The 56,015-nt window shown below is 61.1% G+C and carries 53 protein-coding genes, 4 pseudogenes and 1 riboswitch (1 of these 58 running past the window's edge); of the genes and pseudogenes, 16 read left to right on the top strand and 41 right to left on the bottom strand.

Features of this window, described 5'->3' with window-relative positions:
- Positions 1-1,666 carry the 3' portion of a GcvT family protein gene (locus tag NKJ46_RS25965; RefSeq protein ID WP_352668639.1) on the top strand. Its footprint begins 794 nt before the window's first position, so only the last 1,666 of its 2,460 coding nucleotides appear in the window; its start codon lies beyond the left edge, outside the window; it ends in the stop codon at positions 1,664-1,666.
- A 6-nt stretch (positions 1,667-1,672) separates the two neighbouring features.
- Here the strand turns inward: NKJ46_RS25965 and NKJ46_RS25960 are convergent, their stop codons facing one another.
- From NKJ46_RS25960 to NKJ46_RS25935, 6 genes are all read right to left on the bottom strand, one after another.
- Entirely contained in the window at positions 1,673-2,254 is a 582-nt protein-coding gene (locus NKJ46_RS25960) for an NAD(P)H-dependent oxidoreductase (protein WP_352668638.1), read from the bottom strand.
- A gap of 222 nt (positions 2,255-2,476) precedes the next feature.
- The gene (locus NKJ46_RS25955) at positions 2,477-3,874 is read right to left on the bottom strand and encodes an FAD-binding oxidoreductase (protein WP_352668648.1); all 1,398 of its coding nucleotides are present in this window, start codon (positions 3,872-3,874) and stop codon (positions 2,477-2,479) included.
- On the bottom strand, positions 3,874-5,175 hold the full coding sequence (locus NKJ46_RS25950; RefSeq protein WP_352668647.1) for a cytosine deaminase: 1,302 nt from the start codon (positions 5,173-5,175) through the stop codon (positions 3,874-3,876). Before NKJ46_RS25950 ends, NKJ46_RS25955 begins: the two co-directional genes overlap by 1 nt.
- A gap of 160 nt (positions 5,176-5,335) precedes the next feature.
- Positions 5,336-6,187, bottom strand: coding sequence for an ABC transporter permease (locus tag NKJ46_RS25945; RefSeq protein ID WP_352490743.1), 852 nt, complete (start codon positions 6,185-6,187; stop codon positions 5,336-5,338).
- Positions 6,174-7,016, bottom strand: coding sequence for an ABC transporter ATP-binding protein (locus tag NKJ46_RS25940; RefSeq protein ID WP_352668636.1), 843 nt, complete (start codon positions 7,014-7,016; stop codon positions 6,174-6,176). The genes NKJ46_RS25945 and NKJ46_RS25940 overlap by 14 nt, the downstream gene beginning before the upstream one ends.
- A gap of 3 nt (positions 7,017-7,019) precedes the next feature.
- A complete protein-coding gene (locus tag NKJ46_RS25935; protein ID WP_352668632.1) occupies positions 7,020-8,024 on the bottom strand; it encodes an ABC transporter substrate-binding protein in 1,005 nt (334 codons plus the stop codon).
- Positions 8,025-8,300: 276 nt separating this feature from the next.
- Between NKJ46_RS25935 and NKJ46_RS25930 the strand changes: the two genes are divergently transcribed.
- A complete protein-coding gene (locus tag NKJ46_RS25930; protein WP_352640494.1) occupies positions 8,301-8,684 on the top strand; it encodes a RidA family protein in 384 nt (127 codons plus the stop codon).
- A 99-nt stretch (positions 8,685-8,783) separates the two neighbouring features.
- Entirely contained in the window at positions 8,784-9,587 is an 804-nt protein-coding gene (locus NKJ46_RS25925) for a creatininase family protein (RefSeq protein WP_352668631.1), read from the top strand.
- On the opposite strand, the gene NKJ46_RS25920 is transcribed toward NKJ46_RS25925, so the two are convergent.
- On the bottom strand, positions 9,588-10,097 hold the full coding sequence (locus NKJ46_RS25920) for a tyrosine phosphatase family protein (RefSeq protein WP_352668629.1): 510 nt from the start codon (positions 10,095-10,097) through the stop codon (positions 9,588-9,590).
- The gene (gene cobD, locus NKJ46_RS25915; protein WP_352668628.1) at positions 10,094-11,152 is read right to left on the bottom strand and encodes a threonine-phosphate decarboxylase CobD; all 1,059 of its coding nucleotides are present in this window, start codon (positions 11,150-11,152) and stop codon (positions 10,094-10,096) included. Before cobD ends, NKJ46_RS25920 begins: the two co-directional genes overlap by 4 nt.
- On the opposite strand from cobD, the gene cbiB reads away from it, so the two are divergent.
- Positions 11,151-12,122, top strand: coding sequence for an adenosylcobinamide-phosphate synthase CbiB (cbiB, locus tag NKJ46_RS25910; protein WP_352668625.1), 972 nt, complete (start codon positions 11,151-11,153; stop codon positions 12,120-12,122). The genes cobD and cbiB overlap by 2 nt on opposite strands.
- Positions 12,123-12,554: 432 nt before the next feature.
- Here the strand turns inward: cbiB and cobO are convergent, their stop codons facing one another.
- From cobO to NKJ46_RS25885, 5 genes are all read right to left on the bottom strand, one after another.
- The gene (gene cobO, locus NKJ46_RS25905; protein ID WP_352668623.1) at positions 12,555-13,172 is read right to left on the bottom strand and encodes a cob(I)yrinic acid a,c-diamide adenosyltransferase; all 618 of its coding nucleotides are present in this window, start codon (positions 13,170-13,172) and stop codon (positions 12,555-12,557) included.
- Between the two features lies 1 nt (position 13,173).
- Positions 13,174-13,695: a bifunctional adenosylcobinamide kinase/adenosylcobinamide-phosphate guanylyltransferase gene (gene cobU, locus NKJ46_RS25900; RefSeq protein WP_352668621.1), complete on the bottom strand. Its 522-nt coding sequence runs from the start codon at positions 13,693-13,695 to the stop codon at positions 13,174-13,176.
- Complete coding sequence (locus tag NKJ46_RS25895; protein ID WP_352668619.1) at positions 13,688-14,470, bottom strand: CbtA family protein; 783 nt, start codon at positions 14,468-14,470, stop codon at positions 13,688-13,690. The genes cobU and NKJ46_RS25895 overlap by 8 nt, the downstream gene beginning before the upstream one ends.
- A gap of 15 nt (positions 14,471-14,485) precedes the next feature.
- Positions 14,486-14,665, bottom strand: coding sequence for a CbtB domain-containing protein (locus NKJ46_RS25890; RefSeq protein ID WP_352668617.1), 180 nt, complete (start codon positions 14,663-14,665; stop codon positions 14,486-14,488).
- Positions 14,666-14,701: 36 nt separating this feature from the next.
- A riboswitch (cobalamin riboswitch) is annotated at positions 14,702-14,898 on the bottom strand.
- 224 nt (positions 14,899-15,122) lie between these two features.
- Positions 15,123-16,322, bottom strand: coding sequence for an MFS transporter (locus NKJ46_RS25885; protein ID WP_352668615.1), 1,200 nt, complete (start codon positions 16,320-16,322; stop codon positions 15,123-15,125).
- A 246-nt stretch (positions 16,323-16,568) separates the two neighbouring features.
- Here NKJ46_RS25885 and NKJ46_RS25880 point away from each other — a divergent pair, with 246 nt between their 5' ends.
- Positions 16,569-17,567, top strand: coding sequence for a heparan-alpha-glucosaminide N-acetyltransferase (locus NKJ46_RS25880; protein WP_352668613.1), 999 nt, complete (start codon positions 16,569-16,571; stop codon positions 17,565-17,567).
- 16 nt (positions 17,568-17,583) lie between these two features.
- Entirely contained in the window at positions 17,584-18,090 is a 507-nt protein-coding gene (locus tag NKJ46_RS25875; RefSeq protein ID WP_352668610.1) for a methyltransferase family protein, read from the top strand.
- 18 nt (positions 18,091-18,108) lie between these two features.
- Here NKJ46_RS25875 and NKJ46_RS25870 read toward each other — a convergent pair whose 3' ends face one another.
- From NKJ46_RS25870 to NKJ46_RS25855, 4 genes are all read right to left on the bottom strand, one after another.
- On the bottom strand, positions 18,109-18,495 hold the full coding sequence (locus NKJ46_RS25870; protein ID WP_023676566.1) for a MerR family transcriptional regulator: 387 nt from the start codon (positions 18,493-18,495) through the stop codon (positions 18,109-18,111).
- A 139-nt stretch (positions 18,496-18,634) separates the two neighbouring features.
- Positions 18,635-20,053 (bottom strand): magnesium transporter, encoded by a 1,419-nt coding sequence (mgtE, locus tag NKJ46_RS25865; protein ID WP_352567561.1) that lies wholly within the window; start codon positions 20,051-20,053, stop codon positions 18,635-18,637.
- 688 nt (positions 20,054-20,741) lie between these two features.
- Complete coding sequence (locus tag NKJ46_RS25860) at positions 20,742-21,224, bottom strand: SRPBCC family protein (RefSeq protein ID WP_352668608.1); 483 nt, start codon at positions 21,222-21,224, stop codon at positions 20,742-20,744.
- Entirely contained in the window at positions 21,221-21,538 is a 318-nt protein-coding gene (locus tag NKJ46_RS25855; protein ID WP_352668606.1) for an ArsR/SmtB family transcription factor, read from the bottom strand. Before NKJ46_RS25855 ends, NKJ46_RS25860 begins: the two co-directional genes overlap by 4 nt.
- A gap of 277 nt (positions 21,539-21,815) precedes the next feature.
- Between NKJ46_RS25855 and NKJ46_RS25850 the strand changes: the two genes are divergently transcribed.
- Positions 21,816-22,796, top strand: coding sequence for a phosphatase PAP2 family protein (locus NKJ46_RS25850; protein WP_352668604.1), 981 nt, complete (start codon positions 21,816-21,818; stop codon positions 22,794-22,796).
- A gap of 46 nt (positions 22,797-22,842) precedes the next feature.
- Here NKJ46_RS25850 and NKJ46_RS25845 read toward each other — a convergent pair whose 3' ends face one another.
- Both NKJ46_RS25845 and metH read right to left on the bottom strand, forming a co-directional pair.
- Entirely contained in the window at positions 22,843-23,910 is a 1,068-nt protein-coding gene (locus tag NKJ46_RS25845) for a cyclic nucleotide-gated potassium channel (protein ID WP_352668601.1), read from the bottom strand.
- 704 nt (positions 23,911-24,614) lie between these two features.
- Positions 24,615-28,424 carry a methionine synthase gene (gene metH / locus NKJ46_RS25840; RefSeq protein ID WP_352668599.1) on the bottom strand — a complete coding sequence of 1,270 codons (3,810 nt, stop codon included), beginning with the start codon at positions 28,422-28,424 and terminating at the stop codon, positions 24,615-24,617.
- Positions 28,425-29,357: 933 nt separating this feature from the next.
- Here metH and NKJ46_RS25835 point away from each other — a divergent pair.
- Positions 29,358-29,585 carry a GcrA family cell cycle regulator gene (locus NKJ46_RS25835; RefSeq protein WP_352566386.1) on the top strand — a complete coding sequence of 76 codons (228 nt, stop codon included), beginning with the start codon at positions 29,358-29,360 and terminating at the stop codon, positions 29,583-29,585.
- Positions 29,586-29,632: 47 nt separating this feature from the next.
- On the opposite strand, the gene NKJ46_RS25830 is transcribed toward NKJ46_RS25835, so the two are convergent.
- The 7 genes and pseudogenes from NKJ46_RS25830 to NKJ46_RS25800 form a co-directional block, all read right to left on the bottom strand.
- Positions 29,633-29,812 carry an aspartate/glutamate racemase family protein gene (locus NKJ46_RS25830; protein ID WP_352668596.1) on the bottom strand — a complete coding sequence of 60 codons (180 nt, stop codon included), beginning with the start codon at positions 29,810-29,812 and terminating at the stop codon, positions 29,633-29,635.
- Positions 29,813-29,927: 115 nt separating this feature from the next.
- Entirely contained in the window at positions 29,928-31,160 is a 1,233-nt protein-coding gene (locus NKJ46_RS25825) for a MalY/PatB family protein (protein WP_352668593.1), read from the bottom strand.
- A gap of 61 nt (positions 31,161-31,221) precedes the next feature.
- Positions 31,222-31,988 (bottom strand): annotated as a pseudogene (locus tag NKJ46_RS25820) (amino acid ABC transporter ATP-binding protein).
- Between the two features lie 24 nt (positions 31,989-32,012).
- On the bottom strand, positions 32,013-33,137 hold the full coding sequence (locus tag NKJ46_RS25815; protein WP_352566407.1) for an amino acid ABC transporter permease: 1,125 nt from the start codon (positions 33,135-33,137) through the stop codon (positions 32,013-32,015).
- An 18-nt stretch (positions 33,138-33,155) separates the two neighbouring features.
- Positions 33,156-34,343, bottom strand: a complete 1,188-nt coding sequence (locus NKJ46_RS25810; protein WP_352566379.1) for an amino acid ABC transporter permease — start codon at positions 34,341-34,343, stop codon at positions 33,156-33,158.
- Positions 34,344-34,413: 70 nt separating this feature from the next.
- Positions 34,414-35,427 carry an amino acid ABC transporter substrate-binding protein gene (locus tag NKJ46_RS25805; protein ID WP_352668591.1) on the bottom strand — a complete coding sequence of 338 codons (1,014 nt, stop codon included), beginning with the start codon at positions 35,425-35,427 and terminating at the stop codon, positions 34,414-34,416.
- A 195-nt stretch (positions 35,428-35,622) separates the two neighbouring features.
- Positions 35,623-36,585 carry a LysR family transcriptional regulator gene (locus tag NKJ46_RS25800; protein ID WP_352668589.1) on the bottom strand — a complete coding sequence of 321 codons (963 nt, stop codon included), beginning with the start codon at positions 36,583-36,585 and terminating at the stop codon, positions 35,623-35,625.
- Between the two features lie 459 nt (positions 36,586-37,044).
- Between NKJ46_RS25800 and NKJ46_RS25795 the strand changes: the two are divergent.
- The 3 genes and pseudogenes from NKJ46_RS25795 to NKJ46_RS25785 all read left to right on the top strand — a co-directional run.
- A pseudogene (locus tag NKJ46_RS25795) lies at positions 37,045-37,287 on the top strand (NADP-dependent oxidoreductase); the annotation flags it as partial.
- Between the two features lie 1,017 nt (positions 37,288-38,304).
- Positions 38,305-38,763 (top strand): nucleoside diphosphate kinase regulator, encoded by a 459-nt coding sequence (gene rnk, locus NKJ46_RS25790; protein ID WP_352566373.1) that lies wholly within the window; start codon positions 38,305-38,307, stop codon positions 38,761-38,763.
- A 161-nt stretch (positions 38,764-38,924) separates the two neighbouring features.
- On the top strand, positions 38,925-39,488 hold the full coding sequence (locus NKJ46_RS25785) for a GreA/GreB family elongation factor (protein WP_352668586.1): 564 nt from the start codon (positions 38,925-38,927) through the stop codon (positions 39,486-39,488).
- Between the two features lie 8 nt (positions 39,489-39,496).
- Here the strand turns inward: NKJ46_RS25785 and NKJ46_RS25780 are convergent, their stop codons facing one another.
- The 3 genes and pseudogenes from NKJ46_RS25780 to NKJ46_RS25770 form a co-directional block, all read right to left on the bottom strand.
- Positions 39,497-40,042, bottom strand: coding sequence for a DUF488 domain-containing protein (locus NKJ46_RS25780; protein ID WP_352566370.1), 546 nt, complete (start codon positions 40,040-40,042; stop codon positions 39,497-39,499).
- 70 nt (positions 40,043-40,112) lie between these two features.
- Positions 40,113-40,688, bottom strand: a complete 576-nt coding sequence (locus NKJ46_RS25775) for a LysR substrate-binding domain-containing protein (RefSeq protein WP_352668585.1) — start codon at positions 40,686-40,688, stop codon at positions 40,113-40,115.
- Positions 40,689-40,832: 144 nt separating this feature from the next.
- A pseudogene (locus NKJ46_RS25770) lies at positions 40,833-40,904 on the bottom strand (LysR family transcriptional regulator); the annotation flags it as partial.
- A gap of 182 nt (positions 40,905-41,086) precedes the next feature.
- Between NKJ46_RS25770 and NKJ46_RS25765 the strand changes: the two are divergent.
- From NKJ46_RS25765 to NKJ46_RS25755, 3 genes and pseudogenes are all read left to right on the top strand, one after another.
- Positions 41,087-41,749: a 5-formyltetrahydrofolate cyclo-ligase gene (locus NKJ46_RS25765; protein WP_352668583.1), complete on the top strand. Its 663-nt coding sequence runs from the start codon at positions 41,087-41,089 to the stop codon at positions 41,747-41,749.
- Positions 41,750-41,884: 135 nt separating this feature from the next.
- Positions 41,885-43,450, top strand: a pseudogene (ctaD, locus tag NKJ46_RS25760) (cytochrome c oxidase subunit I); the annotation flags it as partial.
- Between the two features lie 50 nt (positions 43,451-43,500).
- A complete protein-coding gene (locus NKJ46_RS25755; protein WP_352668578.1) occupies positions 43,501-44,121 on the top strand; it encodes a Tim44/TimA family putative adaptor protein in 621 nt (206 codons plus the stop codon).
- 521 nt (positions 44,122-44,642) lie between these two features.
- On the opposite strand, the gene NKJ46_RS25750 is transcribed toward NKJ46_RS25755, so the two are convergent.
- Complete coding sequence (locus NKJ46_RS25750) at positions 44,643-45,905, bottom strand: glucoamylase family protein (RefSeq protein ID WP_352668576.1); 1,263 nt, start codon at positions 45,903-45,905, stop codon at positions 44,643-44,645.
- Between the two features lie 95 nt (positions 45,906-46,000).
- On the opposite strand from NKJ46_RS25750, the gene NKJ46_RS25745 reads away from it, so the two are divergent.
- Positions 46,001-46,180 (top strand): hypothetical protein, encoded by a 180-nt coding sequence (locus NKJ46_RS25745; RefSeq protein WP_352566359.1) that lies wholly within the window; start codon positions 46,001-46,003, stop codon positions 46,178-46,180.
- 111 nt (positions 46,181-46,291) lie between these two features.
- On the opposite strand, the gene NKJ46_RS25740 is transcribed toward NKJ46_RS25745, so the two are convergent.
- From NKJ46_RS25740 to NKJ46_RS25700, 9 genes are all read right to left on the bottom strand, one after another.
- Positions 46,292-46,420 carry a hypothetical protein gene (locus NKJ46_RS25740; protein WP_352566357.1) on the bottom strand — a complete coding sequence of 43 codons (129 nt, stop codon included), beginning with the start codon at positions 46,418-46,420 and terminating at the stop codon, positions 46,292-46,294.
- Between the two features lie 373 nt (positions 46,421-46,793).
- Entirely contained in the window at positions 46,794-47,090 is a 297-nt protein-coding gene (locus tag NKJ46_RS25735) for a hypothetical protein (protein ID WP_352668574.1), read from the bottom strand.
- Between the two features lie 76 nt (positions 47,091-47,166).
- Entirely contained in the window at positions 47,167-48,702 is a 1,536-nt protein-coding gene (locus tag NKJ46_RS25730) for an FAD-dependent oxidoreductase (protein ID WP_352668571.1), read from the bottom strand.
- 239 nt (positions 48,703-48,941) lie between these two features.
- On the bottom strand, positions 48,942-49,598 hold the full coding sequence (gene fsa, locus NKJ46_RS25725; protein WP_352668569.1) for a fructose-6-phosphate aldolase: 657 nt from the start codon (positions 49,596-49,598) through the stop codon (positions 48,942-48,944).
- A gap of 136 nt (positions 49,599-49,734) precedes the next feature.
- A complete protein-coding gene (locus NKJ46_RS25720; RefSeq protein WP_352566350.1) occupies positions 49,735-50,106 on the bottom strand; it encodes a DUF488 domain-containing protein in 372 nt (123 codons plus the stop codon).
- Positions 50,103-50,324, bottom strand: a complete 222-nt coding sequence (locus tag NKJ46_RS25715) for a hypothetical protein (RefSeq protein WP_352566349.1) — start codon at positions 50,322-50,324, stop codon at positions 50,103-50,105. The genes NKJ46_RS25720 and NKJ46_RS25715 overlap by 4 nt, the downstream gene beginning before the upstream one ends.
- A 38-nt stretch (positions 50,325-50,362) precedes the next feature.
- On the bottom strand, positions 50,363-50,764 hold the full coding sequence (locus NKJ46_RS25710) for a c-type cytochrome (protein ID WP_352668567.1): 402 nt from the start codon (positions 50,762-50,764) through the stop codon (positions 50,363-50,365).
- A 130-nt stretch (positions 50,765-50,894) separates the two neighbouring features.
- Entirely contained in the window at positions 50,895-52,664 is a 1,770-nt protein-coding gene (locus NKJ46_RS25705; protein ID WP_352668565.1) for a GMC family oxidoreductase, read from the bottom strand.
- A gap of 30 nt (positions 52,665-52,694) precedes the next feature.
- On the bottom strand, positions 52,695-53,456 hold the full coding sequence (locus NKJ46_RS25700; RefSeq protein WP_352668562.1) for a gluconate 2-dehydrogenase subunit 3 family protein: 762 nt from the start codon (positions 53,454-53,456) through the stop codon (positions 52,695-52,697).
- A gap of 187 nt (positions 53,457-53,643) precedes the next feature.
- On the opposite strand from NKJ46_RS25700, the gene NKJ46_RS25695 reads away from it, so the two are divergent.
- The gene (locus NKJ46_RS25695) at positions 53,644-54,495 is read left to right on the top strand and encodes a LysR family transcriptional regulator (protein ID WP_352668560.1); all 852 of its coding nucleotides are present in this window, start codon (positions 53,644-53,646) and stop codon (positions 54,493-54,495) included.
- 17 nt (positions 54,496-54,512) lie between these two features.
- Here the strand turns inward: NKJ46_RS25695 and NKJ46_RS25690 are convergent, their stop codons facing one another.
- Positions 54,513-55,343, bottom strand: a complete 831-nt coding sequence (locus NKJ46_RS25690) for a two-component system sensor histidine kinase NtrB (RefSeq protein ID WP_352668559.1) — start codon at positions 55,341-55,343, stop codon at positions 54,513-54,515.
- Positions 55,344-55,440: 97 nt separating this feature from the next.
- Entirely contained in the window at positions 55,441-55,860 is a 420-nt protein-coding gene (locus NKJ46_RS25685) for a plastocyanin/azurin family copper-binding protein (protein ID WP_352668558.1), read from the bottom strand.
- Positions 55,861-56,015: the final 155 nt, after the last annotated feature.

Here is a 56,015-nt window from a genome sequence, read left to right as displayed (position 1 = left end):
AGATGCCGGCAAGATGATGCTCGGCGCTTTCGAGCCGGTGGCCAAGCCGTGGGGCATGAACGGCATAAGCGAGGATTTCTGCTTCGACCAGTTGCCGCAGGATATGGACCATTTCGAGCCGATCCTCGAAATGGGCGTCAACCGCATGCCGATGCTGGCCACCGCCGGCATCCACACCTTCTTCAACGGCCCCGAGAGTTTTACCCCCGACGACCGCTATTATCTCGGCGAGGCGCCGGAGCTTTCCGGCTACTGGATGGCGACCGGTTACAATTCGATCGGCATCGTCTCCTCCGGCGGCGCCGGCATGGCGCTGGCGCAATGGATCAATGACGGCGAAGCGCCCTTCGATCTCTGGGAGGTCGACATCCGCCGCGCCCAGCCGTTCCAGAAGAACCGCCGCTACCTCAAGGAGCGCGTCTCCGAAACGCTCGGCCTGCTCTATGCCGACCATTTTCCCTACCGGCAGATGGCAACCTCACGAAACGTGCGCCGTTCGCCGTTGCACGAACACCTGAAGGCCCGTGGCGCGGTGTTCGGCGAGGTCGCCGGCTGGGAGCGCGCCAACTGGTTCGCTAGGCCCGGCCAGGAGCGCGAATACCGCTATTCCTGGAAACGGCAGAACTGGTTCGACAACCAGCGCGAAGAGCATCTGGCGGTCAGGAACGGCGTCGGCCTGTTCGACATGACCTCCTTCGGGAAGATCCGCATCGAAGGCCGCGACGCCTGCGCCTTCCTGCAAAGGCTCTGCGCCAACGACATGGACGTGGCGCCGGGCAAGATCGTCTACACCCAGATGCTCAACCAGCGCGGCGGCATCGAGAGCGACCTCACTGTCTCGCGGCTGTCCGAAACCGCCTTCTTTCTCGTCGTGCCCGGCGCCACGCTGCAGCGCGATCTGGCCTGGCTGAGAAAACACCTTGCCGACGAGTTCGTCGTCGTCACCGATGTGACCGCTGCCGAAGCCGTGCTTTGCCTGATGGGCCCGGATTCGAGGAAGCTGATCCAAAAGGTCAGCCCGAATGATTTCTCCAATGACAACAATCCGTTCGGCACGTTTCAGGAGATCGAGATCGGCATGGGCCTGGCCCGCGCCCACCGCGTCACTTATGTCGGCGAGCTCGGCTGGGAGCTTTATGTCTCGACCGACCAGGCTGCCCATGTTTTCGAGGCAATCGCGGAGGCAGGCACCGATGTCGGGCTAAAACTATGCGGCCTGCACACGCTGGATTCCTGCCGCATCGAGAAGGCGTTCCGGCATTTCGGCCACGACATCACCGACGAGGACAATGTGCTGGAGGCCGGCCTCGGCTTTGCGGTGAAGACTGCCAAGGGCGATTTTCTTGGCCGCGATGCCGTGCTGAGGAAAAAGGAAAGCGGATTGAACCGGCGGCTGGTGCAGTTCCGTCTGAAAGACACGCAACCCCTGCTCTTCCATAACGAGGCGATCCTGCGCAACGGCAAGATCGTCGGCCCGATCACCTCGGGCAATTACGGTCATCATCTCGGCGGCGCGATCGGGCTTGGTTACGTGCCTTGCAAGGGCGAGAGCGAGGCGGATGTGCTGTCGTCGTCCTACGAGATCGAGATCGCCGGCGAGCGCTTTGCCGCCGAGGCGTCGCTCAAGCCGATGTACGATCCGAAGTCGGAACGGGTCAGGATGTAACGCACCTCAGAACGCGTCCATCCTGGCCGCGACCTTCGCCACGAACCTCGCCCGTTTCCCGTTGCTCGACAGGTTCATCGAATAATGCGCGAGGTAGGAAACCGACCCGCCGGGCTTGATGGTCGCACGCAGCACCCGCTTGACCAGCTTGCGCGGCGGGTCACCCATCAGCATGGCGCGGAACCGGCTGCCGCCATAGGTCGTGACCGCGACCACCTTGCGGATGTTGTGCAGCGACGGCTGCACCTTGCCGTCGACCAATTTGAACGACACGCCGGGCAGGAAGACGCGATCGAAAAAGCCTTTCAGAATGGCCGGATAGCCGAAGTTCCACACCGGAAACGACAGCACCAGCGCCTCGGCCCGCAGCAGGCGCTCGACATAAGCCGATGCCGGATCGCCGTCACTGCGCGCGTCGTGATAGGAGAGCCGTTCGGCCCCCGTCAGCCTGGGATCGAAACCTTCGGCATAGAGATCGCAGTCGTCGACGACATGGCCGGCGGCCTTCAGGCGCTCGACGATGGTCCGGTGCAGACCGGCATTGAAGCTGGTCTCGACCGGATGAGCATAGAGGACGAGGATGTTCACCCAAGTCCTCGCAGACCGGCGCGAGGCACCCCCCTCTGCCCTGCCGGGCATCTCCCCCTCAAGGGGGGAGATTGGCCGTCAGTATCGCTTTCGCCGGTTGACGATGTTGGAAGATGGTCGAGACGATGGAACTGCCAATCTCCCCCCTTGAGGGGGAGATGCCAAGTGGTGGCAAAGAGGGCAGGCCAGAGGGGGGCATAGCGCCATACGCCCGTCATCGTCTCAACCCGTCTTCTCCAGCCCCTTGAACAGGAACGACTTGCCCGAGCGATAATCATAGTCCGGGTTTTCCCAGGCGATCATCTTGCCCGGATTGAGCAGCCCTTGCGGGTCGGTCTCGCGTTTGAAAGCCAGTTGCACTTCATCCGTCCGCTTCATGCCGCCTTCTTCCAGCGTGTAGCGATGCGGGTTGAAGATCCAGCAGCCATTGTCCTCGTGGATGCGGATGATCTCGTCGAGCCGCTCCGCCGTGGTGAAGCGGACCAGCGGCAGCCCGGCGATGCCGATGGCGCCGTCGAAGCGGATGAATTCGAGATGCGCCGGCACCTCGTCGCCGAAGCGTTCGACCATCGCCTTGACGTGACCGAGGTGGTCCGGCGACGGATAGCGGGTCTGCAGGTAGGTGATCGTCGGATCGACCCGGATGGCACGCAGCGTGGTGTGGTTCCAGGTCAGCTCATAGGCCGGCGGCAGCCCTTTGAGATCGGCCTCCTCGTCGGCACGAAAGACGATCTCGCCCTTGCTGCGCGCCGTGAAGGCAAGGAAGGCATCCATCGCATGCGGCGCGATCATCAGGACGACGATGCTTTGGCCGCGCCGGAAAAACCGCTGGTGGCGCTTGAAGTAATCGTAGGGGATAGGTGCTGCGATCGGCGTGATCAGCTTCGCCAGTATGCCGTCCTGGATGGCGAGATCGTTGCCGAAGCCGGCCGCATCCATGAAATCGTCGAAGCCGACGATGACGTCGATCCAGTCATAGCTGGCGGTCAGCGGCATCTCGACTTCGGTAATGATGCCGTTGGTGCCGTAGGCGTGCATGACCTTCAGCACATCCTCGCCGGTGAGTTCCATCACTCGCGGCTGTGCCTCCATCGTCACGGTCCTCAGCCGGATGACATTACCGAGGTCGCGCAGTCCGCCCCAGCGGATCGAGCCGATACCACCGGAGCCGCCGGCGACGAAGCCGCCGATCGATGCGGTGTTGTAGGTGGACGGCGACATACGGAGCTCCTGGCCGGAATGCGCCCGCGTCGCTCTGTCGATGTCGGCGAGCACGGCGCCGGGGCCGGTGACGACACGGCCCGGCGCGATCGCCTTGACCGCGTTCATCTCGGCGAGATTGAGCACGACGCCGCCGGATAGCGGCATCGCCTGCCCGTAATTGCCGGTGCCGCTGCCGCGCGGCGTTACCGGCACGCCATGCCGGTGGCAGGCGGCGAGAACGCGGACGACCTCGTCTTCGGTTTTCGGCGTCACGATCAGGTCGCCGGTGACATGCTCGAGCTGCTGCTTCAGCACCGGGCTATACCAGTAGAAGTCGCGGCTCTTCTGCTGGACGATCGCCGGATGGTCGTCGACCTTGAGGCCGTCCAGGTCGCGCTTGAGCGCCGCAATATCCATCATTCCACCATCAGATCATCGAGTTCGGCATAATCGGGCAGCTGGCGCTCGATCGCATGCCCGTCGCGCACGACAATGCGATCCGATTCGGGCCGCGACAGCAATTCCGTCCAGCTTCGCCCCTTGAAGACGACGAAATCGGCCGGCGCTCCGGCGGCAAGCGTGCCGAAACCGTCGAGCCGCATCACCTTGGCCGGCGTCGCGGTGACAGCTTGCGGCCAGTCGGCGACGGGATGGTCTAGATGCAGGATGCGCGTCGCCATGCGGTAGACCTCCAGCATGTCGAGATCGCCATAGGCGTAGAACGGGTCGCGCGTATTGTCGGAGGCGACGGCGACGGCAATGCCGCGCGCCTTCATCTCGTGCAGCAGCGTCACCCCGCGCCAGCGCGGCGTTGTCTTGTCGCCGCGCCGGTCCTGCAGATAGAGATTGCACATCGGCAGCGACACCACCGCCAGGCCGGCTTTGGCGACCTTGTCCAGCGTGTCGAGCACGTCGAGGTCGGGCTGGCGCGCCAGCGAACAGCAATGACCGACAAGGATGTTCCCGTCAAAACCGTTCCAGAGGGCGGCTTCGGCAATCTTCTTCAGCGAGATCGCCGAGACATCGTCGGTCTCGTCGGCATGGAAATCGAGGTCGAGGCCATGCTTGATCGCCTGCTCAAACACCTGGTCGAGCAGTTCTTCGAGATCCGGCACTATGTAGGTGACGACGCCGAGCACGCCCTTGGCAGCGGCCACCCGTTTGGCCAGCCTCTCGAACCATTTCCTGTCGCGCACGCCCTCGATGCCGAGCAGACAGGCCGCCTGCAGCTCGATGCGGCCGCGCCATTTCTCCCGCATCGTCTCGAACACCGGCCAGGAGATCTCTTCCTGCGGCGCAACGCTGTCGAGATGCGTGCGCAGCGCCTTGGTGCCATGCGCATAGGCCGAGCGCAGCGAAAAATCCATGCGACGCGCAACGTCGTCGGCGCTCCAGCGCGCCGCGCGGTCGGCGCCCGTTGCGTTCAGCGCGCTCATGAAGGTGCCGTCCGGGTTGGGCTTTCGAGGCCAGATATGGCCCTTGTCGATATGGGTGTGGCAGTCGACGAAGCACGGCAGCACGATGCGGCCGCCGAGGTCGGTGGCGTCTGCCGGTGCCTTGGATCGGCTATGTCCGACAATATTGGAGATTCTGCCGTCTGCGACGGCGATATCGGCAAGCGCAAATCCGTCGGCCTCGAACGGAGCGGCGAGCCCTGGTGTCAGTGACGCGTGAAGCCGGACGTTGGTGAGTACGAATTGACCGGATTGAGGGATCATCGTTGAGGTCATCGCTGCCCCTCATCCGCCTGCCGCCACCTTCTCCTCGTATAGTGACGGGGAGAAGGGATTGGCCGCAACGCTGGCGCCCCCCTCTCCCCGTTCTCCACGGGGAGAGGGTAAGGGTGAGGGGCAGCGCCTGCCTGCGAGAACAACTCCATCACCGCTCCTGCCTCAGCGCGCTCTCGTGCCAGCGCCGCAAAATGAGATGCGATATCAGCGACAGCACCAGGAAGATCAGGATGCCGGTGAGCGAGATCAGGATCAGCGCCGCGAACAACCTTGGTGCATTGAGCCGGTAGCCGGCCTCGATGATGCGCGAGGCGAGGCCGGACGACTGGCCGGTAGCGCCGGCGACGAACTCGGCCACCACCGCGCCGATCAGCGACAGGCCGCCGGCGATCTTCAGCCCGCCGAGGAAATAGGGCATCGCCGCCGGCAGCCGCAGGTAGCGCAATTGCTGCCAGCGGGTCGCGCCATTGAGCTTGAACATGTCGCGCAGATTGCGGTCGACGGAATTGAGGCCGAGCGTGGTGTTGGAGAGGATCGGGAAGAAGGCGACGATCCAGGCGCAAAGCAAAAGCTTTGTCGTCTGGTTGTCGACATAGATGTTGATCAGCGGAAAAATCGCGACGATCGGCGTCACCTGCAGCACGATGGCAAACGGAAAGAACGACATCTCCACCCATTTCGACTGCGCGAACAGCACCGCCAGCCCGACACCGCCGACTACGGCGAGAAGCAGGCTCAAGAAGGTGATCCTGAGCGTCACCAGCAGTGAGGAGAACAGCAGCCCGGCATCGTCGTGCAGCGTCTGCAGCACCACGCCGGGACGCGGCAGGATGTATTTCGGGATGTCGTTCCAGACACAGATGCGGTCCCACAGCCAGATCGCCAGGATCATGATGGCCAGCGGCAGCAGCCATCTGCCGATGCGCTCGAAGCGCTCCTGGCGGACGCGGCGCGCCTCCTCCGGGTCGAGTGCCAGGACTGGTTCTTCAATGGCCGTCATGATGCGGTCCGGCAGTTGAGTTGATGGCGCCGATCAGCACGTCGGACGCCTGGCGGCAGAGCGCGGCATAGTCGCGCGAGGTGCGAAACGCCTCGTCGCGCGGATAGGGCGCATCGACGGCAAGCTCGGCAAACACCCGGCCCGGCCGCGCCGCCATGACGACGACGCGGTTGGAGAGGAATACGCTTTCGAAGACGCTGTGGGTGACGAAAACGACGGTAAAGCGCTCATCCTGCCATAGCTCCAGCAGATCGTTGTTGAGCTTGAAGCGGGTGATCTCATCGAGTGCCGCAAACGGCTCGTCCATCAACAGAATGCGCGGCTTGGTTACCATGGCGCGGGCGATCGAGACGCGCATCTTCATGCCGCCCGACAGTTCGCGCGGCACCGCATTCTCGAAGCCGGTCAGGTGAACCCGCGCCAGCATCTCCCTCACCGCCGGCGCCGCCTTGGCCCGCGACACGCCCTTTAGCCGCAGCGGCAGCCAGACATTGTCGAAGACATCGGCCCAGGGCAGCAGCGTCGGCTCCTGGAAGACGAAGCCGATATTCGAACGGTCGCCGATAGTCGAACGATCGAGGGCGCCGCTGCCGCGCCAGTCGAGCACGCCAGAAGTCGGCGTCGACAGGCCGGCGATCAGCCGCAGCGCCGTCGATTTGCCGCAGCCCGACGGCCCGAGCAGGCTGAGGAAATCGCCTTCCCGGATCGTCAGCTCGACATTGCTGAGCGCGGTGACGCCGTTGGAAAACACCTTGCCGACGCCACGCAGCGCCAACAGGGTCGGCCCCGATACGCTCCCTGGCTGTTGCGCCACTTTCTCCAGCTTCACGGCCTACTTCTTCAGGTCGAGCCCGACGCTCTTGTTGACGAAGGCCAGCGTGTAGGCCTTCTTGATGTCGATGCCCGCCGGCGCGACCTTGGCCTTCACCATCTTGTCGTAAAAACTCTGGATGCGCGCGTCGCTCATGGCGCCGATGCCGAGCTTTTCGCTGTCGCCGGAATCGACCACACCGAACTTCTTCAGCTGCTCGATCGAGAAGGCGATCTGCTCATCCGTCATGTCCGGATTTTCCTTTTTGATCATCTCGTTGGCGGCCTTGTTGTCACCGTAGAGATAATTGTACCAGCCCTTGGCCGAGCCATCGACGAAGCACTGGACCACCTCGGGACGCTTGTCGATCGTCTCCTGCATGGTCTCGACCGTCGTTGCATATGTGTCCCAGCCATAGTCGGCCAGCAGGAACTGGTTCGGCGTGAAACCGCCCTGCTTCTGGACGGCGAATGGCTCCGAGGTGACGTAACCCTGCTGGATCGACTTCTTGTTGGCGATGAACGGCGCCGGGTTGAAGGTGTAGGGGACGCGCTTGGCGGCATCGAAGCCGAGGTCGGTGACCATCCACTGGAAGAAGGTCTGCGCACCTTCGTCGCCGAGGATGTACTGGTCGGCGTTCTTCAGGTCTTCCCATTTATCCAGCCCTTGCCCGGGATGGGACATGATGACCTGCGGGTCCTTCTGGAAGTCCGCAGCCACGACGCGCATCGGTATGCCTTGCTGCACGGCATCGAAGGCCGACAGCAGATTGCCGCCCATGTAGAAATCGATCTTACCTGCGAGCAGCAGCGGCCGGCCGCTGACCTGTGGGCCGCCCTGCATGATCGTCACGTCGATGCCGCAGGCGGCATAGGTGCCATCCACCACGGCCTGGTAGTAACCGCCATGTTCCGGCTCGGCCAGCCAGTTGGTGCCGAAGGTGACTTTTTCGTTCGCTGCCGCGGCAAGCGTGCCTGCGCCAAGCAGCACGATCACGCCCGCCGAAATCTTGAGTCTTCCGTACATCCACACCACCCTTTGTTCGCCCCGGCGCATCACGCGCCGGGCTCGACACCATTGTTTCAAGAAGCAAGACACATGCCACCGGCGCGTTGCGTCGGGACCGCCCGCTTGTGCAGTGCCCGCCTGTGCAATGGAGGCGCGAAGGCCGGACGGGTCATGCTGTACGAAAGGCATCGTGCCTATTTTTTGATCGCCTGTCCACAATCGCCCTCGTGACATGCACCGCCATCTTGATGCCCGCATCGATCCCGCTTTAGGCTGCCGTCAACGGAGATTGCCATGTTCAAATTTCTCACGCCGAAGTCGATCAAGCCGCCCTTCGCCCGCTACAGCCATGGCGTCGAGCTGCCCCCCGGAAAGCGGCTGGTTCTGTGTTCGGGCCAGGTCGCGATCACAGCGGACGACCAGATCCCGGAAGAGGCCGGCGCACAGGCCGAGCTCTGCTTCCAGAACATAGCGGCGATCCTCGGCGAGGCCGGGCTCGGCCTGTCCGACATTGTCCGCATCAACGCCTACGTCACCGACCGCGCCTTCCTGCGTCCCTATATGGAGGTTCGCGACCGGCTGTTCGCCAGCCCTGCGCCCGCCTCGACGCTGATGATCGTGTCCGGTTTTGCCCGGCCGGAATTCAAGGTCGAGATCGAGGTCATCGCGGCGGGATGATCGACAGGATCGGAATCGACAGGCAGATGATCTCCAGTTACACGACAAGGTTGGCGCTGCCCCTCATCAAGCGCGCATTCAGTCTCCTCGAGGTTCAAAATGGCCGGAACAAAAAAACGCGTATGGTGGGGCGACTACCGGACAACCGAATACGCGACCGTCGATCCGGAGGCGACGATCGCCATCCTCCCGGTGGCGGCGATTGAGCAACACGGCCCGCATCTGCCGGTCTCGACCGACACTTCGATCATGAACGGCATGCTCGACACGGTGATCGCCCGCCTGCCCGGCGATCTCGACATCCGCATCCTGCCGGTCCAGGCGGTGGGCAAGTCGAACGAGCATTTACATGCACCCGGCACCCTCACTTTGCCGGCGACGACCCTGGTGGAGGCGTGGACCGAACTCGGCCTGTCGGTCGCGCGCGCCGGCGTCCGAAAACTGATTGTCGTCAACTCGCATGGCGGCAATGAAGAGATCATGGGCATCGTCACCCGCGAATTGCGCGTGCGGGCAAAGATGCTGGCGGTAAAGACCAGCTGGCAGCGTTTTGGCCGGCCGGCCGGCATGTACACCGACCTCGAAGACCGCCACGGCATCCATGGCGGCGACGTCGAGACCTCGCTGATGCTGCATTTCCAGCCCGACCTCGTCGATATGGGGAAGGCCGACAATTTCGTGTCCAAGGTCGCCCGCGCCGAAAAGGAATTTTCGCTGCTGCGCCACACCGGAACGCACGCCTTCGCCTGGATCGCCAGCGACCTCAACCCGAATGGTGTGGTCGGCGACGCCAGCATTGCCACCGCCGAAAAAGGCCGACTCACCGCCGAACATCAGGCCGACGGTTTCATCAGCCTGCTGAGGGACGTGCGCAAGGCAAAGCTGGCGGACTGGCTGGCGTAGTTACCCCTCGATCTTCAACGCAAACGGCGTGCCCTCAAACGCTTCGGCACCGCGCCCGATCGCCTCAATGGCGCGGCTCATGCGGCCGTTGCGCTCGAGCAGTGCGTCGGCAATTGCGATCAGCCGCGGATTGGGCGTCGCGGTGGGCGACAGCGCGCGCAGAGTCTCAGCCAATTCGGCTTCGTCGCGCTTCGGCGCCAGCGCTGCCGCGATGATATAGGCCGAAGCGGTCGAGCGGCTGATGCCGGCGTAACAATGCACGACCAGCGGCCGCGAGCGATCCCATTGGCGCGCGAAATCGAGCAGGTTCAAGACATGCTCCTCGCCCGGCATCGTCATGCCCTCCTGCGCCACCGCAATGTCGTGCATGACCAGATGCAGATGGTTTTCCCTGGTGATCGAGGCCGGGCGCACCACCTCGGTGCCGGCAGCGAGCAGCGAAAGCAGCCGCTCGGCCCCGGTCTTCGTTACCGTTTCCTCGACTTTGGACAGCGAACAGACGTGGATCATTGGGTCGTTTCTCCCTTGGCATCATCGTCGCGCCGCGAGGCCCAGCCGGCAAGCGCTGATTCGAGCCGCCGCCATTCTTCGTCGGCTCCCGGCAGGCCGGCGCGCAGCACATCCGGCCGGCCGGCGAAATGCCGAAGCAGGATGCCGCGCTGGCCAAGCGCCGAAAACAGGCCGGCGGCGTTCGCCAGCCTGAGATAGCGGAACAGCGTGGTGCCACCGGCGACAGGCACGCCGAAGCGGCCGAACAACGTATCGAGCCGTGCGGCGTCCTCGACCAGACGGAGCCGCATCCCGGCCTGCCAGCCGTTGTCGGCAAGCGCCCTTATGCCATATTCGAGCGCCGGCCCGGCAACCGCCCATGGCCCGAATTGCGCCTCCAGCCGCTCGACCGTCAGCGCGTCGGCCAGTGCAAAGCCAAGCCGCAGGCCGGCCAGGCCGAAGAACTTGCCGAACGAGCGCAGCACGACGATGCCGCCCCGGTCGACCTCGCCGGCCAGGCTTTCGCTGCGCGGGCCGACATCCATGAATGCCTCGTCGACGACCAGCAGCCCGCCTCTGGCGCGTAATGTCCCGGCAAGTCGAAGCAATCTTTCGCGCTCGACGACGCGCCCGTCCGGGTTGTTGGGATTGACGACGACGGCAAGGTCGGCCGCCGCCAAGGCTTCGAAATCATCGACTTCAGCCGCCGCATGGCCGGCGATGGCCGCTGCCCGCCGATGCTCGGCATAAGTCGGCCCGAGCACCAGCGCCTTGCCCGGGCTGACCAGCGAAGCGACGCGCGGCAACAGGACCTGCGTGCCGGGCGCAGCTGCGACATTCACTGCCGACGGCGCGCCATAGGCGCTTGCCGCGACCGCAGCCAATTCATGGGTACGCGCGGCTTCCGGCAATCGCGACAGGGCGGTGGCGGGCAAATCGAAAAGCGGGTAGGAGTGCGGATTGATCCCGGTCGAGAGGTCGACGAAAGGCAGCGGCGCGTGAGGGAAAAGCGCCCTCGCCCGGCCAAGGCTTCCGCCGTGGTCCACTACTGCCGTCACTCCATCAAGAGACTTCATGTCGATCCTGATCGCTTTCCTGTCGCTGGCCATCGAACTTGTACTCGGCTACCCGGCCCGGCTCTTCGATGCCATTGGCCATCCCGTCACCTGGTTCGGCAGGCTGATATCCTTTCTCGACCGCAGGCTCAACCGCGCCACTGATTCCGACGCCGACCGTCGCCGCTGGGGCGTCGTCGCGTTGCTGGTGATCGTGCTGGTGCCGGCCGCCGTCGCCCTCTGGCTCGAGATCGTGCTTTGGAGCATTCCCCTCGGCTTGTTGGTCACCGCAATCCTGGCGACGTCGCTACTGTCGCAGAAGAGCTTGGCCGAGCATGTCGAAGCGGTCGCCGACGCACTCGACAGCGGCGGACTGGACATGGGCCGCATCGCCGTCTCGCGGATCGTCGGCCGCGACCCGGAAAAGCTCGACAGGGCCGCTGTCTGCCGCGCCGCGATCGAAAGCCTGGCCGAGAATTTCTCCGACGGCATCGTCGCGCCGGCCTTCTGGCTCGGTGTCGGCGGGCTCGCCGGCGGCGTCGCCTACAAGGCCGCCAACACCGCCGATTCGATGATCGGTCATCGCACCCCGCGCCACGAGGCCTTCGGCTGGGCGGCGGCGCGCTTCGACGACTGGATCAACCTGCCGGCGTCGCGGCTGACGGCGCTGCTGATCGTGCTAGCGGCTTTCCTGGTCAAGGGCGCCGACGCCAAAGCCGCCTGGCACGCCGTGCGGCGCGATGCGAAAAAGCACCGCTCGCCCAATGCCGGCTGGCCGGAAGCAGCGATGGCCGGCGCGCTCGGCCTGGCGCTCGCCGGCCCCCGTTCCTATGACGGAGTCATGGTCGAAGACGCATTGATGGGCGAAGGCGGCCGGCGCGACGACGTCGAGAGCACCGACATCCGACGGGCGTTGAAACTCTACCGCGTCGCCGACTTACTGCTGATCGGGCTGTTCGGGGTGGTCGCAGTGGTTGTCATACTGGCGTGACCTGCGCTCGAGATCGAGCGCAAACAGAAAACCCGCCATGCGGCGGGTCGTTGGAGCCAATTGGCACCATACCGAAATTAGTAGCATAGCTGCCGGCACAAAGCAAGAACAAAATAGGGCTACGCCGCAAAATAATCGCTTCAGGTCGGCGCTGCCCCATTGCAGACGCTTAACGTTCGAAGTTGGCGAAAGACGAAGCGACATCCGATCTCCCCCCTTGCGGGGGAGATGTCCGGCAGGACAGAGGGGGGTGGGCCGGATCGCCAATTTTTCGATTTAGCCCTATTCCGAATAGCTTGATTGCCTGGCAAGTCGGCGGGACAGCACCCCCCTCTGCCCTGCCGGGCATCTCCCCCGCAAGGGGGAGATTGGCAGCTTCGTCGACGGCACCGCATCGGCATTCTGGAGGGCGCCTACCGATCGCCAAACCCCTCAGAACTCGATCCCCTGCTGCGCCTTCACGCCGGCGGAGAAGTGGTGCTTGGTCACGCCCATCTCGGTGACCAGATCGGCCGCCTCGACCAATGCCGGCTTGGCGTTGCGGCCGGTGACGACGACATGCAGGCCTTCGCGACGCGCCTTCAGTGCCGCGACCACCTTTTCGAGGTCGAGATAGTCGTAACGCAGCGCGATGTTCAGCTCGTCGAGCACCACGAGGCTGATCGACGGGTCGGCCATCAGCTCCAGCGCCTTCGCCCAGGCTGCCTCGGCCGCCGCGATGTCGCGTTTCAGGTCCTGCGTCTCCCAGGTAAAGCCTTCGCCCATGGCGTGCCAGACGACGCGATCGCCAAAACTAGCAAACGCGTCTTTCTCGCCGGTGTGCCATTTGCCCTTGATGAACTGGACGACGCCGACGCGCTTGCCATAGCCGAGCATTCTGAGCGCCAGACCGAAGGCGGCCGTGGTCTTGCCCTTGCCCGGTCCGGTGTTGACGATCAGCAGCCCCTTCTCGACCGTCTTGGCCGCGACCTCGGCGTCCTGCACCGCCTTGCGCTTGGCCATCTTGGCGCGGTGGCGTTCCTCGTCCTTGGGATCGATAGCATCAGCCATGTCATTTCACCTTGAGCGGCAGCCCCGCCACCATCAAAAGCACGCTGTCCGCGACGGCCGCGACGTCCTGGTTCAGCCGGCCGGCGGCGTCGCGAAACCGTCTTGCCAGCGCATTGTCCGGCACGATGCCCTGGCCGACCTCGTTGGACACCACGAACCACGGCCCACGCGGCCGCGACAGCACATCGGCCAGCCTCCGGCATTCGGCCTCGACATCATGGTCGGCCAGCATATGGTTGGTCAGCCACAGCGTCAGGCAGTCGATCAGCACCGGCTGGCCGTCAGGCAGCGCTCCGATCGCGCCGGCAAGGTCGAGCGGCGCATCGATGGTCGTCCAGCCGGCGCCGCGCCGCGAGCGGTGCAGCGCGATGCGCTGGCGCATCTCTTCGTCATAGGCTTGCGCCGTGGCGATATAGCTCCACGGCGCCGGACAGGCCGTTACTAGCCTCTCGGCATGCGCGCTCTTGCCAGAGCGCCCGCCGCCGATGACCAGGGTCAGCGCCCCGGCAGCGCGGTCAGGCAAAGCTGTCGCGCAGGCTGGTCGCCGTGCCGGTGAAGCGTCCGCGCACCACGCCGACGACCGCGCCGAGCACCAGCCAGAACACCAGATTGGTCAGCGTCACCGCCACCACGAACTGATGATGCAGGCCTTCCGGGATCGCCGTCTCGAAACTGTCGGGCTGCGGCGCGCCGACGATATGCGGCGCGACGATCAACGCCACGGCAAGGACCGCCAGCGGCAGCGATCTGCGGAAGGCGATAAGGCCGAGACCGGCCGCGGTCGCCACCACTGTTGCCCACCACCAGATCTGGCGTTGGACAAGGTCGGCCGTCGGCATCGCCGGCAATTCCGGCGGCAGGCCGAGGCCCGGCGCCAGCGTGAACACGGCAAAGCCGGCCAGCCCCCAGAACAGGCCCTGGCGCCAATTGCCGATGCCGCCGGCGAACTCCGAAACCGCAACCAGGACCAGCGCGAAGCCGATGCCGGTGACGATATTGGCAACGACGCTGAAGCCGAAGCGCTCGAAGCCGTCGGCCGGCGCCCAGCTTTCCTCTTGCGCCGGAGCCATTGCTTCCGCCGGTGCGGGAGCGGCGCTGCTCATAGCCGTCGTGCCCGCGGCGTTCTCGGCCGGTGCCGCAGGTGCCGCGGCATGGTCATGGCCGCCGCCGGCCTGTTCGTAGACTTCCGCCTTGAGGATGAGCGGCACCGTGGCATAGGCCTGCATGCAGGCGAGAACGACGCCGGCCACAAGCCCTGCGATCGCCGCGATGAACACGACGTTGCGAAACAGTGTCATGATGTCAGCCCCTTGTCAGTGGCAGGGAAAGCCCATTGAGTGGCGATAGTCGTGCGCGGCATTGTGGACCGCATCGATATGCGAGAAGCCGACAAAGCCCATGACGAAAACGCCGAGGAATGCAGCAAGCGCCAGCTGCATGAGACGCGACTGCGAGGAGACGGAAGCGCCGAGCGAAACGGAAGCGGTATTCATGTCTTGTCCTTTCGCCCTCCACCCGAGGGCATAGAAGTCAGTTTCCTGTCGCCGGCAGGTCTCCTGGCTCGCGGATCAGCGCCCTTCCCCACCTTCCCGAAGGCGAACCTTCAGTGGCATATGGAGAGGACTACCGCACACAGTTGCGGGGGCAGCCACGGCATTGGGCAAACAACTTGCCCTCACCGCATTCCCTCTTGGTTCCAAACGGAACCGACGACATCAGCGACTATAGGCAGAATCGCCGCGCCCGGCAAACCAAATTCCGCCGTATCGTGTGGCGAATGCGCCGCCTCGCCAAGCTCGCCGACCGGCACCGCGATTGACAATTTTTACCACCGGGTGTCGGCTGCGGATGGCGCTCGATGCGCCACAAAGCCGGCGTGCTGATGCCGGAGGAATATGATTTGCACCGCTTCCACAACTGGGTGCGGGAGCGCCATGCGGCGCTCGAACATCAAAGCGATTTGGGCAGATAGCGCCAGGTGACGAAGCCGCAGATCGCCGCCAGAAGGCCGAGCGTAGCGAAAACCGCGCCCAATCCGAAGAACGCCAGCACCACCGAATAGACCAGCGGCGGCGTCAGCTCGGAAAAGTCGAGATAGGTGCGGTAGACCGCCGCCATCTGTGCCCTCTCATACGAGCGCACCGAGCGCATGAAGGCGGTTGAGCCCAGCGCATCGAGCGCGATGGTGAAGAAGGCACCGCAAAGCAGCAAGGCGCCGGTGACGAGCGGTGCGGCCTCGCCAACGGCGCCGGCCGCCAGCAGCGTTGCCGACATCGCGAAATAGGCGAACGTCATAGTCCGCCGGCCGCCGAAACGCTTTCCTGCCCTGCCCCAGAAGATGGCCATGAACAAAAGCGCATTGCCGGCCGAAACCAAGAGGCCGCCGGCGAGCTTGCCCTCGCCGGTGATCACCATGAACAACGGCCCATAGACGAAGAACGTCGTCCAGAAGCAGGAGCGGCCGAAGGCGATCAGCCAGGCGAGCCTCAGCCTTGGCTGCGCGACGAAGCGGCCGATATTGGCCAGCGGATTGACCGGCCGCGTCTTGCCGGGGCGGATCGACGGGTTGTCGCCAAGCCGGTAAGTCCAGAACAGCGCCAACAAGGCCATGGCGAAGACGGCCACCGCGCCATGCGCGGCATAGATGCCGAAACGCGTGTAGAGGAAAATGCCGAGCGTCGGCCCGGCAGTCCAGGCAAGCATCGACCACGCCATGCGCAGCGACTCGGCCTGCATGAAATCGGTCTTGCGGATATGATCCATGATGTAGAGGTTGAGCGTGATCGCCAGCGCGCCGGCGCCGACGACGCGGCAGAGCATGCCGACCACCTGGCCGGCCAGCGTATGGGTGACGAAGAACAGCGAGCCGGCGGCCAGCAGACAAGCGCCGGCGGTATAGACCCAGCGCCGGGCAAAGCGGGCGATCAGCATCGGCATGAACAGCGTCGCCGACAGGCCGAGCATCGCCACGATCGTGTAGAGGATCGAAACGATCTGCTCGTTGTGCAGGATCTCGTAGGCCTGGATCGGGATGACGCTGGATACGGTGGCGCGCGCGAAGGATTCGACCGCATAGAGCGAGGCGAAGGTGCGGGCATCCGCCGGCCGCAAGGCCGCAAGCCAGATCGGATGGCGCACATGGGTAGCCATTGTGTTCCCCGAAGCCGAATCGCCCGATGCAGGGTTTGGAGCACAAATCTGCCGCGGCGATTCCTTGCCGGGTAACAGGAAACCGACGCCTTCACGGCAAAAAGCGAAGCCGGCCAAAGGCTTTCCGGCTCTGGCCTAAAGCAGCTCTGATGCCGACCGGCACCAACGCGACGCAAGGCCCTGCTTCTTTTGACGGTGGCAACCGTGATAGTCGTCTTGCCGGGGCTGAACCAAGACAGCGAGACCATGAGCATCGACACGCCGAGCGCAGCCGTTCAGGATCAACCGAAGTCGAAGCGTATCGCCGCTATCGACATTGCACGCGGCATCGCATTGCTTGCCATGGCGAGCTATCATTTCACCTGGGACCTCGAATTCTTCGGCTACACCGATCCGGGCCTCACCGCCTTCGGCTGGTGGAAAATCTATGCGCGCTGCATCGCCTCGAGCTTCCTGTTCCTGGTCGGCATCAGCCTCTATCTCGCCCATGGAAAAAAAATCCGCTGGACCGGCTTCTGGAAGCGCTTCGCCATGGTTGCCGGGGCAGCGCTCGCAATATCGCTGGTCACCCGCATCGCCACGCCGGACGGCTTCATCTTCTTCGGCATATTGCACGAGATCGCGCTCGCCAGCCTGCTCGGCCTGGCGTTCCTGCGGCTCCCGGCGCTGCTGACGCTTGCCGTGGCGGCCCTCGTTATCGCGGCGCCCTTCTACTTGCGATCCGAGCTTTTCGATCATCCGGCTTTGTGGTGGGTCGGCCTGTCGGCGACCAACCCCCGGTCCAACGACTACGTTCCGCTGCTGCCCTGGTTCGGCGCCGTACTTGCCGGCATCGCGGTTACCAAGCTCGCCGCCACCTCCGGCGCGCTGACGCGGCTGTCGGCCTTGGCGCCCGGCCGCTGGGCAAACCCGCTGGTCTTCATCGGTCGGCACAGCCTTGCCTTCTATTTGATCCATCAGCCGCTGCTGATCGGCTCGGTCTGGCTGTTTTCGCAATTCATGCCGGCGCAGGCCGAAACCAGGGAGGTGAGTTTTCTGAAATCCTGCCAGATATCCTGCGAGCAGGCACGCGACACCGAGTTCTGCTCCAGCTATTGTGCCTGCATGCTGGACACTCTCCAGGGCGAAGCCTCGCTTGACCGGCTCTACAGCAACGACCAGTCCCAGGAGTGGAAGGCGCATATTGGCGAGCTCGCCGGAACCTGCACCGCCCAAACCGAGGCGGCGGAACCGGGAACGCGCTAATCGAGGGAGGACAATAATGAGCGACAGTCACCCGAAACCCGTGCAGCAAAATCCTGGGCTGCCGAAGCTGGGGCACATCCCATGGCCGCCGCTGATCTATATCGCCGCCATCATCGTCAGCGTCGCGCTGGGGCTGTTCTATCCGCTGCCGTGGATCGGCGATCTTCTCGGCGACATCCTGTTCGCCGCCGGCCTTGTGGGGTTGGTGGCGGTTGCCGCACTCTGGTTCACGGCAATCCGCACCATGATCCGCGCCAAGACGACGCTCAACCCGAACGGCGTGCCTGACCATCTGGTGACCACCGGACCCTTCGCCGTCAGCCGCAACCCGATCTACCTCGCCAACACATTGCTGCTGGTCAGCCTCGCCTTTGTCACTGGGATCGCCTGGTTCCTGCCGCTGGCGGTCATCGCGGCGTTCCTGACGCAGAAGCTGACGATCGAGAGCGAGGAGAAGGTGCTGACGGCCAAATTCGGCAAGAAATACCGGGACTACGCCAAAAGGGTGCGGCGCTGGATTTGAGCCGAGGCTGACGCCGGCTTAGGTGGTGACGCCGAGTTCCACCAGCCGCTCGACGCAGGACTCCTCGGCCTGGTCGAGCTCGGCCAGGGTCTCTTCGAGGTCGCGGCGTTTTTGGCGCAAATCCTCGCGCTTTTCCTCGATGCGCTTGATCATCAATTTGAGCTGGCCGACCTCGCCGGGCGGCTCCCTGTACATCTGGATGATTTCGCGGATCTCGTTGATCGAGAAGCCGAGCCTCTTGCCGCGCATGATCTGGCGGATGAGATGCCGGTCCGACGGACGGAACAGCCGGGTGCGGCCGCGCCTTACCGGCTGCACCAGCCCTTCGTCCTCGTAGAAGCGCAACGTCCGCGTCGACACGTCGAATTCGCGGGTCAGCTCCGTGATCGAATAATATTCCCGCATCGTCACTCCAATGCCCCGGCCACGCCGCGAGTTCCAACTGGCCGGCGCCGCCGGCGCCCAGGCGCGCACCAGAATCGGCGTACAAGGCACCTTCCAAAGCCTCGCACGACATTTACGTAAAAGTCAATTGAGGTGCCGTTCAGCTTACGCCGAACCACCATGTGGCAAGCCCGAGAAAGGCAAAGAAGCCGACGACATCGGTGACCGTGGTGACGAAAACCGCCGAAGCCACAGCCGGGTCGATCTTGAAGCGGTCGAGCAGCAGCGGGATCAGGATGCCCGCCAGAGCCGCCACGAACATGTTGATGATCATCGCAGCCGCGATGATGCCGCCGAGATTGCGATCGTGGAACCAGGCAGCAGCGACGAGGCCGATCAGGATGGCGAAGATGATGCCGTTGATGAAGCCCACCCCGATTTCGCGGCGGATGATGCGGCCGGCATTGTAGATGTCGAGGTCCCTGGTCGCCAGCGCCCGCACCGTGACCGTCATGGTCTGCGAGCCGGCATTGCCGCCCATGCCGGCGACAATCGGCATCAGCACCGCCAGCGCCACGATATGCTCGATAGTGCGGTCGAACAGGCCGATCACCGAGGCCGCCAGGAAAGCCGTCAGAAGATTGACCAGCAGCCAGGGTACGCGCGAGCGCGAGGTCGAAAAGATGCTGTCCGAGAGTTCTTCGTCGCCGACGCCGCCCATGCGCAGCAGATCTTCCTCGGCCTCCTGCTGGATGACGTCGACGACGTCGTCGATGGTCAGCACGCCGACCAGCCGCTCGTTCTCGTCGACGACGGCAGCGGACAGAAGATCGTATTGTTCGAATTCGCGCGCCGCCTCCTCCTGGTCCATGGTGGCCGGGATGGCATGCCTGGTCTCATGCATGACTTCCTCGACCTTGACCGAGCGCTTGGTGCGCAGGATCTGGTCGAGGTCGATGGCGCCGAGCAGCTTGAAGCTCGGATCGATGACGAAGATCTGGCTGAAACGGTCAGGAAGATTGTTGTCCTCGCGCATGTAGTCAATGGTCTGGCCGATCGTCCAGAAGGGCGGCACCGCGACGAACTCCGTCTGCATGCGGCGGCCGGCGGTCTCTTCGGGATAATCGAGCGAGCGCCGCAGCCTGATCCGCTCGGTGAACGGCAGCTGCGACAGGATCTCGTCCTGGTCCTCCTGGTCGAGGTCTTCGAGAATGTAGACGGCATCGTCGGAATCGAGATCCTGCACACCTTGAGCGATCTGCGCATTGGGCAGACTGTCGACGATGTCGCGGCGGATCGCCTCGTCGACCTCGGTCAGCGCGGAAAAGTCGAAATCCTTGCCCAGCAATTCGACCAGCGCGCGCCGCTGTTCCGGGTGCAGGGCCTCGAGCAGGTGACCGAGTTCCGACTGGTGCAGATCGTCGACTTCACGCTTCAGCGTCAGTGTATCGCGATCGGCGATCGCGGCACCGATCTGGGCGAGGAACGACGAGAGGATGACGCCGTCCTCGTCATAGATGTCGGCGCGGCGCTCCTCGGCCGCCCTGGCGCCGGTCATATGTTCGTCCTGGCCTTCCACCAGCGCCTCCAGCCATCGGATTTCCGGATAAGGTGCCTGTCAGGTCTAGACCATGATCTTGAAAAGTGGAAACCGGTTTTCCGAAAAGATCTTGGTCGAACACAAAGATGGAGCGGCGGCATGATTCGCTTGAGAATCGGCCTCTCTGTGCGCAACGGACGGATATCAGACCACCTTGCGAGCTGCCGGTTGCCCAAGGTTGATAATTCAAGATTGAAAATTAGATAATTCTAATTTAGTATCTCTATAATTATCACTAATAAATGGAGGGTGTTTATGGGGAAGTATCTGTTTACCAGCCTTGCGTTGGTTTGTTCGGGAATACTTTTGAGCCCGATTACCGCCGAGGCAAAGGCCTTCAAATCTTTTCAGGGCAAGGAATGCAAGCCTGACTACAAACGGCTTTGCCCAATGACACCGATCGGCAAATGCGACCTTCAGAGCATGATCGAGCAGTTGTCACCCGCCTGCAAGGCCTTCGTCGAGAAGCACCGGTAATCCAGCTCTGGTACCGCCACGGACCAACCGCCGGGTGGTCTGCGACAACGCTAGGTGTGGGTGTGCCCGCCGTTCCGGTTGGGGCATCGTTCACCCAACAATATTGGTCCCAGTGGCCGGGCAGAGCGGCACATGCTGCACCGGGAATGAGGCGAGGCCGACGGTGCGACGGCCTCGCTGGTATTCCCGATCAGGCGGCGTGGCGCTTGGCCTCAGCCGCATAGCGGTCCAGGAGACCGCTCCAGCCACCCTCGGATTCGAAAGCCTGGCGCATTGCCTCTGCGGTTTCGCCCATGTTCTCCAGAAGCCTGTGCTCGAGTTCCACACGCGTCGCGTTCTCGCCGAGCGCGACAAAGCGAATCTCGACTTCGGTCAGCAATGCCGGATCGTAGCGCCAGCCGGCTCCAATGCGCCAGGCGAGCGTCAGCCTGGACGGCGGATCCCAGGCGAGAACCTCGCCCCAATCGCATTGTGACCCATCCTCGCCGATCTCGTACCAGCGGCCGCCGGCTTTCGGTTCGATCACCGCGGTCGTCAGGGCGGATTTGCCGATCGAGTGCGAAGCCGGCCACCAGCGCCCGAATCCTGTGGTGAACACATCGAATGCCTTGTCGAGCGGCACCTCCACTGTAACCGACTTCCTGACCGGTGCGGGCTTGATCATGGTCGTCATTTCCTCTTCTCCTTGCGGTTGTCGACTTCCTGTTTGAAGGCGTCGAGCGCATCGCCCCACATGCGGTCGAGCCAGGCGCGCATCTCGCCGAGCCCATGCGGGTCGAGATGATAGATGTTGCTGGCACCCTTGGGCTCTGCGCGGACCAGCCGGGCCTCCTTCAAAACCTTGAGGTGCTGCGATACGGCCGGCTGCGAGACCGGAAGCACTCGCGTCAGATCGATGACCGAGCGTGGCCGATCGGCGATGAGCTCGAACACCTTGCGGCGCGTCGGATCGGCCAACGCCACCATTCCTGCATAATCATAAACCATGACTTATGATAAGCTAAAACTTATGATAGGTCAACTGAGGGAGCGATGGACCGGTGCTTAAACACCCGGCCGGTTCGGCCCCCGAGGCTCGGGGGCGTTCCTTCACAAGGGGCATGGACAGCAACGCGGATGCAAGATTGCTCAGGGAAACAATCCACCCGCGTGCGGGCCGGACGGCAAATGTCGATCACCGGGGAAAAAGTAAACCCGGCGGCAAGGTTTTTACCTTATCGGGTATGTGTCTCTCCGGCGAAACGTTAAGAACGGGTGAATTGGTTTGGCCCTCACCACGGAAGCCTCTCGCTACAGGCCCTCCGCCATATGGCAATTGCGCCTCTCCCTGTTCATGGCGACATACGTATTAGGCGCATCTGCACTATATCCAGAAGTATTCTATACGTCAGCCTTAATCTATTCTCACAAGTTTCTTGTTGGCATTCCGGTGTTGTTTATCGGTGGCGTCTGTTATGCCGCGCTAATCCATGGCCGGCGGCAACCGGTTCGCTACGCACTGGATTTGGTTCAAGGGCGCTGGCGCGGCTGTCTGCTGGTGCTGCTGTTCTTCTTTGCCAGCTTGACCGCGTTCTCTACCTACAAGATCGCCATCCCGTCCGTTGTCCCATACTATGCCGACAACTGGTTGGCCGACGCTGATGAATGGCTGCACGGGATGCCGCCATGGGAGATCGTCCATAAGCTCGACAGCAACAATTGGTCGTTCGTCGTCTTCAACAGCTATGAAGTCATTTGGTTTTACCAGTGGTTCGGCACCATCCTTTTCGTGTCGCTCTGGTCGGACGAGATTGCCCGCATCCGCTATCTCTGCGCAGCAGCGCTGACGTTGTGCGTTCTCGGAACGGTCTTGGCCCTGGCGCTGGCATCGGTCGGACCGGTTTACTACCACCACTTTGTTGGCGTGGATCGCTTCCACGGATTGAATGCAGCCTTGGACAGACTGGACCATAGTTACATGGTGCGGGAACCCGCGGCATATCTCCTGATGGCTTACCAGAGCGGCCGGCCAAGTCTCGGCGGCGGCATCTCGGCCATGCCAAGCATGCATGTCGCCTTTGCCGCATTGAACGCCTATTTGCTGTCATCGATCAATCGCTGGCTTGGCGTTCTGGGTTGGACCTTTGCAGCCCTGATCCTGTACGGATCGGTGTTCACTGGCTGGCACTATGCCGTGGACGGCTACGCATCGATCGTTGTTGTGTCGGTGATCTGGTGGGCGACTGGACGCCTGGTGCGCGAATAATTATGTGCGCTTGTCGATAGATGGCCACGCCGAACACCTAGTACGGTCAACCCTTAGGTGCCGCACCGCGCCGCTCGAGTGCGGTCTTGCGGATGATTTCTGCGATCTCCGGGCTGCTGCTGCACAGCATCTGGAAATCCGCCGCGTGTAGCGACAGGAGTGAGACCACCGTTGTGGCGCTGACGGTCGCCGAGCGCGGTTCGCCGGTGATCAGCGCCATCTCGCCGAAGAAGGCGCCAGGGCCCAGCTCCACCGGGTTCGGCGTCGCGACGCTGACGCGCCCCTCCACGACGAAGAACATCTGATCACCGGTCTCGCCATTGCGGCAGATCACAGCGCCCGCCGGCACGATGCGGGGTCGTAATGCGCGCACGATCTCGACTAGTGTGGCCGGGCCGAGCTTCTGAAACAACGGCACGGCGGCGATCAATTGCCAATTGCGGACGAAATCCTCGCGACGGACTTCTTGATAAAAGCCGGTGGCAAGAATGCCAGCCCAGAGCGCGAAGATGCCGATGCCACTCATCATGACCGCCCCGGCAAGGACGCGGCCGGCGAAGCTTTGCGGAATAGCGTCGCCATAGCCGGTAGTAGACAGCGTGACCACCGCCCACCACATTGCCTGAGGGATGCTTCCGAACTTTTCCGGTTGGACGTCGCGCTCGATGACATAGGCCGCGAGCGAAACACCGAACAGAACGATGCTGAAGACCGTGGTGACGCCGATCAGGTTACGCGCTTCGTTGGCCAGGATCCTGCCCAGCAGCGGGAAGAAAGTCGAGTCGCGCAGCGGTTTCAGCAGCCAGACAGCACAGTAGAGGCTCCGGTCAGGCGTGCCGACGAGCAGAAATGCGGCGAGTGGAACCAAAACCGCGAGCATATCAATGGCAATTGCCGGCGTCCTGACCCGAACGTCTCCCGCCCGGCGCTTGAGGACCGTCTCAGCCAGTTGCAGGAGATAGACGCCCCAAATGACCGCAAGCACGGTAGCCAGAGCCAGTCTGCTTCGTCCGGACATATCCGGTGTCGTGAGCGCAGCCACCGCCACGAGCCCAGTCGCAGCCAGCAGCGCGTTGAGCGGTGCGTAAATTCTTAAGAAAGGCAGTACCGACATTCTATGCTCACGAGCGGCTACTATCCTCCAGAGTAGGATGCCTTCAAGGTAAGCGCAAAGGTGCTTACTTTCGCTGCGATGTTCATCACCAACGGTGAACTCAGATGTCCGGGAAAGTGAACAGACAGGCTACAACGCAGCCCTGATCCTGTACGGATCGGTGTCCACTGGCTGGCACTATGCCGTGGACGGCTACGCATCGATCATCGTTGTGTCGGTGATCTGGTGGGCGACCGGACGCCTGGTGGCGAATAATCGAATAATTATGTGCGCTTGTCGGTAGATGGCCATGCCGCCGATGGCCACTTCGCATCGACCAAACTCGCGACCGCAATCAGGCAAAAAGCACGTGCCCTGACAAGGGCGCTCCCTGCCGTGCTCGGGTAAGAGATTCCGCTTTCGAATGTAATTGGTGCGGTCGAGATGCAACGCTGCACCGCCTCCCGCGTTGATTTTAAAGGGGTTTTTGGTAGAATTCCGTAGCGATTTGTATCACAGTTTGTATCTCAGTCCGTATCGCACGATGCGGACCCGGCACCAGCTAAGTAGCCCTTCTTACGAAGGCCGAAACCCGCCCGCTTCAAGAGTCTTTTGCCTACCTCAAACGCTTGGCAAGGAAGGAGCACAAGAAACTGTCGAAAGCCATCCGGTCGAAAAGGCAGCGGAGATTTAGAAGGCACGAATTTACGATGCCGCCGTTCCCACTATTCAGCCGCCTCGGCATAGTGTGCCGGCACATAGTTGAGAACGGGGCCCAGCCAGCGCTCGACATCGGCGATTGGCATCGCCTTACGGCTAGCATAATCCTCGACCTGGTCGCGTTCGATCTTGGCGACGCCGAAATAATAGCTTTCGGGATGGGCGAGATAAATGCCCGACACGGAAGAGCCCGGCCACATCGAATAGCTTTCGGTCAGGCTGACGCCCGCATTGCGCTCGCCGTCGAGCAGCCGGAACAGCGTTGCCTTTTCGGTATGGTCGGGCTGCGCCGGATAGCCGGGCGCGGGGCGGATGCCGCAATAGGACTCACCGATCAATTCGTCCGGTGCCAATGCCTCGTCAGTTGCGTAGCCCCAGAATTCCTTGCGCACTTTCTCGTGCATGCGCTCGGCGAAGGCCTCGGCGAAACGGTCGGCCAGCGCCTTGACCATGATCGAGGAATAATCGTCATTGGCCCGTTCGAATCGCGCTGATATCGCGACCTCCTCGATGCCGGCCGTGACGATGAAGCCACCGATATAGTCTGGCTTGCCACTCTCGGTAGATGCGACGAAGTCCGACAGCGCGACATTGGCCTTGCCGTCTCGCTTGGTCAGTTGCTGGCGCAAGGTGAAGAACGTCGCCAGTTCCTGCGATCGCGCCTCGTCGGTGAATAGCCTGATATCGTCGCCGACGGCATTGGCCGGCCAGAAACCGATGACGCCGCGTGGCGCAAACCACTTTTCGGCGATGATCTTCTTCAGCATCGCCTGCGCATCCTCGAACAGCTGGCGCGCGGCTGGCCCCTGCGCCTCCTCCTCGAGGATCCTAGGATAACGGCCCTTCAGCTCCCAGGTCTGGAAGAATGGCGTCCAGTCGATGTAGCGCGCAAGCTCCGTCAAGTCCCAGTTGTCGAACACTTTTACGCCGGTGAAGGACGGCTTCGGTGGCTCATAGGCCGACCAGTCGATCCGGTGCGCATTGGCCCTCGCCCTGGGCAGCGGCAGTCGCTGCTTGTCGGCTTCGGAGCGGGCATGCGCGTCGGCGACCTTCTTGTACTCGGCCCGCACGGTCTCGACATAACCGCCCTTGGTCTCGTTTGACAAAAGCGACGACACCACGCCGACCGCGCGACTGGCATCGGCGACGTAGACCGTCTGGCCGCTGGTGTAGCGTGGATGGATCTTGACCGCCGTATGCACGCGGCTGGTCGTCGCGCCGCCGATCAACAGCGGAATGTCGAAACCTTCGCGTTCCATTTCGGCGGCCATATGCACCATCTCGTCGAGCGACGGCGTGATCAGCCCGGACAGGCCGATGATGTCGACCTGTTGCTCGCGCGCCGTCTGCAGGATCTTCGCAGCCGGCACCATGACGCCGAGGTCGATGATCTCGTAATTGTTGCAGGCGAGGACCACGCCGACGATGTTCTTGCCAATGTCATGGACATCGCCCTTCACCGTCGCCATGAGGATCTTGCCAGCAGTCTGGCGCTCGCCATTGTCGATGCCGTTGGCGGCGTTCGCCAGCTTCTCCGCCTCCATGTAGGGGAGCAGGCCGGCAACGGCCTGCTTCATGACGCGGGCGGACTTCACCACTTGCGGCAGGAACATCTTGCCGGAGCCGAACAGGTCGCCGACGACGTTCATACCCGCCATCAGCGGGCCTTCGATGACATGCAGCGGGCGCTCGGCGGCGCGCCGCGCCTCGCCCGTGTCCGCGTCGATGAATTCGGTGATACCGTTGACCAGGGCGTGCGAAATGCGCTGTTCGACAGGCCAGTCACGCCAGGCGAGATCGCGCCCCTGCGCCTCCTTGCCCGCCGTGCCCTTGAAGCGTTCGGCGAGTTCCAGCATGCGTTCGGTCGCCGTGCCGCCGCCCTTCGGCTCACGGTTGTTGACGACATCCTCGCAGGCGTCGCGCAGGTCCGGATCGATGGTGTCGTAGACGGCAAGCTGTCCGGCATTGACGATGCCCATGTCCATGCCCGCCTGGATGGCGTGGTAGAGGAACACCGCATGCATGGCCTCGCGCACCGGCTCGTTGCCGCGGAACGAGAAGGAGAGGTTCGACACGCCGCCCGAAATATGAACATAGGGAAGCGTCGTGGTGATCTCGCGCGCTGCTTCGATGAAGTCGACGCCGTAATTGTTGTGCTCCTCGATGCCGGTGGCGATGGCAAAGACGTTCGGATCGAAAACGATGTCCTCCGGCGGGAATCCGGCCTGCTCGGTCAACAGCTTGTAGGCGCGGGTGCAGATTGCGACCTTGCGCGCTTTGGTGTCGGCCTGGCCGTCCTCGTCGAAGGCCATGACGACCACCGCCGCGCCATAGGCACGGACCAGTCGGGCATGATGCAGGAAGGCTTCTTCGCCCTCCTTCATCGAGATGGAGTTGACCAGCGGTTTGCCCTGCACGCATTTCAGGCCAGCTTCGATGATCTCCCATTTGGAACTGTCGATCATCACGGGAACACGGGCGATATCAGGTTCGGCCGCGATCAGGTTGAGATACTCGATCATCGCCCTCTTCGAATCGATCAGGCCCTCGTCCATGTTGATGTCGATGATCTGGGCGCCATTGGCGACCTGGTCGCGGGCGATATCGAGCGCGGCGACATAGTCGGCCGCCGTGATCAGCTTCCTGAATTTTGCCGACCCGGTGACATTGGTGCGCTCGCCGACATTGACGAATGGAATCTCGTCGGTCAGCGTGAACGGCTCGAGCCCCGACAGGCGCATCTTCGGTTCGATGTCGGGAACAGCTCGCGGCGGATATTTCTTCACCGCCGCTGCGATGGCGCGGATGTGGTCGGGCGTCGAGCCGCAGCAGCCGCCGACGACATTGACCAATCTCTCGCGCGCGAAATCCTCGATCTGCGCGGCCATGAATTCCGGACTCTCGTCATACCCGCCGAATTCATTGGGCAGGCCGGCATTCGGATAGGCGCAAGTGAACGTATCGGCGACACCGGATATCTCTGCCAGATGCGCGCGCATGGCGTTGGCGCCGAGCGCGCAATTCAGGCCGATGGTGAAGGGGCTGGCATGGCGCACCGAATGCCAGAAGGCGGTCGGCGTCTGCCCGGACAGCGTGCGGCCGGACAGGTCGGTGATGGTGCCGGAGATCATCACCGGCAGGTACACGCCCTTCTCGATGAAGATCTCGTTGCAGGCGAAGATCGCCGCCTTGGCGTTGAGTGTGTCGAAGATCGTCTCGAGCAGGATGATGTCGGCGCCGCCGTCGATCAGGCCGCGCAGCTGCTCGCCATAAGCAAGGCGCAGGTCGTCGAAGGTTACGGCGCGATAGCCGGGATTGTTCACGTCTGGCGACATCGAGGCGGTGCGGTTGGTCGGCCCGACCGCGCCGGCGACGAAACGGCGCTTGCCGTCCTCCTGCTCGGCACGAACAGCGGCGCGGCGCACCAGTCGCACGCCATCGCGGTTCAACGCGTAGACCGCATCCTCCATGCGGTAATCGGCCTGGGCGATTGAGGTCGAGGAGAAGGTGTTGGTTTCAAGGATATCTGCGCCGGCGATGGCGTACTGATAGTGGATCTCCTCGATCGCCCTCGGCTGCGTCAGGATCAGCAGATCGTTGTTGCCCTGCTGGTGGCAGGCACAGCCGGCGAAGGCCTCACCCCGAAAATGGTCTTCGTCAAACCCGAGGCCCTGGATCTGCGTGCCCATGGCGCCGTCAAGGATGAGGATGCGTTCGTGCACCGCTGCGGTCAGCGCAGCAAGCACTTCGGAACGGTTGGGCTTTGCTGTGGCGGGGCCGAACAGGTCATCCAGCGATGAGGAACTTTGCGACATTTTTCATCCTCGAGACGACAGTCGCACTCAAGTCACATAAAGACATCTTTATGTCAACATACGCCCTCCAGCTCTGTTTGTCACCCTTGTTCCCCACGCATCGGTTTCGCCGGCCTGAGGCTGATGATGCCGCTGGTGCCGCCGCCGCCCAAATGACCGCGCCAAGTGTCAGGCCGATGCCGACGTTTTCTCCATCGCTGCGATCAGTTCTTTCTACGGCGGATCCGCAAGTGGCTGGATAGGATCGCCGGCAGTTTGCTCATGATCTTCGGACTGCGACTGAAGTTCAGGCATAGGTCCGACTCGAGCCGTTGCGCGAAGGGCAGCTTTGAGCGGCATGAAGGTCGCCTTATGGCGCCACTAGGATGTCCAGGGTAATCGCCTGCAGCGTCCGCTATCCGGCAATCGCAAAAATCGCCTCAAGGGCGGACATTGCGCGCGAAGCGGCCATCCAAGGTTCAGCCTACGGAAAGCGTCTTGGGGCGCATCGCGCCATACAACGCTCGCAACCGAATGACAGCAAAAGGGTCGAACTCCGTCGTTCAGAGTGATTTGGGTTGGGGCGAGAGCGGCCGGCCATGAGGAGGCCCCGGAATGAGAAGGAGGTGTCGGTCGGGCGCGCCTGATAGGGGCCCACAAGGGCACCCCTGCCCGGTCTGCCGACGAACCCAGGGGGCAGTGACCGCCACGATCAGAGGTACGGCAACATGGGCGCCGGGCCGCCTTCGCGCTGTCAACCGCACGCTACCCAGCGGCAACTGTGGCCTTAAGTCGCAAACTATTGGCTTCAGAAACCAGGCCGTCGGGCTTCATTGACGCTGCAACCAACACCATATGGTGATCCATTGCCCTCCAAAACGAGAGAAGCTGGCCTGACGCGGTCGCACTGCGGCCCTCAACCGGCAATGGCTATGAACTAGGAACCTGAAAACCATGCCTGAAAATATCAGAGTAATTTCGAGAGACGTCCCCCTCATTCAGCTAGGCCTCTATCAGTGCCGCTTCCCGGTAAGCGAAGACCCGTCGGTACCCGGCGGTTACCGTTTTTGTGCTGGGTCAACTTCGCCGGACCGCGTCTACTGCGATCACCACCACGGCATCGTAACCGCTGTCGACCCTCGTCGGGCCCGTTCGGTCCTCGCTCAACGACGCGCCGCGTAAATTAGGCGGCGGGCGGGTCGCCAATTTGCGAGTAGACACCCGGTGGATCACCTTGAGGCTTCCCCCTGCTTGCGGGCGTCGATCAGCAATGGTGCCTCGAAGCACGCAATGATATGGGCGTCGACATTGTCCATTTCCGCCGCGACCACCTGCTTGAGCAGGCCCGGTACGGAGAGTTCACCGTCAAATGGCCCTTCGATCGCTTCAGGTCCAGCCATGGACTGCATGCCCAATATCTCGGTCCCTGGGCCCGCCACCGCCATGGCGGCTGCGACGAAGCGGTCGTGTTGGGATTGATGACGGCAATTCGCATTCGCAGCATTCCGGCTTGGTTGCGCTCAATCACAAAGATGCCAGCGCGCTGGACATGCGCTCCAGCCCTTGGCGCAACAGAGGACGCGGGCAGCCGACATTCAGACGGATGAAGCCTTCGCCGCCAGGCCCATAGACGCGGCCGTCGTAGAGATTGACCCCGGCCTGATCGACAAAGAACTTCTGAATTCCACCCACTCTGCGATCGAGCGCGCACGCGTCCAACCACACCAGAAACGATGCGTCGGGCCGCATGGGCGTGATGCCTGGAAGGTGTTCACCGGCGAACTCGCAAACCAGATCAATGTTGCTGGCGATGTAACGCGTGAGTTGGTCGAGCCATGGCGCGCCGCTGCTGTAGGCAACCTCCAGGGCCAAGCGGCCGAAAAAGTTTGCATTTACCATGAATGACGCCTGCATTGCGGCAAGAAGCGTCTCGCGGCGCTTTTTGCTGGCAACTGAAATGGTTGCCGAAGGAACCCCGGCAAGATTGAAAGTCTTCGTTGGCGCGGTGCAGATGAACGATTTCTCCGCGGCATCTTCCGAGATGGAGGAGAAGACGATGTGGGGGCGATCCGACAACCTTATGTCGCAGTGAATATCGTCGGATATGACCAGGATCCCATGGCGCTCACAAATGTTGTTAAGCGCCGCCAATTCTTCGAGTGTCCAGGCCATTCCGGCAGGGTTGTGAGGATTGCACAGCAGGAATGCGTTGGCACCGCCAGCCGCCAGTCTCTCGAAATCCTCCAGATCGAGCTCATATCTGTTGTTGTGCAATCTCAGCCGGTTCGTAAGCAGAACCCGCCCGTTTCCCTGAACCACTTCGAAATAGGGCGAGTACACGGGCGACTGCACAATGACGCCGTCACCGGGCTTCGTGAAGGTTCGCAGTATCGCAGCGACCGAAGGCATGATCGCCGGGGCGGGAAGCAAGGTCTCCACTTTCGGCGACCAGTTGTGCCGGCGCGCGAACCACGATTGCACGATCTCATAGTGGCGCGGATCGCGGCGTGTGTAGCCGTAAATGCCATGGTCCGCGGCCTCGCGCAGCCGCGCGATGACGGTTTCCGGAGCGCGGAAATCCATATCCGCTGTCCATAGGGACAGCAGGTTCTGGCCCTCGACCTGCGGAGAGAACTCATCCCACTGGTTGGCCCATTTGGCGGATCCGAATTGCTGGCGGTCGTGGATTTGGTCGAAATCTATTCCCGCGATATTTCGTTGCCCAAGCGCCGATGCGGGCGTGTCTGCACAAGCCATTTGATAGTCACCTAGAAAATCTGTTGCTACGGTTACAGCCGCTTTGCTTCTGCGGACGTCCCTATTTGAGGATTTGCGCCAGAAACTGCCGTGCCCGTTCCGATCGGGAGTTGGTGAAGAACTGATGGGGCGTGTTGGTTTCGACGATCTCCCCGCGGTCCATGAACACCACGCGATCGGCCACCTCCCGCGCGAAGCCCATCTCATGCGTCACGCACAGCATCGTCATGCCTTCACTCGCAAGCGACACCATCGTGTCGAGCACCTCCTTGACCATCTCCGGATCGAGGGCAGAGGTCGGCTCGTCGAAAGCATGATCTTTGGGTTCATGCAGAGAGCCCGGGCAATTGCAGCGCGTTGCTGCTGGCCACCCGACAACTGCCCTGGGTAGCTCTCCGCCTTCTCCGCAATTCTGACGCGATCGAGATAATGGCGCGCCAATTCCTCAGCGGCCGACCGCGGCATCTTTCTCACCCAAAACGGCGCAAGCGTGCAATTCTCAAGCACCGTAAGGTGCGGAAACAGATTGAAGTGCTGAAACACCATCCCGACGTTGCTGCGCACTGCGTCGATCTTGCGCAGATCCTCGGTTACCAACTTGCCGTTGACGATGATGTCGCCCGACTGATGCTCCTCGAGATGGTTGATGCAGCGGATCATCGTCGACTTGCCCGACCCGGAGGGGCCACAGATCACAATGCGCTGCCCCCGCGTCACCGAGAGGTTGATGTTCTTGAGCGCATGGTACGAACCGAACCATTTATTGACGCCACGCAGTTCGATGGCCATCGCCTTGCCGTAGGGCGTTGCCTTCGTCGCTGCGTGCATTGCTTGTGGCATCATCATCTCGTCCTAGGATTTGTGGCCACGCGCCAATTGGCGCTCCATCGATTGCGAGTAGCGGGACATGCCGAAGCAAAAGCCCCAGTAGACCAGTCCGGCAAAGAGGTAGCCGGTTGAGGAGATCGTCGGGCCTGCCCAGTTCGGATCGACTCGCGCCGTTTCGACGGCCTTCAGGAAATCTGCTATGCCGACGATGGCGACCAGCGTCGTGTCCTTGAACAGGCCGATGAAGGTCGACACGATGCTCGGGATAACGATCGTCAACGCCTGGGGGAGGACGATCAGGCGCATCATGTCGAAGTAGTTGATCCCGAGCGCTTTCGCCGCTTCGTATTGGCCCTTCGGGATCGCCTGAAGGCCGGCCCTCACAACCTCGGCCATATAGGCGGATGAGAACAACGCTATCGCGATGAGCGGGCGCAGCAGACGATCAGGCGTCAAATAGTCGGGGACGAAAAGCGGCATCATGAAGTTCGCCATGAACAACACCGTGATAAACGGCACGCCCCGGACGACTTCGATGAATGTGACGCAAACCGTCTTGACGAAAGGGAGTTCCGACCGGCGTCCAAGCGCCAGGATAACTCCGATCGGAAGCGAGAAGACGATGCCCACAATCGACATCAGCAGCGTGATCAAGAGACCGCCCCAGAGCGTCGTGTCGATGACAGGCAAATGGAGCCAGGCGACGCCGCGCACCAGAACGAACGCGGCAATGGGGTAGACGAGGAAGAATAGCAACGCCGCCACTTCGCGCCGCGGAGCCTTCGTCCACAGGAGCCAAACGATGAGGATGGCGCCGATCGCCTGCGCAAGGTCCACGCGCCACCGCTCGGAAACCGGGTACGCGCCGTATCGCAGGTAGTCGAACTTCTCGGCAATGAAAGGCCAGCAAGCTCCTTGGCTGTTCGCACGGCATGCTTCGCGACCGCCGCTCCAGACCGCGTCGAAGATCGCAAAGCTCAAAAAGTGATGCAGCAGCCACACGGCGAGGACGACAAAGCAGATTGTCAGCGCGCCTGAAGCCGGCGTCGAAAACAGATTCTTTTTCATCCAGGTCACTGGACCTGGCCGAACGTCGGCGGGGGGCGCCATCGCTGGTATGAGCGCACCGCTGACAAAAGGCGAATGCATGGACTGATCGCTCACGCGTCACCTCTCGACGATCGCAAAATGTCGGTTACACGCGTTCATGGCCAACGACGTGGCGAGGGAGATAACGAGATAGACAGACAAGGTGATCGCCATGACCTGGACGGCCGCGCCGGTCTGGTTGAGCACCGTCCCTGCAAAGATCTGCACGAGGTCGGGATAGCCGATGAACACCGCCAGCGACGAGTTCTTGATGAGATTGAGATACTGGCTTGTCAAAGGCGGTATGATGATCCGCAGCGCCTGGGGAACGACGACCAGACGAAGCGTCTTGCCCGGCGCCAGCCCCAGCGCATACGCAGCCTCCGTCTGGCCCTTTGGCACTGCCTGGATTCCACCTCGAACGATCTCGGCGATGTATGAACCGGTGTAGACCGACAGACCGATCAGGAGAGCGGCAAACTCCGGATAGAGCTGATGCCCGCCTTGAAAATTGAAGCCGCGCAGCTGCGGCGCGACGAACGAGACCGGCTCGCCAGCCGCCAGGAACACGACCAGCGGAAATCCTATCAACGTCGCCAGACTGACCAAAAGCACCGGCAGCTGCTTGCCCGTCCGTCTCTGGACGCTCCTGGCGCGAAACCAGAATGCAACGCAGCAGGAAATGGCCGTCACGAATGCCAGGCTCACCAACCCCGCTCCCGGATGCAACTGGATCTCCGGAATGATGAGGCCGCGATTGTTTAGGTAGATGCCGCCGGGGATGGCAATAGACGCCTTCGGGGAGGGCAACGGCTTGAGGACGGCGTTGTACCAGAACAGCAGCTGCAGCAATAACGGGACATTGCGCACAAGCTCGACATAGGCGGTCGCCACCTTCGAAACGATCCAGTTCCGCGACAGGCGGGCAACGCCGATGACGAAGCCAAGCAAGGTCGCCAACAGGATTGCGAGTACGCTGACGTAGAGTGTGTTGACCACTCCGACCCAGAAGGCCTGACCATAGGTGGACAGCGCATCGTACGGTATCAGGGTCTGACTGATGTCGAAGCCGGCAGCCTCATTCCAAAAATCGAATGAGAGCGGAATCCCCCGGACCCGCATATTCGATGCTGTCTGCATCCCGATGCCCAGGGCCAAGGCCAGCAGACAGCCAGCGAGCAAGAGCTGGTAGAGAACGCCTCGCACTTTCGTATCGTGCAGCGACAGGCTCCTGCGCGACGGCGCGGGAAGCGACAAATGGGACATGGCCTGTTCCTATCGGGATCCGTGCAGGGCGCTGGTGGTAACACGCCAGCGCCTTGCAACCATGCTTTGCCTAGCGGATCGGCGGAGCGTACTGAACGCCGCCTTTGTTCCAGAGCGCGTTCATGCCACGCTCCATTTTCAGCGGCGAATCCTTGCCGATATTGCGATCAAAGACTTCACCGTAGTTGCCTACCTGTTTGATCACCTGGACCGGCCAGTCGTCGCCGAGCCCGATGTCCTTGCCTATGCTACCGTCCACGCCAAGCAGACGGCGGATGCTGGGATTGTCCGACGACTTCATGGCATCGACGTTCTTGGAGGTGACCCCGTTTTCTTCCGCGGCCACCATGACGTAGAGCGTCCACTTCGCCACATTGAACCACTGGTCGTCACCCTGCCGCACCGCCGGGCCAAGCGGCTCCTTTGAGATCAGCTCGGGAAGAACAATGCTGTCGTCCGGCTTGGCCATGCGAAGCCGCGACGCGTTCAAGGTGGAGGTGTCCGCGGACAAGACGTCGCAACGACCCTCCTCGTAAGCCTTCACGACCGCTTCCTCGTCGGCGAAACCAACCGTCGTATACTTGATCGACTGCGAGCGAAAATAGTCGGCAAGGTTCAACTCGGTCGTGGTGCCCTGGGTGACGCATATCGATGCGCCCTCGAGCCCCTTGGCTGACGTGATGTTGTCCGCCTTGCGCACCATGAATCCCTGACCGTCATAAAAATACGTGCCGGCAAACAGTATGCCGAGGGATGTATCGCGGGAGGAGGTCCAGGTTGCGTTGTGTGCGAGAATGTCGATCTCTCCCGACTGCAAGGCGGTGAAGCGATCTTTTGGCGTCAATGGGATGAACTTGACCTTTTGCGCATCCCCGAGCACGGCAGCGGCCACGGCGCGACAATAGTCGACCACAAATCCGGTCCATTTGCCTTCATTGTCGGGAAGGCTGAAGCCAGCCGTGGCCGAATTTGTGCCACACGTCAGCACGCCATTTTTCTTGACATTGTCGAGGGTTGCGGACCACGCCGAGGAGGCGGTGCACGCGATAGCGAGGGCAAGGAGGCCCTTGAACGTGGATCTCATTTCGGTATTCCCCTGTTTTTCTTGAAGAGACTGTGCTCTCAAGCATAAGTATTCGTCAAATTGATTGTTCTCATTACGAAAATGAGCGCTGCTCATAATTTACGAGGCACCCGCTCTCGGGTGAAAAGGGACTTGAGTGGTGATCGGGCCGGTTTGCTTGAGCGGGCTGATCGAATGAGCGACAGTGCGCGCGATCTATTGTGCAGCCAACCCCGGTGCTCCGACGGTTGGCCCTTGATCTCTCTTGGTCCGCGACTCGTTGTAGATGCTAATGATGATTTCCCGGAGCCATTTGGTACCCGGGTCATTCGCCATCTGGCGGTGAACAATGAGCCACGCATTCACATTTGATATCGGAAGGGGCGGCGGGACCAGCGTCACCTCGCTCCTCTCATCCAGCATTTGCAGGATGGCATCGCCGCAATGGGTAATCAGTTCAGTGCCGCGAAGCGCCCAGGGCAGCACCAGATAATTCGGGATGGTCGCAACGACATTGCGCCGTAGACCCATTAGCTTGAGGGCGGCATCAGCAAGACCTTCTGCCAGACCATCTGCGGAAATCTGCAGGTGAGAACTGGCCAAATACGTTTCCAGTGTCATTGCGTTCCTGGCTATCTTGCTTCCACTCCACACCGCGCAAAATAGCTGATCCTGGCCAAGTTCCACCTTCAGGAGACCCGGGTCATCGCGTATCGCGGCTCCCGTCAGCGCACAGTCGACTTGTCTCAAATAGACTGATGAACCGATCTCGGGTCCGTTTGCGGGAATGACGTTCAGCGTCGCGCCAGGAGCTTGCCTCGAAAATTCTCGAATGAGCCCAGGGATAAATATCATGGCGTGGTAATCGGTAAGTCCAACGCGAAAGTTGCGTCGCGTCGTTGCCGGATTGAACACCTGATGCCGGTCGATCGACGCGCGGATCGTTGCCAGTGCAGCAGAAATATCTGACAGCAACTCCACCGCCCGTGGGGTTGGCCGCATCTCCCCCCCGTCTCTCGTGAACAATTCGTCCTGCAAGAGATACCGAAGCTTTGATAGGGAATGACTTACAGCGGATTGTGTTCTTCCCAATTCGGTCGCTGCACGCGTTACGCTCCTTTCACGCATCATAACGTCGAATACTCGTAGCAAATTGAGGTCGATATCATCAAAACTCATGAGAACGTCCGCACAGTTTTTCGCATGCTACACTGTTTTCAAGCGGCGGGCGAAAGCCAGATTTGCGCCTGCTGTCGACGGCCGTGACGAGACCCTATCGTAGCTTCACTCTCAACGGCTTCGCTGGCCGTGGCTGTCGTATGGCCAAGCCCGCGCAGACGGCTTGGTCTCCCCTTTTTGCTCTCCGGCGAATTCTATTCGCCGACGGGCAGATCTGCATGACTTTGCCTATATATCATCAAGCCAGTTGCTTCCCTTGCCGGCATCTGCCTGCCTTGATCAAACTGTTCGTGGCGCAGAGGTAAGCCGCCGGGGCGAGTGTCCGCTTTTGGGATTTTCGCACATCATCGCAACGACCGACATTAGGCGCGAAGCGGGCATTCGCCGTCCAAGAGACAAAAGTTTCTTTCGGTGAACCCATGACATCGACAAGCAGCACGGATTGGCCCCTCTCCTGCGGTTCGAGCCGGAGGAACACTGGTGACCGTCGTCGGGCCGCCCGACGCGCCGCCCGCCAATGGCCTGGCGGTCGACTTCGTTGTCGAGTCCGATCGTGCTCAACTGAGTGAAATCGTCCAGCGCGTGCGGGACGGACGGCTGCGGACGAACATCGGCAACATCTCGACCCTCGACGATGCCGTTTCCGCGTTCAAAACGACCGAGCGACGCTCGGGGAAGACGATCATCAGCGTTCGTCCGTGAGCGACACGCGCCTGTCAATGCGCCCGGCCGGCCGCCGCTGTCCAGATAGGCCGGCTGCGTCCTGTACGCAACGCCGGATCAAAGCACTCTCCTCTGCAAAGCTGGGCGCTCGTTGGCGATGCCGGCTATAACAAGGAGGCAAACACTGCGCAGGGTATCAGCGATGCCTTCCGGGATGCTGAGCTCTGCGCAAAAGCACTTGGCCTGGCTTTCAAGGGTGACAGCAGTTTCGAGGCGGCTATGGCGGACTATCAGCGACAGCGCGACCAACACTCGCTGCCGATGTATGAGTTCACCTGCCAACTCGCAACGAGGAGCCGCCAATGGAGATGCAGCAACTCTTCGGGGCGATCGCTGGCAACCGGCAAGCCGAGGACAACTTCCCGCGCATGAACGCGGACACGATCTCGCCAGCCGCGTTCTTCGCACGCGAAATGTAGCCCGGATCATGGGCTCAGCCGAATTTCTGGTGTCGTCTTGAGCGTTGAGGTTCGTGGGCAGCGGTTTAGGCCGCGCTCTGGGCTGGAGCGACCTCACCGAGGAGGAGCAGCGGCGCTCAAACGCACGAACCGTGGACCTGCCAGGCGCTGTCGAAAGTATTGGCCGAACGCCTTATCTCCTCGGGCTTGCCGAAGAGAGACCGAGCGGGACAGGCAGAAACTCTCGAAGAGAGCTGGTGATAAACACCTTGCTTGGCGCTCGCGTTGACTAGCTCGCGACTTTAATACCCGCCGAGGCGGCTTCCTTGACTTCCCGGATCTGTTCACCAACTATCATGATATGAATGCCGCCGTTAAAATCCGTCACGACTTTCTTTTCCGGGTTTGCCCCATCGCGGGATCGTAACCCCCGGCTCGGCTGGCATGTGCCCCTGAGCCGAGGGGCAACACTTAAAAAATCGACATGGAAGTCCGCGGGCCGCCGATCGACTCGGCTCGGCTGGGAGCAGGACATTCTTGAATTGGCCGCTCGCATCATCTTTCGCGGCGGCGTCCCAACTGAGATACGAGTATTCAAATGCAAGACAAGAAGACCCGGCGTAGGCCGAACATCCGCATCTCGCAGTCGGACCATGCGCGTCTGTCGGCGCTCGCGGGCGCCGTCGCCGCACGAAATCCGGAGGCTTCCGATGAACTGCTCGCCGAACTGGAACGGGCTCGTATCGTCCCCGACGGTTGGATTCCCACAGGTACCGTCCAGATGGGCTCGACAGTGACGTTCAAGCCAGACACCGGCGACGCGAAAACGGTCACGCTGGTTTTTCCTGGCGATGCGGATATCACCGAAGGCAAGGTTTCAATCCTCACGCCGATCGGCACGGCCCTGATCGGCCTCTCGGCCGGACAGTCGATCATGTGGACTGCGCGAGACGGGCGGCGGCACGAACTCTCGGTGCTAGCGGTGAAACAACCGGCTCCGGAAGGCGTGACCGAACAGCGCCCGCCAGCGCCTTCGACTATCGAGGCGAGCGTCTAGACATGGGCATTTCCGTGCGTCTCCTCAATCACGCGGGCAGCTTGATCGCGGGAGTCTGACCCCTGTGCCGGCCTATTATGGTCCGGCACAGGGGGAAGTTTTCCCACCCGATCAATTGCTTAACGCCGGATTCCGCCCCGCGGACCGGCTGGAGACGCGCCATGCCCACTACCGACAGCTGTCAACTGACCACCAAGGACCACGCAATTCTTGAAGTAATGCGGGAACGCCATCCGAGCCGCGGCGAAATCCTCTCGGCTATCCTTGACCGGAAGATTTCGAGCGCCGTTGTAATGTTTCGGGATGATGTTCCGGCAACCGTCGTGACGCTCAGCGGCCGCGTGGCTTATCGGGTAAACGACGGCCCTGCCGAAACCCGCATCGTCGCACATGACGAGATGCGCGGTCTGGTTGGAATGCTTTTGCCTATCACCAATCCGCGCGGTCTGGCGCTGCTTGGCTTGGCCGAAGGTGAGTCGATGTCCATTCCAACTGCGGACGGCGGCCTTGAAACGCTGAGCGTGCACGAAGTGGTCTATCAGCCGGAAACCGCAAGGCGCGAGAGATTGAAGCTGGCGGGAGCTGCCGCGCCGGGCTCGTCGCGATCGGCCGGACCGGTTCTGCGCGTCGTTCATCGTTCCGATGAGATGCAGGACCAAGCGGCGGACAAAAACATCGCGGCCTTCGACACCGGGTTCGACGACCCAGGTCCGTCGGCGGCCTGAGAGCTCGACTATCCCGAAGGATGTGAAGACGGGTAGACAAGCGTTCCGTCGGCCCTTGCCTTCGCGGCGTCGGTGAGTTTCGCCGGCTCGATCTTATCCTTGCCCATTAAATGAAAGACAGCCTCGCCGCGGCTAAGGAGATAATCGGCGACGATTCTTCTGTGACAGCGCCACCAGAGCGTTTCCGAGCACATGATGGCGCTTCGCCGCTGCCTGCCGAGGGACAGAAGCCGATTCAGGCCATCAAGAAACTCCGCCGACAGCGCGTGGTCGGCGTAATTGTGAAAACTCTGGTTGATCCAGAATGCGTTGAGCACAGGTGGAACGTCGTGCGCCTTGCCGCGCAGGCCGCCAAGCTCGGCAATGTATTCATATCCGATCCCGAACGCTGCCAGCGCTTCGGGAAGCACCTCGCTGTTGAACTGCGGGTTCGCCCGCGAGCGTCTGACAGTCCTGATGTCGATAACCAGGGTGATCTCTGCGATCCGTAGCAGGGCGACGAATTCGGCGATCGACCGCGTCGAGTGACCGATGGTGTGGAATGGATAAGGCATGTACGGTCAACCCATGGCAACGGATTTCTTTCCGGCTTGATGACCGATATTTGGAACTGAAACAACGCTGTCATTTCACCACCTGCTTCAGACCACGTAACGCCTCCTGGACGTCGGCGCGCGCCTCGCTTGCTTCCGGATAGACTGCATAGGCTGGATAGGTGAATTCCGGGGCGCCTTCCACCACCTCCAGCTGTCCCGCCTCGATATGGGGCGCTGCGGCGCCCCTGCGGAAATAGCCCATTCCGCCAGCGCGCAGGATGTAGCTCAGCCCGAGCGGACCAAGGCCGACCATCAATCCTGGCTCGCCGAAGGCTGAGGAGCTGGCATCATGCTGGGCCGCAAACAGCAGTCCCCAATCGACATAGACATAATCCTTGGACCCGACCGTTCCCCGGTCTCCGTCCGTGGTCCGAACCAGGACGAGTTGCTCCTCGACGAGAAGCTCTACCTTGAAACCCGGCAGCAGCTTCGGCGCATAGAGCACGGCAATGTCCAGAACGCCGGTCCTCAGCTGCTCGAGGAGTTGGTCCGGAACGCCGACCTGGGCCTGGATGGAGATTTCCGGCCTGGCGTTCTTCATCCAGACCAGCCAGTCGAGCAGCAGCGGATTCCACAGACTGAGCTCTCCGCCCAAGGCAACCACGCTTGTCCGTCCCGATGGGATGGCGAGCTGATGCCGTGCCCGTTCCCAGATTTGTACGAATGATTGGGCGAACCGCTCGAATTCCCGGCCCGCCGGAGTCAGCTGCGCGCCATTGCGGTTGCGGATAAAGAGCTGACGGCCGAGTTCGTCTTCCAGCGTGCGTATCCGCGCGCTTACCGTGGTCTGGGTAACGTGGAGCCGGTCGGCGGCTTTCAGAAAGCTGCCGGAATGGACGATTTCCAGAAACGTGCGAGCGCGGTCGATGTCAATTCTGGCTCCAGTCAGTGCAATAATTTTGCATCAATACAGCATTTAATTCCGTTTGCCTTCCTGTTTTACGCAGCGCAACGTTCAGAAGGTCGCGCTGGCTTCCGCCGCAAGAGTTGATGGAGCGCACAATGTCTGATCAGGAGGATCTTCCCTTGGAAACGCGAGAGTACGCCTCGCCGCCGTGCTTCATGCACGAACTCGTTCCCGGATATGGCACCGGGCCGGTTGTGCAAGACGCATGGACAGAAGTCTGTCGATGGCGCAAGGCGGAGCGCAAGCGCTTGATCGATGAGCGTCTTGCCGTCGACGCCGAGGAACGCTTGGCGAGGTCTACTCGCGTTGCCTCCGCGCTCGACCGGGCTGTCAGCCGGGTCAGCGGGCGCATCATCAGCGGCTACTGGCCTTTTCGCGGCGAGCCGGACCTTCGCAACTGGGCGGTACGGGTGATCGAGCGCGGCGGGCGGATCGCGCTGCCGGTCGTCATCAAGAAAGGCTGGCCTATGGAGTTTCGTATCTGGGGACCAGGAGACCCGCTCGAACGCGGCATCTGGAATATTCTTGTTCCGTCAAGCGGGCCATCGGTCCAGCCGGATGTCGTCATCGCGCCGGTTGTCGGTTTCGACCAGGCTAACTACCGCCTGGGCTATGGCGGCGGCTTTTTTGACCGGACTCTGGCGGCCGTGCCGAAGCGGCCTCTCGTCGTCGGCGTCGGTTACGCCGGCAGCAGGATCCAGACCATCTATCCGCAGCCACACGACATTCCGATGGATGTGATCGTCACCGATGAATGAATGAGTGCAGGCGAGACCTGATCCTCCTGTGACGGCGGATCGCAGACGGCCGGGTCCATCTTTGAGTCCGCCGCGCCTCCAGTGAAGAGCAGGAAGCAAATCATGTCCAATCCAGCCACCACGGCCTTGGATGATCATAAGCCGCGGTTTGTCGTCAGGTGGCTGTTCTCCACCAACCACAAGGATATCGGGACGCTTTACCTGCTGTTCTCGATCATGGCCGGGGTCTTCGGTACAGGGCTTTCCGTGTTGATCCGCATGGAGTTGCAGGAGCCGGGCCTGCAGATATTTGGCGATCCGGGGGTCTACAACGTCGTCGTCAGTGCCCACGGGCTGGTCATGATCTTTTTCGTCCTAATGCCGGCACTGATTGGTGGCTTCGGCAACTGGATGGTACCGATCATGATTGGCGCCCCCGACATGGCCTTTCCGCGCTTGAACAACATCTCATTCTGGCTGCTGGTGATGTCATTTATCCTCTTCATAGCCTCAATGTTCGTTCCAGGAGCGCCCGGCACGCTTGGCCATGGCGGCGGCTGGACGCTCTACCCGCCCTTGTCGACTGATGGCCAGCCAGGCCCCGCGGTCGACCTCGTGATTCTGTCAATCCACCTGTCGGGTGCCTCTTCGATCCTTGGCGCTATCAACTTCATCACCACCATCTTCAATATGCGCGCGCCTGGCATGACGATGCACAAGATGCCTCTGTTCGCCTGGTCGATGCTGGTTACTGCCTTCATGCTGCTGATGTCGCTGCCCGTACTCGCCGGCGCCATCACCATGCTTTTGACCGATCGCAATTTCGGGACGACCTTCTTCGCGCCCGCCGGCGGCGGTGATCCGGTCCTCTATCAGCATCTGTTCTGGTTCTTCGGCCATCCCGAAGTCTACATAATGATTCTACCCGGCTTCGGCATCATCAGCCATGTCATCTCGACCTTCGCCAGGAAGCCGATCTTCGGCTATCTCGGCATGGCCTATGCGATGGTGGCGATCGCCGCGATCGGCTTCGTCGTGTGGGCGCATCATATGTATACGACCGGCCTGTCCGTGGACACCCAGCGTTACTTTGCCTTCGCCTCGATGGTCATCGCCGTTCCAACCGGCGTGAAGGTTTTTTCCTGGCTAGCGACTATGTGGGGAGGATCGATAGACTTCAAGACACCGATGCAGTGGGCTCTCGGTTTCGTCCTGCTGTTCACCATCGGCGGCGTCACCGGCATCATGGTTGCAAACCCTGGTATCGACCGCGTGTATCACGGTACCTATTTTGTGGTCGCCCACTTTCGTTATGTGCTGTCTTTGGGCGCGGTTTTCGCCATCTTCGCCGGCTTCTATTACTGGTTCCCGAAGATGACCGGCTATATGTACAACGAAACGATGGGCAAGCTGCATTTCTGGGTGATGTTCATTGGCGTCAACCTGGTCTTTTTCCCGCAGCATTTTCTCGGCATGGCCGGCATGCCGCGACGCTATGCCGACTACCCCGACGCTTTCGCCGGCTGGAATTTCGTCTCGTCGATCGGCTCCTACATTTCAACGGCCGGACTTGTCGTCTTTTTCATCACGGTAGCGGAAGCTTTCAGCCGCAAACGCCAGGCTGGCGCCAACCCATGGGGCGAAGGGGCGGCCACCCTCGAATGGCTGCTGCCGTCGCCGCCACCCTTCCACCAATGGGAAAAGCTGCCGCGCATTCTCTAACACTGGCCTCCAGCTCCAAATCGGCGTCTGTTATTGTTCGGGAGACCGTCATGAACGAGACCACAGATCCAAACAACCAAATCCTCCTCGTAGCAATTGTCGCGTTTTATTGGGCATTGCTGGCAGGTTGGGACCAGCTGCTGCCGCGCTCGGATGACGACAAGACCAAGCGGGGCGATGCAGTGACTGAGCAACGAAGCGGCGTTGCCGATTACGCTTCATCGGCGGGCCAGCCCTTGGATGTGATCCGGGACATCGATCCGAATTTTGACCTTGCCGCGTTTCTAACCGGCGCCAAAACGGCCTATGAAGTTATCCTGCGGGCCTATGCAGATGGCGACATCCAAACGTTGAAACGCCTTGTCGGGCCGGAAGTGCTTGAGACCTTCGAACGAGCTATTGCCGGGCGCCGGGATCGGGAAGAGACGCTGCAGCTGACCCTCATCGGCGTGAGTGAAGCAAAAGTCATCGAGGCTCTCGAGGAGAATGGGACCGCAGAGATCGGCGTTCGCTTCGTTTCCGAGGTGGTCAGTGTCACCCGTTCAGCCAACGACCGGGTCGTGGCTGGCGATCCCACGCTGATTGTTGAGGTGATCGACACCTGGACGTTTGCCCGCGAAACACAGTCAACGAAGCGCGACTGGGTTTTGATCGCCACCGAGGGCGACTAACAGGTATGTGCTCTTCCGAGAAGCCTGCCTCCCGTGTCACCGTTGAAGGGCAGTCAACCCGGAGCGTTGGGTGGCCTGAGCGGATTTGTCATTCTTTGACAGCACCCACCCACTATTGGCCTGTCGCGATTAATTGGACATGACACGGGCTCAGTCGACCATTTTCAAGCAGCGAGCTGCGTAGCAGGGCCTGGAAATAAATTACCAGATCGTATCCTCATGTGATATGGTCAAATCTTGGCCGAGAAAAATTAATAGAAACAAAGGAGGCCGCGATGAGAGATTATTTTTCATTTCAGCTATTCATGAGAATGTCGGCTGCGCTATTTATTGGTGCCGCTATCTATTCGATCGTCTTCGGGAATACATGATGGTGCTTGGAGCCCGCGCTTAGACTTTCTCGAGACCAAGTCGCTGACATTTCCCGATCCTGAGCAGTAGCTAGGACGCGGCGGGGACGCGCTTCGCGAACTGCTCCGACCTGCCAGCAGATCACTCAGGGAAGAAACCACCTTGCGGCGCTAAGTGCAATCCAGTGGGGCCATACCCACGGCAGCTCGTGGCCCCTGAGCAGACGTTGATGTGTCGAGGTGCTGGCTGGTGAAGCTCAGCCTCGCCAAGCCTCTGCGCACTTCCGGCGCCCGCATGAAAAGCCGCCGCAACAGCCCTGTACGATGGTTCTCGATCATCGCGATGATTGGCCCCTGATTGATGGCCAGATAGGTTCGGGAGTACCAGTTGCGGCTTTCGCAAAACGCGTCGACAAAGCCGAAGCGGCCCCATATGCGTTTCCGAGGCTTGGTCAGGAAGCCACGCAGTGCGCGCATCGCCTCCGCCGGTGCATAAGGGAAGCTCGACAGGGCAGCAGACGGAGTGATCACGCCAAAGTCCCTGTCGGGTGCATGCGCGACGTATCCTCGCGGCCCATGGCTCGCGGTCAGACCCCAGCAGTCAGGGCCGTATCCCAGATGGCTATGGGGATTGCGAACGCAGTGCCAATAATTGATCTGCGTATGACGGAGGTTCTGTTGCCAGTAGTCGGCGTAGCGGTCGCTTAGGCCCCGTGGATCGAGCCCGCAGAAGGAATATTGCGAGAAGAAGAGCGGACCACCAGAATCCATTCCCAATGGCAGGACGATCCCGTAATGATCGCGCCCGTTTCGAAAGTCGGATCCACCAGCAAAGCCTTCGTGATAGATGCCCGGATCAATGGAGTGGCGAGTTGATCCCGCCGCCAGCACGAAGGTGAGCATGCATTCGTTCCAACCTCTGATCGGGCTGTCCATCGCCCAGCCGTGGTTCGGGCTCCAGTGCCACATCAGTTGCCGGGCCCCGCGTGCGAACCAATTCCACTCGGCCTGTGACAACAGCGCGTTCACGCTATGGCGAAGGCGTGCCTCCTCGGTTGCCATCCCGGCGAAATACTCGCGGGCGCAGATCAGACCTTGAAACAGGAAAGTGGTTTCGACCAGATCAGCGCCGTCATCCTTGCGACGGAATGGAATTGTCGCACCGGTACGGCCATTGATGAAATGCGGGAACACGCCATGGTAGCGCGGCGAGCTTTCCAGGAAATCCAGCATTCGCTGCAATCGGCATAATGCGGCCGTGCTATCGATCCAACCGCGTTCAACAGCAACGATGATTGCCATGATGCCGAAGCCAGAGCCGCCAATGGCTGCGAGATCGTTGGCCGGAGCACCGGTGGTCTTCTGGCGATCTCGGGCAAGACCACTGACGGGATGTGCGCCTTCCCAGAAGTACCGGGCCGTTTGCCGTTGCACGATATCCAGCAGCGCTTCATCGTCGAGCTCGCGAACGTTTGCCGGGAAGTCGGGTGCTGGAGCGTGCTGGGAATCATCGAGCCGGTGTTCCTGAAATGGGCATACAGACCGCCGGTCAATATGTCGTACCGGCTTTGCGGCATATTGAAAAGTTTTTAGAGTTTCTCCGCCGGGCCGCTGGCGCCAAAGCCCGTTATACCGATGAAAGTGCCAGCGGCGCCTTCTTGTCGAGCATGGCTTTGGCGGTCATCAGATCGTCACTTCGCTTTTATTAGTCCGCAGCCTAAATATACCAGCACCGAGCACAGCCCAAGTCACTGCAAACGCGCCAATGACGTTGCCGATCTTCTCGGGCAGTCCGCAAGGGCTAGCTGCTTCGTGGGCCACTACATCTCAATCAGGACGTAGGCGACACCAAAGACAATGCTCATTAGAACACCAAACCATGCCCACCCCTTCAATGCGGCGCGCACGTCCTCAGGCTCAGCGCCTTTCTGGTTATCGTAGTCGTCCATAATCAGATCCCAGGTTTGTCGATCGTTACTTGGTACAAAATCAATAGAGGATGAGCAACCCCAACCCTGCACGCTAAGCGTTCGCGCTCCTATCTTTCCTCGGAGAACGGCAACGGCCCTTTACATCGCATCTTATAATTTGACGCGGTCAGGGCATAACCACACTTGCATACGCGCAAGCTAGAGAAGCTCGAGAATTTCTCTCACAAGGTCCGTCTGGTCTGTTGACGATGCCGGAATATCTATCCAGCCTGAGACGTCCTTGCCTCCGGCTCGGCTAGACGCCGGAGGCCTGCTCTGCATTGTTCGAAAACTCATGACGATCATTGTGGCAGGAGTCCGCCGGCCGGTACGATTGCAAGGGTTACTTCTCCTACTCGAACATGATGCGAGCGGCACCTCTTTTGGCGAGCAACATTCTCCGAGCTTCCTGGATCCGCTGAGCCTGTTGTTTGGTGTATGGACCCATTGGCCGGGTCTTTTCATCCCCGCGACGAACACGGCAATACCAGCGGCCGCTGTCCGAGAAGATTTCAACCAGGGTCGGTGCATCGTTAGCCGCCTGCTTGGCGACCTCGTCGACGAATTTCACGATCTTTGAATAACGCTGGGCGGGCGCAACCGTGTCCAAGCCACGGGTGACACCTAGTTCCTGCTGCTCTGTGGACATAGTCGAACTCCTTTCAGTCACAACCACATTCCGCTTCGCCATTCTGACTCTGACTTCCGCTTTTCGGAAGTCGAAGCTAGCTTGCCATTTGGCGCTCCATTTCCAGCTCGGCCTGCAGACTTTCAACGTCGCGGAAGATTGAGGCGACAGCCAGCGTGCGCCCTTCTCGTTTGAAGCGGAGCAGGCAATCTTTGGCGGCAATATCGCCGTCTACCGCGATCTCGTCCCACCGCTCGGCGTGACCGACATAGTTGATGGGAACATCGTAATGCTGGCTCCAGAAGAACGGCACGGCCTCGAATTTCTCACGATGGCCGAGCATGTTGAGCGCGGCAGCTTGCCCCTGCCTCTCTGCAACCACCCAGTGCTCGACCCGAATGTTCTCGCCACTATGAGGATCTGGCCACCGCGCAATGTCGCCGGCGGCGAATATGTCTGGTGCGCTCGTCTCCAGAAAGGCGTTCACGAGCACCCCGCGGTCAAGGATGAGCCCGGCCTTTTCCGCGAGGCCGATCCGCGGTCGCACGCCTATGCCGGCGACGACGAAGTCGGCTGCTAACGTGCCACCGCTGCTGAGCTTCACCTTTCTGCCATCGATGCTGCTCGCCGTGTCCTGAAGATGGAAAACAACCCGGTTCTCCTCATGGATAGTGCGGATGAAGTCACCCATTTGCGGACCCAGGACCCGCTCCATGGGCCGCTCATCCGGCGCCACGACATGAACTTCGATTTTGCGCGAGCGCAGGGCCGCAGCTACTTCCAGCCCAATGAAACTGGCACCAATCACGACAGCGATATGCGCCGTGGTGGCTCGCTCAATGATCGCCTTGCAATCTGCGAACGAGCGCAGTGCATAGACATGCGGCTGGTCTGCCCCGGGTAGGGTCAAGCGAACCGGTTCGGCCCCAGTCGCAAGAAGCAGCTTGTCGTAAGGAGTCGAGGTCCCGTCCGCGAGCACAACCTCGCGAGAACGTACGTCGATCCGAGCGACATTCGCATTAAGACGCAGGTCGATATTATTCTTTGAGTAGAAGCTTTCGCCACGCAACGGAATCCAGTCCTCCGGTGCCTTGCCGGCGAGGTAGTCCTTGGAAAGATTGGGCCGATCAACCGGCGGTGCTTCATCATTGCTGAGCATGACGATGCTGCCTTGATAGTGTTCGCGCCGCAACATTTCGGCCGCCGAGAAACCGGCTGCGCCGCCGCCGACGATGACGATCTTCTCCGGAACGGGGTCGGAGCCTCCAACGCGCGGCTTGGGGGCCGTCCGCTTGCGCTTCTCGCCCACGAATATCCGATCATCGCGTTGTTCCACCAACCAGCACGCGAGTGGCCTGAAGGCAGGCGTTCGCAAGGCTTCGCCTGTACGCAAATCAAAGCACGCGTGATGCCACGGACACCGGACGGAGTCTTCCACCACAAGGCCGTCGACGAGCGGTCCGCCGTAATGCGTGCAAGTCGCCCCGACGGCGAAGATCTCGGCCCCGCGGCGCACCAGCAGCACCTGCTCATTGCCGCTATGGCCGACCAGCTTTCCACCGTCGGGAAGATCGGCGAACGCGATGCCCTGGACCAGGTCTGGTCCGATCACCTCGGTAGGGTGCACAGCCATTTTCTTCTCCTTGGCGATTTCGAGAAAATCGCATCCAGGGGAGCGGCGACAGGCACATCAGCCTCTCAGCGCACAAAGCCAGCGCGTCTTCGAATTCTCGATTTCGCTTTCGCCCGACTAGAGCGAAACTCGCGCCCCACGGCTCAATTTCCCGCCATTCCCGACATCATGCAAACGAATTTAATCTGCAATTGAGTGCAAGTTTTATGATAGCTCTCTGCATGCCCTCGCCCGGGCAATTACAGGATCGTTTGCCCCGCCTTCTCCCAGTCGGCAAGAAAGGACTCGAGGCCCTTGTCGGTGAGCGGGTGTTTGGCGAGGTTTCTGAGTACTGCGGGCGGTACGGTTGCGATATCGGCGCCCGCCATTGCCGCCAGTTTGACATGCAGAGGCGTGCGAATAGAGGACGCCAGGATTTCCGTCGTGAACGCTTGATCGTTGTCATAGATCGTGCGGATTTCTCGGATCACCTCCATGCCATCCAGACCGAGATCGTCAAGTCTGCCGACGAATGGTGAAATGAAGGTCGCGCCTGCCTTTGCCGCGAGCAGTGCCTGGTTGGCCGAAAAGCACAGGGTGACATTGACCTTGTGTCCGAGCTGACTGAGCGCCCGGCAAGCCCTGAATCCATCCCAGGTGGACGGCACCTTGACAGCCACATTGGTCGCAATGCCGGCCAAGCGCTGTCCCTCGGCGACCATACCGTCAAAGTCGATGGCCGTGACTTCCGCTGAAACCGGGCCCTCGATCGTCTGGCCAATCTCCTGGATCACATCTCTGATCGGTCGGCCAGTCTTTGCGATAAGGGACGGGTTTGTGGTTACCCCGTCGACAATTCCAGCGGCAGCAAGCTCTCGAATTTCAGATATATCGGCGGTATCGACAAAGAATTTCATTGTCTTTCTCCTCAACTGAGCCCGCCCATCGATGATTGGATGAATTTTCCTTGGTTTGGTTCCGGGAGACGGGTTTGTTGTCGCTGTCGAGACCGCACGCCTACGTCTTTGGCAACGGAGGAGCGATGCGGCGTCTTCATCGCTGTCTCAGCAAAAGCTCTCTAAGGACGACGGCATCGTTGTGGGTCTCGTCATGAGCCGAGTAGACGAGTGTGACGGTGCCCTCCCGTATCATCTCGCGCAGCCGGTCAAGCTCACCGCGATGCTCCTGGATTTCCGCCGCATACCGCCGGCGGAATTCCGACCAGCGGGCTGGATCGTGTCCGAACCATTTCCGAAGCTCGGTGCTTGGCGCGAGGTCCTTCACCCAATGGTCGATGGCCGCTTCGGTCTTCTTGACCCCACGCGGCCAAAGCCGGTCAATCAATACGCGCTTGCCATCGCCGGCAGCAGGCCTCTCATATGCCCTCTTCAATCTTACTCTCTCGTTGAAGATTTCTTCGCTCATCGAGATCCTGTCCCGTCCATGTCTGTGTCGTTGACGGCATCGAGAAGGCTGGCGAATTTGCTCCTCAGGATTTCTTCGTCGACCGCATCCGACACGAATACGAAGATGTCGCCGCGATATCGCTCGATCCAGTGATGGCCGGCGCCGCGGCTACGCAGGTAGCTGCCGATCTGTTGGATCGTGGAATCCCCCAGACCCTTGTGCAGGAGAAATTTCATCAAGGTTGCACTTTGCCCAGGGACAGCTTCCCGTCTGGTCAGGGGCCGACCTTCTGGCCCCGAGCGTTGAACTGTTTCAGATAGGCGATGACGTCGGCGATCTCCTGGTCCTTGCTGAGACCGGCAAACGCCATCTTTGTGCCGGGCACCAGTTTGCGCGGCGCCCTGAGATAGGTCGTCAGCGTCGGTTCATCCCAGGTCAGACCCGAATTCTTGTTCGCCGAGGAATAGCTGTAATCGGGATACTCACCGGCCGTTCGGCCGACGACGCCATTCAAGGCCGGGCCCACTCCGTTCTTTGCCTCAAGGCCGACCTTGTGGCAGGCCATGCATCCCTTGAAGACGACGGCGCCGGCTTCGGCATTGCCGGAAGATGTGTCCTGCGCATGGGCCGAACCGACTGCAGTGAGAATCGCGGTGCCAATCCAGGCATGGTCCATTTCATGTTTGCTGCTTTCAACGAGCACGGGTTGGTTCTGGCCGAACTGGCCGGGGCAATATGGTACGAAACATCCCTGGAGTCCCGGATCCGGATCCAAACCGCCGGATCCGCATCCGATTGAAGTCGCCTCAGGAGGGAACAAGTGGGCCGGGACTCTTCAGATACTGGTTCTTGATCGCATCCACCGCCCAGTAGGCAAGAGCGCCTACGGGTCCGGTCGGGTTCTTCCCCGCGTTCTGGGGAAACACGCAAGCGCCGGTGACGAACACGTTCGGGACATCCCAGACCTGAAGGTATTTGTTCAGAACACTGGTGCTCGGGTCGGCTCCGAAGACTGCCCCGCCTGTGTTGTGTGTGCTCTGGTAAGGCACGATCGAATAAGGCACCGGGGGAATGCTCCGATCGACCTTGGTCGCACCCATCTCCTTGGCGATCGTCACGCAGATGTCGGCCTGAGCGTTCATCTGCTTTACCTCGTTGTCCTGGAAATCGAACGTCATCCTCATCAGCGGACGTCCGAAAACGTCGGTGTAGGTCGGATCGAGGCTCAAATAGTTCTGCCGGTACGCCATTACCGCGCCTTGGTTGCCAATGCTGGCCGCGTGGTCATAATTGTCGACCACTGCCTCCTTCCAGTCGGAGCCCCAGCGCGGCGTGCCCCGCGGCGTGGGATGCGACTGGATCGGCCTGGCGCCCGAGTTGCTGCAGCTGATGCCGCCGCCACCGATGTAGCCGGCCTTCTCGAAATCGTAGTTGTCGCCGTTGAAATCATCCATGCAGGTGCCGAGCGCGCCGGCCCCCATGAAGCGATTCAGGATGGTTTTTTTGTCGAAGAAGGCGGTAGCCCCGCCACCGCACTGATAGGCATAGTTGCGGCCGACCACGCCCTTGCCCGTTGCCGGATCATAAGGCACGCCAATGCCCGATTGCAGCAGCAGGTTGACGTTGCCGAGCGCATAGGCCGACAGGATGATGAGGTCGGCAGGCTGTTCGAACTCCCGCCCTCGTGCGTCGAGATAGGTGACGCTGACTGCCTTCTTGCGGGTCGAGTCGAGATTGACCTTCAGCACGATCGAGTTGGTGCGCAACTCGAAATTGGGGTTCTCCAGCGCCAGCGGAATGACGGTGAAATGCGGGCTCGCCTTGGCATTCGCCTCGCAGCCGAAGCGCTCGCAGAAGCCACAATAGTGACACTGGCCGAAGGCCACGCCATCGGGATTGACATAGTCCCGCGACGCGTTTGAGGAAGGATTGGGGAAAGGGTGATAGCCAAGATTGCGGGCCGCTTTCTCGAACATCAGCATGCTTTGCGCCGCAATCATCGGCGGATTGGGGTACTCGTCCTTTCGCGATCCCTCGAAGATGTTGCCGCCGTCGATCTTCCGACCGTTGATGTTGCCGGCCTTGCCGGAGGTGCCGCAGGTCTTTTCGAACTTGTCGTAATAGGGCTCGAGATCATCATAGGTGATCGGCCAGTCCTGCAGCTGCATATCTGAAGGGATGATCTTTTCGCCGTATTTTTCGATCGTGCGGGCGCGCGCCTGATGATCCCATTCGAGCCAGCGCCAGGTGACGCCGTTCCAGTGCACGCCGGCGCCGCCAACGCCCTGGCCGGGCAGGAACGAGCCGAGCTGGCGCATCGGCAGCGCCGTTTGCGCTTCACCATTGCGGAAGGTGATGGTTTCCCGCCGCACGTCCTGCATGAGGTCGTGTCGGGCGGCGTAGCGCAGTTCGTCATGGATCTGCGGGTCGATGAAGTCCGGATTGGTGTCACGCGGGCCTCCCCTTTCTAGAGCGACGATTTTCAGCTTGGTCGATGCAAGCTCCTTGGCAATGATGCCGCCCGTCCAGCCAAGACCGACAATCAGGACATCGACTGCGTTGAGTTTGGTAGCCATGCTACAGTCTCCTTCGTCTTCTTTCGTCGATTAAACGAGATCCTGAATTCCCTTCGGTTCAGCCGCATAGGCCTTGTTCCGAAATGGTTCTATCTTGTCCATGTACATGGCGTCGGCGCCTGGGAAACCGATCATCTTCCAGGCCGCCCTGTCCTTGTTTCCGCCATACATCGGGTCAGCGAAATAACCCTCGATCGTGAGCTGGAGCAGAAGCCCGAAGAAGGTTTCGGTTGGCACTGTTGGAAGCTCGACCTTCTTGCCCTCGAGGTCGCTCATCACCGCGACTCGATCTTTTGCCGAAAGGATCTCGAAAGCGCTCTTGTGGTTTTTCTGCACGTAGGCGCTGACGTCGGCGATGCCGGCCCGGATCAGTTCCGATGGCGTCATCGGCAATTGATAACCTTGCTCGCGCGTACCTTCCCTAAATGGCCCTTCCAGATACAGCCGGTCGCCCTTGCCGTACCCGCCGGCCATTTGTCTATCGATGTAGATCGCAACGCCGAGTTCCTTGGCGCCGGGGCCTGTTGAATCGCTCGGAATCAGTGTGTCGACCGCGGCCTCGATGAAGGCGGACTCGTCGACATTGAAGAATTCATAAGCCGAGCCGCGTGCATCGGATTTCGAGGCGTCGCTTGTGTGATGATGCGGCTGTCCGGTCGCCGCGGCCATCATTTCGGTCGCCGATGCGGACCCACCCAGCGGCAGGGTACTCGCCGCCGCTCCTGCCGCACCGAAGAGCTTCAGAAAGTCGCGACGCCCCACGTCTTCTTGGTTCTTGTCTTTCGTCGACATGATTTCTCCTGTGACGCTGCTGGCAAAACGATGGGTGAGGATGGAGAGAGCTTGCGCCCGCTCCAACCGGCGCTGCGCAGCATCCAGCGCTAGGCTTGGTGGAATTCTTCGAGCGTAATACTCACACTAACTATGTGACAAACGAAATTGATTGACATTTAAACGCAAATTTTATGCTATATCCGTGATGGACATCGAACTCGCCCGCACCTTTATCGAGATCGTATCGACCGGCAGTTTCATTCGGGCCTCCGAGCGCTTGAATGTTGCGCAGACGACGGTAAGCGCACGAATCCGCAACCTCGAGCATCAACTGGGCCGGGCCCTTTTTGTCCGCCACAAAGGCGGAGCTTCGCTGACCCCGGCCGGCGAGCAATTTCTGCGCCACGCCCCGATGTTCATCCAACTATGGCAACGTACACTTCACCAGGTTGCCGTGCCGCCGGGACGCCGGGCTGTTCTGACGGTGGGCAGCGAAGTCAGCCTTGCGCAACCTCTGCTGCTTGATTGGGTCCGATGGATGCGCGGCTCGCTTCAGGATATTGCGCTTCGAGTGCACGTTGATGTGCCGCAGGATTTGATCAATCAGGTCGCGTCGGGAATGGTCGACTTAGCCATCATGTACGCGCCCCCGCACAGACCGGGTTTGAAGATCGATCTGCTTCTGGAAGAAAAACTTGTTCTCGTGACTACCAATTCCGAAGCACGCCTCCTGGACGAATCCGACTATGTTTACATGGATTGGGGGCCGGATTTTGGGCTTCACCACGGGATGAATTTCCCAAGCGCTGCGCCGGATCTTTCTTTCGATCTCGGTCCGCTCGCACTGAACTATGTTCTAGCGACCGGCGGCTCCGGATATTTCAGGATGAGTTCTGTGCAGCCTCACATAGAAGCCGGCCGGCTGCATCTTGTGCCTGAGATGCCGCAGTTCTCCTATCCGGTCTATGCGGTGCAATCGGCAAGTGCGGACGAGAGCGTAGTTGGTCCAGCGCTGACGGGATTGCATTCCGTCGCAAGCGGCGAAATCAAATTGTGAGAGTTCTAGTTGGGCGTCTAAATGTCCGACGGGACTGACGGGAACAGAAGGTCGACCGTTGTTCCAATCCCTCGTTCACTCTTTATCCGGATCAGACCACCAACCATCTGGGTCAGTGCCTGCACTTGTGGCATCCCTATCCCGGTACCCTTCTCACCCTTCGTCGTGAAGAATGGATCAAACACCTTCCGCAAGACTTCAGGAGCCATGCCGCAACCGTGGTCTTTGACGCGAACGCATGCGTAGGTTCCAGGGCCGGGCGGGTCAGGTGTCGCGGTTGTCTGCACCAATCGTTCGGTGATGACGCGGATCTCCCCGCCACTTGGCATCGCATCTCGTGCGTTCATGACGAGATTAAGCACTGTGCTGTCGAAAAGTGCGTGATCGATCAAACAGTCTGGGACACCGGAACCAAGCTCCAGCCTGACGCGGACATCGGCTCCCGCGCCATACCTCAGGAAAGGCTCGAAAGACGTGAGGAACTCATTCAAATTGCCAGCGTGGATATCGAGTTCTTGATGCTTCGCGAAGGTCAATAGCTGTGACGTTAGCTCGATCCCTCGATCGATTCCTTCCCGCGCTGCCGCAATGTAGGCACGAACCCTTTCGGGCTCGTCGGCTCTTCGCTCAGCGAGCCCGAGCCCGGATTCTATTACTGCCAGGAGGTTTCTGAAGTCATGGGCAATACCGCCAGTCATCTCGCCCAAGGCGGCAAGCCGGTGCATTGCACGCTCGCGTTGCTCGGCAGCAGTTCGGGCATCGAGAGGCGCGTCCGGCACTTGGGTGCGCGCGTCGCGTCCGGCCTGAGATGATGGTTGAGTTTCACACGCAAACACGCAGCCTGTCATGAAAGTCCCCTCACTCACGACACCCAAGGAGCTCTCGCCCCGTTTGGCATCTTCGGTCGCTTTTGTTGCGGAGGGCCGCGCCTTTCATGCGCATGATCTAAACGCGCCGGACGACCCTTTTCGTCATGATGTCTTCGACAGTCGGGAATGCCTTTAGGGCCTCCTCCGGTAGGTCGCCATTTGCTCCGACCATTTCAGCCCAGCCATGTGCCTCTGGTTCGCCGACGATAACACGGCCGACCATTCCAGCATGCTCATGCGGGATACAGTAATAGTCGTAGACCCCCCGCTCGGTGAAGGTAACCGAAAAGCTTTCCTTGGGCAGGAGGTAGTCGGAATCCCACGATTTTGCCGTCTTGGGCATGCGAACCGGTCGCCCGAAGTTTGCCGGATTGTACGCCGTCGTCGTGTGCGAATTGCCAGGATTGAGGTTGGTCCATCGGACCGTCTGCCCTGGCTTGATCAGAATGCCGATCGGGTCGAACCAGACTTGCGAACCGTCGTCGCGCCCTTGCATCCCGATTTGGATCGCCTCGCCGGCCCATACTGCCACAGAAGAGAGCGAGAGGGGGGGGGGGGGGGGGCCCCCCCCCCCGGGGGTTATTCAAACCGGGGGGGGGGGTTTGGGGGGGGGGGGGGGGGCGGGGGCGGGGGGGGTTTGTGAAATACGGG

Source organism: Mesorhizobium sp. M0166 (assembly GCF_040322255.1).
GTDB lineage: Bacteria > Pseudomonadota > Alphaproteobacteria > Rhizobiales > Rhizobiaceae > Mesorhizobium.
Note: the sequence above shows the minus strand (reverse complement) of the source record. Positions and strands in the feature narration are given on the sequence as shown.

What these genes read in the sequence shown, in the direction of transcription:
- NKJ46_RS25955 (WP_352668648.1), bottom strand. Translation starts at nt 3,874, where the DNA reads ATGGATATTGCGGCGCTCAAGCGCGACCTGGACGGCCTCAAGGTCGAC.
- NKJ46_RS25950 (WP_352668647.1), bottom strand. Translation starts at nt 5,175, where the DNA reads ATGATCCCTCAATCCGGTCAATTCGTACTCACCAACGTCCGGCTTCAC.
- NKJ46_RS25945 (WP_352490743.1), bottom strand. Translation starts at nt 6,187, where the DNA reads ATGACGGCCATTGAAGAACCAGTCCTGGCACTCGACCCGGAGGAGGCG.
- NKJ46_RS25935 (WP_352668632.1), bottom strand. Translation starts at nt 8,024, where the DNA reads ATGTACGGAAGACTCAAGATTTCGGCGGGCGTGATCGTGCTGCTTGGC.
- NKJ46_RS25930 (WP_352640494.1), top strand. Translation starts at nt 8,301, where the DNA reads ATGTTCAAATTTCTCACGCCGAAGTCGATCAAGCCGCCCTTCGCCCGC.
- NKJ46_RS25925 (WP_352668631.1), top strand. Translation starts at nt 8,784, where the DNA reads ATGGCCGGAACAAAAAAACGCGTATGGTGGGGCGACTACCGGACAACC.
- NKJ46_RS25920 (WP_352668629.1), bottom strand. Translation starts at nt 10,097, where the DNA reads ATGATCCACGTCTGTTCGCTGTCCAAAGTCGAGGAAACGGTAACGAAG.
- cbiB (WP_352668625.1), top strand. Translation starts at nt 11,151, where the DNA reads ATGTCGATCCTGATCGCTTTCCTGTCGCTGGCCATCGAACTTGTACTC.
- cobD (WP_352668628.1), bottom strand. Translation starts at nt 11,152, where the DNA reads ATGAAGTCTCTTGATGGAGTGACGGCAGTAGTGGACCACGGCGGAAGC.
- cobO (WP_352668623.1), bottom strand. Translation starts at nt 13,172, where the DNA reads ATGGCTGATGCTATCGATCCCAAGGACGAGGAACGCCACCGCGCCAAG.
- NKJ46_RS25895 (WP_352668619.1), bottom strand. Translation starts at nt 14,470, where the DNA reads ATGACACTGTTTCGCAACGTCGTGTTCATCGCGGCGATCGCAGGGCTT.
- NKJ46_RS25890 (WP_352668617.1), bottom strand. Translation starts at nt 14,665, where the DNA reads ATGAATACCGCTTCCGTTTCGCTCGGCGCTTCCGTCTCCTCGCAGTCG.
- NKJ46_RS25885 (WP_352668615.1), bottom strand. Translation starts at nt 16,322, where the DNA reads ATGGCTACCCATGTGCGCCATCCGATCTGGCTTGCGGCCTTGCGGCCG.
- NKJ46_RS25880 (WP_352668613.1), top strand. Translation starts at nt 16,569, where the DNA reads ATGAGCATCGACACGCCGAGCGCAGCCGTTCAGGATCAACCGAAGTCG.
- NKJ46_RS25875 (WP_352668610.1), top strand. Translation starts at nt 17,584, where the DNA reads ATGAGCGACAGTCACCCGAAACCCGTGCAGCAAAATCCTGGGCTGCCG.
- NKJ46_RS25870 (WP_023676566.1), bottom strand. Translation starts at nt 18,495, where the DNA reads ATGCGGGAATATTATTCGATCACGGAGCTGACCCGCGAATTCGACGTG.
- NKJ46_RS25860 (WP_352668608.1), bottom strand. Translation starts at nt 21,224, where the DNA reads ATGACGACCATGATCAAGCCCGCACCGGTCAGGAAGTCGGTTACAGTG.
- NKJ46_RS25855 (WP_352668606.1), bottom strand. Translation starts at nt 21,538, where the DNA reads ATGGTTTATGATTATGCAGGAATGGTGGCGTTGGCCGATCCGACGCGC.
- NKJ46_RS25845 (WP_352668601.1), bottom strand. Translation starts at nt 23,910, where the DNA reads ATGTCGGTACTGCCTTTCTTAAGAATTTACGCACCGCTCAACGCGCTG.
- metH (WP_352668599.1), bottom strand. Translation starts at nt 28,424, where the DNA reads ATGTCGCAAAGTTCCTCATCGCTGGATGACCTGTTCGGCCCCGCCACA.
- NKJ46_RS25835 (WP_352566386.1), top strand. Translation starts at nt 29,358, where the DNA reads ATGCCTGAAAATATCAGAGTAATTTCGAGAGACGTCCCCCTCATTCAG.
- NKJ46_RS25830 (WP_352668596.1), bottom strand. Translation starts at nt 29,812, where the DNA reads ATGCAGTCCATGGCTGGACCTGAAGCGATCGAAGGGCCATTTGACGGT.
- NKJ46_RS25825 (WP_352668593.1), bottom strand. Translation starts at nt 31,160, where the DNA reads ATGGCTTGTGCAGACACGCCCGCATCGGCGCTTGGGCAACGAAATATC.
- NKJ46_RS25815 (WP_352566407.1), bottom strand. Translation starts at nt 33,137, where the DNA reads ATGCATTCGCCTTTTGTCAGCGGTGCGCTCATACCAGCGATGGCGCCC.
- NKJ46_RS25810 (WP_352566379.1), bottom strand. Translation starts at nt 34,343, where the DNA reads ATGTCCCATTTGTCGCTTCCCGCGCCGTCGCGCAGGAGCCTGTCGCTG.
- NKJ46_RS25805 (WP_352668591.1), bottom strand. Translation starts at nt 35,427, where the DNA reads ATGAGATCCACGTTCAAGGGCCTCCTTGCCCTCGCTATCGCGTGCACC.
- NKJ46_RS25800 (WP_352668589.1), bottom strand. Translation starts at nt 36,585, where the DNA reads ATGAGTTTTGATGATATCGACCTCAATTTGCTACGAGTATTCGACGTT.
- rnk (WP_352566373.1), top strand. Translation starts at nt 38,305, where the DNA reads ATGCAAGACAAGAAGACCCGGCGTAGGCCGAACATCCGCATCTCGCAG.
- NKJ46_RS25785 (WP_352668586.1), top strand. Translation starts at nt 38,925, where the DNA reads ATGCCCACTACCGACAGCTGTCAACTGACCACCAAGGACCACGCAATT.
- NKJ46_RS25780 (WP_352566370.1), bottom strand. Translation starts at nt 40,042, where the DNA reads ATGCCTTATCCATTCCACACCATCGGTCACTCGACGCGGTCGATCGCC.
- NKJ46_RS25765 (WP_352668583.1), top strand. Translation starts at nt 41,087, where the DNA reads ATGTCTGATCAGGAGGATCTTCCCTTGGAAACGCGAGAGTACGCCTCG.
- NKJ46_RS25755 (WP_352668578.1), top strand. Translation starts at nt 43,501, where the DNA reads ATGAACGAGACCACAGATCCAAACAACCAAATCCTCCTCGTAGCAATT.
- NKJ46_RS25745 (WP_352566359.1), top strand. Translation starts at nt 46,001, where the DNA reads ATGGGCATACAGACCGCCGGTCAATATGTCGTACCGGCTTTGCGGCAT.
- NKJ46_RS25740 (WP_352566357.1), bottom strand. Translation starts at nt 46,420, where the DNA reads ATGGACGACTACGATAACCAGAAAGGCGCTGAGCCTGAGGACGTGCGC.
- NKJ46_RS25735 (WP_352668574.1), bottom strand. Translation starts at nt 47,090, where the DNA reads ATGTCCACAGAGCAGCAGGAACTAGGTGTCACCCGTGGCTTGGACACG.
- NKJ46_RS25730 (WP_352668571.1), bottom strand. Translation starts at nt 48,702, where the DNA reads ATGGCTGTGCACCCTACCGAGGTGATCGGACCAGACCTGGTCCAGGGC.
- fsa (WP_352668569.1), bottom strand. Translation starts at nt 49,598, where the DNA reads ATGAAATTCTTTGTCGATACCGCCGATATATCTGAAATTCGAGAGCTT.
- NKJ46_RS25720 (WP_352566350.1), bottom strand. Translation starts at nt 50,106, where the DNA reads ATGAGCGAAGAAATCTTCAACGAGAGAGTAAGATTGAAGAGGGCATAT.
- NKJ46_RS25715 (WP_352566349.1), bottom strand. Translation starts at nt 50,324, where the DNA reads ATGAAATTTCTCCTGCACAAGGGTCTGGGGGATTCCACGATCCAACAG.
- NKJ46_RS25710 (WP_352668567.1), bottom strand. Translation starts at nt 50,764, where the DNA reads ATGGACCATGCCTGGATTGGCACCGCGATTCTCACTGCAGTCGGTTCG.
- NKJ46_RS25705 (WP_352668565.1), bottom strand. Translation starts at nt 52,664, where the DNA reads ATGGCTACCAAACTCAACGCAGTCGATGTCCTGATTGTCGGTCTTGGC.
- NKJ46_RS25700 (WP_352668562.1), bottom strand. Translation starts at nt 53,456, where the DNA reads ATGTCGACGAAAGACAAGAACCAAGAAGACGTGGGGCGTCGCGACTTT.
- NKJ46_RS25695 (WP_352668560.1), top strand. Translation starts at nt 53,644, where the DNA reads ATGGACATCGAACTCGCCCGCACCTTTATCGAGATCGTATCGACCGGC.
- NKJ46_RS25690 (WP_352668559.1), bottom strand. Translation starts at nt 55,343, where the DNA reads ATGACAGGCTGCGTGTTTGCGTGTGAAACTCAACCATCATCTCAGGCC.
- NKJ46_RS25685 (WP_352668558.1), bottom strand. Translation starts at nt 55,860, where the DNA reads ATGCAAGGGCGCGACGACGGTTCGCAAGTCTGGTTCGACCCGATCGGC.